Source organism: Halorussus sp. MSC15.2, from assembly GCF_010747475.1.
In the GTDB taxonomy this organism is placed as follows: Archaea; Halobacteriota; Halobacteria; order Halobacteriales; family Haladaptataceae; genus Halorussus.
Genome location: NZ_VSLZ01000007.1, coordinates 54,645 through 110,994, shown reverse-complemented (window position 1 = coordinate 110,994; position 56,350 = coordinate 54,645). Strand labels below are relative to the sequence as shown.

The following is a 56,350-nucleotide window of genomic DNA, read 5'->3' as shown; positions in this document are numbered from 1 at the left end:
GCGAGGTGTTCGCCACGACCGGCCGCGGCGACCTCCAGTCGGCGCTCCTGTCGGTCTACGGCCGGGAGGTCGCCACGTCGATGATAGCGGTCGAAGAGTCCGAGACCGACCGCGGCGTCACGGTCTCGGGCTACGTCAGCGACCCCGAGACGACCCGAAGCACCCGCGAGTACGTCTCCACCTACGTCAACGGTCGGTACGTGAGTTCGCCGGTCGTCCGCGAGGCGGTCCTCTCGGCTTACGGCGGCCAGCTATCGGCCGAGCGCTACCCCTTCGCGGTCCTGTTCCTCGACGTGGCCCCAGACGAGGTGGACGTCAACGTCCACCCGCGCAAGATGGAGGTCCGGTGGGGCGACGAGAGCGCCGTGAAGGAGACGGTCGAGACCGCGGTCGAAGAGGCCCTGCTGGACCACGGACTGGTCCGGTCGTCGGCCCCCCGAGGCCGGAGCGCGCCCGACGAGGCCCGCGTCGAACCCGAGCGTGACGACGGCGGCGGCGCGACCGAGCACCGGAGCGACCCCGACCGAGGGAGTGACCGCGGAAATAGCACCAGAGTCGAGCAGACCGAACTGACCCCAGAAGCCGACAGTGCAGAGCGCGAGCAATCGACGCTCGACGCCTCGGAGACCGCGGGGGCCACGTCCGGAACTGCCGAGGCGGACCCGGAGACCGCGGAAGCGGACGCTGGGTCGCCGGAGACCGGAGGACGCAGTTCGACCGCCAGCGAGCGGACGAGTTCGCACGCGAGCGAGCGCGGGAGCGCGGCGGCGGAACCGCGTTCGAGCGACGCGAGCGACGGGACGACAGTCGGACCTGAGGCGGGTCCGTCCCCGAGCGGAACTGACCCGAGTTCGTCCCCGAACGCAACTGACGCGACTCCGTCCACATCCGAGCGCGAGTCCTGGGAGACCGACGCTGCGTCCGAGGGGTCTCCGTCCGCCGACGCGGACGCCGCGCGGAAGTTCTCGGCTCCCACGGAGTCCGGGACGCTCTCGGGGGAGACGACCGACGACCCGGCGTTCGACACCCTCCCGCGGATGCGGATTCTGGGCCAACTCCACGACACCTACGTCGTGGCCGAGACGCCCGAGGGACTGGTGCTGGTGGACCAGCACGCCGCCGACGAGCGGGTCAACTACGAGCGGCTACAGGCGGAGTTCGAAGACGACGCGACCACACAGATGCTCGCCCAACCGGTGGAACTCGAACTGACCGCGGGCGAGGCCGCGGTGTTCGAGGAGTACCGCGAACCGCTGGAGCGACTCGGCTTTCGGGCCGAGCGCGCCGAGGGAGACGGCGAGAGCGACCGCCGAGTGGTCGTCCGGACCGTACCGACCGTGCTGGACGCCGCGCTCGACCCCGAACTCCTCCGGGACGCGCTCGGCGAGTTCGTCTCGACCGACCCCGACGACCGAGGCGACACGGTCGCGGCGGTCGCCGACGACCTGCTGGCGGACCTCGCCTGTTACCCCTCGATTACGGGGAACACCTCGCTCCGGGAGGGGTCGGTCGTGGAACTCCTCTCGGCGCTGGACGACTGCGAGAACCCCTACGCCTGCCCCCACGGTCGGCCGGTAATCATCGAGTTCGGCGAGGCGGAGATAGAGGACCGGTTCGAGCGCGACTACCCCGGCCACGTCGGGCGGCGTCCGCAGGAGTAGACCGAATTTACAGGCAAGTCCGGGGCCGAGCAGGTCAGTTAAACGGCCGCTGTGACAACCGTCGGAGCGATGGTCGATAGCCGAGTCGTCGGGCGGATTCGTTCACCGGCCGTCGCGTTGCTACTCGCCGCCGTCGCCGGAGCACTCGCGTGGCGGGGGACCCCCGTCGGGAGCGAGACGGCGACGATGCTCGGAATCGCGGCGTTCTGCATCGTGCTGTGGGTACTCACGCCGATTCCGCCGTCGTACACCGGTCTCGTCTGCATCGGACTCGTGGGTGCGACGTTCTCGGCGGACCTCGCGCTGGTCGGGTTCCAGTCGCCGGCGACGTGGCTGGTCGGGTTCGGACTCCTCGTGGGCGAGGCGACCCGCCGGAGCGGACTGGGGTCGTGGGCGGGGCGATGGCTGGTCGCGCGGAGCGTCCCCGACCGAGCGCGCGACGACCCGGTCCGGGCCTACGCTTCCCTGCTGGCCGCGATGTGCGCCGGGGCCGTGTCGCTGGCCTTTCTGGTCCCCTCGACGCTCGTCCGGGTCCTCGTGCTCGCCCCCGTCCTCCGGGAGACCGGGTCGCTGTTCGACTCCCGAGAGGCGAAAGTCGGACTGTTCGTCGCGCCGCTGTTCGCGACCTTCTACGGGTCGGTCGGCATCTTCACCGCGGGGTTGCCCAACATCGTCATCTCCGGCATCGCCGAGTCGGTCGGCGGTCCCTCGGTGTCGTGGACGCGGTGGACCGCGACCCTGTTCCCCGTGATGACGGTCGGGCGGACGCTGCTCATCGCGGGCGCGACCTTCGTCATGTACCGCCCGTCGGCGTCCGCGACGGTGGACGTTCCGGAGGGCGGACCGGCGACGCCCAGCGCCTCGGTCCGGCGCATGTTCCTGTTCCTGTTGGTCGGGGTCGCCGTCTGGATGACGGACTCCGTCCACGGTCTCCACCCGCTGTTCGGCGCTATCGCGGTGGTCGTGCTGGCCTTCCTGCCGAGAGTCGGCGTGGTCGATTTCGAGGACGTGAGCGGGGCGGTCGATTACTCGATTCTGTTCTTCATCGGCGCGGTGTTCGCCGTCGGCGAAGGACTGGCCCGGACCGGGTTCGCCGATTCGGCCGCCGAGTCGCTGCTCGCGCTGGTTCCGACCGACGCGGGACTCCCGGTCACGCTGGGGGTCGTCTTCCTCGCGACGCTCGCGCTGACGTTCCTGATGGAGGGACTGGCGGTCGCGAGCGTCGTCACGCCGGTCGTCGTCGAGTACGCCGGGCAGGTCGGGGTGCCGGTCGAACCCGTGATGATGACCGAAGCGATGGCGCTGGCCACCTACTTCTTCCCGTTCCAGTCGGCGGTGTTGGTCGGGATTCTGGCCGAGGACGTGGTGGACGCCCCGGAACTGATTCGGAGCGCGACCGTCTTCTCGCTGCTCAGTATCGTGGTGCTGGTCCCGATTCAGGTGGGCATCCTCGTCCTGCTGTACTGAGTCGGCCGGAACGGTCAGGCCAGTCGCGTCCGCGCCGCGTACAAGAGCACCGAAAAGAGCGCGACGGCGACACCTTCTACCGCTCCGACGAACGATGCGGCGACGCCGGCGAACAGGACCGCGACCGCCCAGAGGTTCGCCTCTAGATTGGAGACTCGCTCTAGCCCGTCGAAGTAGACCCGGAACGAGAGACACGCTATCAGGAGGACGCCGACCTGCAGCACAACTTGTTTTATCTCCATCACTTTCGGTAGTCTCATCGAGAGTAAAAAAAGTCCGCCGTCAGCCTCGCCCGTCAGGCGCTCTCGCTGGCCGCCGCGATGGCCTGCTCCAAGTCCCCGACGATGTCCTCCACGTCCTCGATTCCCACCGAGAGCCGAACCAAGTCAGGCGTCGTCCCGCTGGCCAACTGCTCCTCCTCGGTGAGTTGCTGGTGGGTCGTGCTGGCGGGGTGGATGATGAGCGTCTTAGCGTCGCCGACGTTGGCGAGCAGACTCGCCAGTTCGGTCTCCTCGGTGACGGCGCGTCCGGCCTCGTATCCTCCCTCCAGTCCGAACGTTATCATGCCGCCGTAGCCACCGTCGAGGTACTCGCTGGCGTTCTCGTGGGTCTCGTGGCTCTCCAGACCCGGGTAGTTGACCCACGCCACGTCGTCGTGGTCGTCGAGGTACTCGGCGACTTCCAACGCGTTCCGGGAGTGGCGCTCGACCCGCAGGGGCATCGACTACAGTTTCTGGAGGGTGACCCACGCGTCGAAGGGCGACTGCTGGTTGCCGAGGTCCCGGAGACCCCGGGCACGGGCGGCGTACGCGAACGCGGCGTCGCCGAACGCCTCCCGGAAGTTGATGCCGTGGTAGGCCGGATTCTCGTCGGCGATTTCGGGGTAGTCGCCCTCCTCCCACGGGAAGGTGCCGCCGTCTATCAGCGCGCCGCCGACGGTCGAACCGCTCCCGTGAATCCACTTGGTCGTGGAGTGCCAGACGAGGTCCGCGCCGTGGTCGATGGGGTTGCAGAGGTACGGCGTGGCGAAGGTGTTGTCCACGAGCAGGGGCACGTCGTGGTCGTGAGCGATGTCGGCGATGCGCTCGATGTCGGGCGTGACCAGCGCGGGGTTGCCGATGGTTTCGAAGTGGACGTAGGCGGTGTCCTCGTCGATGGCCTCGTCGTAGGCCTCGTAGTCCAGCGTGTCCACGAACGTCGCTTCGACGCCGCGCCGCGGCGCGGTGTGGGTGAAGTAGGTGTAGGTCCCGCCGTACAGCGAGGAGGCGGTGACCACGTTGTCGCCCTCGTCGGCCAGCACGAAGGTCGCGAGGTCGAGGGCGGCCATCCCGCTGGCGGTGGCGAGTCCCGCGACGCCGCCTTCGAGCGCGGCGAGTCGCTCTTCGAGCGTGGCGTTGGTCGGGTTGGTGAGTCTGCTGTAGATGTTGCCCTCCTCTTCGAGCGCGAACAGCGAGGCGGCGTGTTCGGCGTCGTCGAAGACGTACGAGGTGGTCTGGTAGATGGGCGGTGCCCGCGCTCCGGTCGCGGAGTCGGGCGTCTGTCCCGCGTGGACGCTGTCGGTGTGGATTCCTCGGTCGTCGGTCATGTTCGTTCGGAGTTACGACGACCACCGGCTTACGTCGGCGGAAAGATGCAACTTCTGCTCGGGCGACGCGACCCCGGCAAATTTGGGTCAGATTACCCGACCACCGCGTCCCGGAGCGCGGGTAACACCTCGGTCACGTCCTCGCGGAACACGTAGTCGGCCCGCGCGTCCAGCGGCGTCTCGTCCAGATTGACCAGAATCAGGGTCGCGCCCGACTCCGCCGCCCTCGCGGGCAGCGACGCGGCGGGTTCGACCGTGAGCGACGACCCGGCGACCAGAAACACATCGCTGTCGGCCGCGAGACGCTCGGCGCGGGCGAGCGCCTCGGCCGGGAGACGTTCGCCGAACAGCACGGCGTCGGGTTTCAACACGCCGTCGCAGTTCTCTGTCTCGCACCGGGGCGGTCGCTCCCCGTCCCGCACGCGCTCTCGAACGTCGGCGGCGGGCACCGCGCGACCGCACCGCTGGCAGACCGCGCGGCGGGCGTTGCCGTGGAGTTCCAGCACCTCGTCGGAACCGGCGTCGCCGTGGAGACCGTCGATGTTCTGCGTGACGACGGCGTCGAGGTGGTTCCGCGCGGAGAGGGCCGCCAGCGCGTCGTGGGCCGCGTTCGGTTCGACGCTGGCGTCGAACAGGTCCGACCGGAGTTCGAGCCAGTCGGCCCAGAACCCGCCGGGGTCGCGCCGGAATCGGTGGACGTCGAAGGTATCGGGGTCGTACTCCGACCAGATGCCGTCGGACACGTCCGACGAGCCTCCGCTCGCTTCGCTCGCGGAGATGCCGCCCTCGCCGCGGAACGGGGGGACGCCAGACGGGACGCTGACGCCCGCGCCGGTGAGCGCGTCGCGGCGTCCGCGGTCCGGAGTTCGCGGGCGGCGGCGTCGATTCGATTCATGTCCGCGGGTTAGGGTCCGGCGGACAAAAGCCACGCGACGGCGCGGTCGCTCGGGGCGGACCGCTCGAACGCCGGGAGGCGAAAGCTATCCGCGACCGAGTAAATTATGGCCCACCCCCGCGACGAACGACGTATGACCGACCTCGTGACCTTCGGCGAGACGATGCTCAGACTCTCCCCGCCCGACGGCGAGCGACTGGAGACCGCCGACGACCTCGAACTCCGGGCGGCGGGGGCCGAGAGCAACGTCGCGGTCGCGGCCTCGCGCCTCGGCGCGACCGCGGCGTGGACCTCGAAACTCCCCGACTCGCCGCTCGGGCGGCGCGTGGCGTCGAGTCTGCGACAGCACGGCGTCGAGACGGACGTGGTGTGGAGCGACGACGGCCGACAGGGGACCTACTACCTCGAACACGGCGGCAAGCCGCGCGGAACGAACGTCATCTACGACCGGGCGGGCGCGGCGGTCACGACCGCCGAGTCCGAGGAGTTGCCCGTCGAGCGGGTCCGCGAGGCCGACCGGTTCCACACGAGCGGCATCACGCCGGCGCTCTCGGAGACGCTCGAATCGACCACGGCCGACCTGCTCGCGGCCGCACGGGAGGCCGGGACGACGACCTCCTTCGACGTGAACTACCGGTCGAAGCTCTGGGACCCCGCGGAGGCCCGCGAGACGATGGAGGCGCTGTTCCCCGACGTGGACCTCCTGCTGGTCGCCGAACGCGACGCCCGCGACGTGTTGGGCCGGGAGGGCGACGCCGCCGACATCGCGGCGGGACTGGTCGAGGAGTTCGACTTCCGGACCGTCATCGTCACCCGAGGCGAAGACGGCGCGCTGGCACGCCACGGGGGCGAGGTGTACGAGCAGTCCGCAATCGAGACCGACACCCTCGACCCCATCGGCACGGGCGATGCCTTCCTCGGCGCGTTCCTCGCGCGGCGACTCGCGGGCGACGGCGTGGCGACCGCGCTCGAATACGGGTCGGCGACCGCCGCCCTCAAGCGCACGATTCCGGGCGACGTGGCGGTCGTCACCCGCGAGGAGGTCGAGTCCGTGCTGGCCGAGGAGGGCGACGAAATATCGCGGTAACCGAGGCGTTCCGGCGGACAGGTTCGGAGACCGATGTACGGGGTCGTCCATCGGTAGAGGTCGCTCCCGTCACGCGATTTTCACGAGGCCAGAAGACGTATAACGGACTGCTGTTTCAGGGCGAACCGCCATGAAACGAGTAGCGACCGCACTGATGGTACTCGTCGTGACGGCGAGTATCGCCCCCGCAGCGCTCGCAGGTAGCACCGCCTCCACGAACGCGAAACAGGCGTCCGGGCAAGCGTACGCCGGAACGCACGTCTCGTTCGACGCCGAGAACAGCGCCGTGACCGACTACGCGGTCCGCGGCGAGACGATGTTCGACTCCCTGAAGGTCCAGTCCGCGAGCGAAGTCGAGAGCGGCGGTCTCGTCGACGTCGGGGCCTCGCTGTCGGCCGTGACCCGAATCGACGGCGCAGGTCTCAGCGTCGGCGCGACGACGAAGACCGAGGCCCGCGTCCGGGCCGAGAGCGGCGCGACCGTGACCGCCCACGACAACGGACACGGCGTCCTCGTCGTGGAGTCCAACAAGTCGAACTACGCGGTCGCCAACCTCTCGGCGGGCGCGAACGCCTCCGCCGAGAGCGAGTCGCAGGTCGAAGTGACGACCGAGAACGGGACCGAAGGCACCTTCCTCGTCGTCGGCGAGGGGAACGTCACCGTCAACGACGACGGCGACGTGACCGCCCACCTCGGCGAGGACGGCCGACTCGTCTTCCGGTCGTACCCCGAGGGCAAGGACGAGAGCGACGACGAGCAGGAGACGCTCATCGCCGAGGGCGACGCGAAGGCCGAGACCTACGTGATGGCCGAGAACGCGAGCGACGGCGACAGCGCCAGCGGTAACGTCGTCGTGGATACCGTGAGCTACGACCAGAACACCACGGTCGAGACCGAGCAGACCGCCGAAGGGACGGTCACCCTCGCGGTCAACCGGACGACCCACGAAGGAACCGTCCTCATCACCAGCGTCTCCGAGAACGTCGTGAACGCCTCGGAGGGCGTGGCGGTGAGCGTCGACGGCGAGGCCGCGGTCGAGGCCGCGACCTACAGTCAACTGAAGAGCGCGGTCGGGAGCGAGCAGTCGCGCTACATGCTCCAGAGCGAGGGAAGCGCGTCGGCCGACGCCAGCGCGGACGTGCTGGTCGCGGTCAACCACTTCTCGGAGCGCACGGTCTCGATGCAGTCGGCGTCGTCCAACGAGACGACCACGGAGACGACCGACGACGGCCAGACTGCGGACGACACCCAGACGGCCGACGACACTCAGACGACCGACGACGGAGAGACCACCGGCGAGACGAACACGACGACGGTCGTGGACGACGAGACGGACAACGGCGCGACTGTCCCCGGGTTCACCGCCGCGACCGCGGTCGTCGCGCTCCTCGCGGCCGCCCTGTTCGCCCGGAGTCGGTAGTCAGGCGATAGCTCTTCCCGTTTTTGTAGTCCGTTATTTCGAAAAAGGAGGACGTTACCGGCGGCGCTTCCGGACGGCGGCACCGAGCGTCGCGACGGCGACCATCAGGCCGAGGGCGCTGGCGACCTTGCGCTTCGGGCCGCCGCTCTCGTCGCCGCCGATTTCCGGTTCGGGACCGTGTTCGTACTGCCCCTCTTCGGACTGGGACTGTCCGCCGCTGCCGCCGCTCTTGCGCTTCCAGACGAGGACGCCGACCGCGGCCACGAGCGCGAGCAGACCGAGCAGTTTGCCCTTGCCGCCGCCGGACGACTTCGAACCGGAGGACGACTTCGAGTGAGTAGCGGACGACTGCGTTCCCTCGGAGGTCTCGCCAGAGTAACGGTACTCCTCGACGAGAGCGGGCTTTTCCAGATTTATTTCTACGATTGCCATGCGATATAGTTCGGCGCTCAGATACGAATAGGTTGCGGCTACTTCGGTCCTCTCGGTCTGCGGAGGTCGTGTCGGTTCGGCGTCTGTTTCCCCCCAACTGTCCGCTTCCTGTCCAATATCGTGATTGCGAGATAGAACACGGCTACTGGGAGACGGAAGGCAGCGGTGACCGACACGTTGCGGTCGGAGGTCGGGAAATTGCGATGACCACGGTTCGGAGGCGCAGATACCGCGGCCTGACCGCGATACTGCTGGCAGAGACCGGTAACGAGACCCGGTCGGTTCGCGACTCAAACGGCGACTTCCGTTCTGTCAGTCAGTAGAAGGGCAAGAAAACTTAAATGGTCGGTGTGAGTTACCCGAACGTACCCGACTACTATGCCGACGACGACCGGAGATTACGACCTGCGCGAACTGCGTCGCCTCGCGGACCCGAACCGGGAGACCCCCGAGGAGTTCGAAGACGACGCGGAGTTGCCCGCGTCGCCCGAGGAGGTGCTGCGCCACAGCGAGCGCGACGAACTCGTCCGACTCCAGAGCCAGTTCTCGGCCGCGGGGGTGCTCCCCGAGCGACCGTACCTCGAAGCCCTCCCGAACCAGTACAGCACCGAGGTCGTCGTCTTCGAGTGGCTCGACCTGCTCATCAACAAGGCCGGGTTCGAGAACACGGGCAACGCGCTCGAATACTACGAGGAAGTCGGCTGGATAACCACGCGGGTCCGCGAGAACCTCCGGGAGTACATGCGAGGGTTCTCCGAGGTCGATAGCTTCGACCCCGACAAGCCCGGCCCGGCCGACCTCGACGTGGACGACCACGTGCTGAGTCTGGTGTACATCGCCCGTCTGGCGTCGGTGTAGGTCGCGACGTTCTCGGTCCGCAACGCCGGGCACGAGTCGAGTCGCTCGTTCGACCTTCGAGGAATCCGGCGAAACCGACGCCCGAGACGAGCCATCGGTTTCCGTACGACCAGAAGTCGAAACGACCGGGTGTAGATACTCGTGCGAGGAGTCACCCGCGAACCCCGGCGAGCGCCACACTATTCATCCACTAGTCCGTACACCCATCAATGGAAGCCGAAGAGAGTCCCGATGGAGACAGCGAACGACCGCCGGAAGCGCCGTCGGGGTTCGACGAGGGCTTCTTCGACGGGATGGTCGCGGCGGCGACCGACGCGGTTCTCACCGCCGACGCCGACGGGACCATCGTCTACGCGAACCCGGCAGTCGAGGACCTCCTCGGCTACGACCCGGCGGAGATGCGGGGCGAGCGGTTCGTCGAGTTCGTCCCCGAACGCCTCCGGGAGCGATACGCCAGTTGGTTCGAGCGCCACGTCGGCGGCGAGAGCGGGACGCCGCTCGACGACGAGAACTACGAGGTGACGTTGCTGACCGCCGACGGGACCGAGACGCGACTCTCCGTCTCGGGGTTCACTCACGAGAGCGACGGCCGGTCGCTGTTCACGGGGTTCGTCCGCGAAGCGCCCGACACGGACGCGTCGGGCGAGCGACTCCGCGAGGAGGAGGCGCTGGTCGCGGAGATATTCGACACGAGTCCGACGGCGTTAGCCGTGCGGGACGCCGACGGCGAACTGTTGCGGGCGAACGAGCGAGCGGCCGAACTGGTCGGCGTCGGGGACGACAAACTCCCCTACGACGCGGAGGGCGACGCCGAGGAGTGGACGGTCTACGACACGGAGGGCAACCGACTGTCGAAGGACGAGTACCCCGTCAGCCACGCCTTCGAGACCGGCGACCCCGTCTGTAACGAGGAGGTCATCGTGGAGCAACCGTCCGGCAAGCGAGTCCACCTCTCGGTCAGCGCGGCCCCGGTGCGCGAGGACGGCGACGTCGAGCGAGTCGTCAGCGCGGCCGAGGACATCACCGAACTCAAAGAGAGCCAGTACGAACTCGAACAGCGCCGTGACGAACTCGAAACAGAACTCTCGGAGGTGTTCACCCGCATCACCGACGCGTTCTTCGCGCTGGACACCGACTGGAACGTCACCTACGTCAACGACGAAGCCGAGCAACTGCTCCTCCAGAGCGAGGCGGAACTGGTCGGCGAGAACGTCTGGGACGTGTTCTCGGAGGCCGTGGGAACGACGTTTCAGCGCCAGTACGAGCGAGCCATGGAGACGCAGGAACCGGTCTCGTTCGTGGAGTACTACTCGCCGCTCTCCACGTGGTTCGAGGTGCGGGCCTACCCCTCGGAGACCGGCCTGTCGGTGTACTTCCGAGACGTGACCGAGCGCAAGGAGCGCGAACGCGAACTCGAACGCTACGAGACCATCGTGGAGACGGTGGACGACGGTATCTACGTCGTCGGTCCCGACGGGACGTTCTCGATGGTCAACTCCGCGTTCGAGGAGATAACCGGCTACGAATTCGACGAACTCCGGGAGGTCTCGCCGTCGATATTCTACGACGACGAAATCGAGCGAGAGGTCGAGCAGCGACACCGGGAACTCGTCGCCGGGGAGCGGTCCGCGGCGACCGTCGAACACGACCTGAAGACCGCCGACGGCGACACGGTTCACGTCGAGGTGACGTTCGTGGTCAGGCCGACCGACGACGGGTCGGACGCCGACTACGAGCGAATCGGCGTGCTTCGGAACGTGACCGAGCGCAAGGAGCGCGAGCGCGAACTCGAACGCTACGAGACCATCGTGGAGACGGTCGGCGACGGCGTGTACGCCCTCGACTCCGACGAGCGGTTCGTGATGGTCAACGACGCCTTCTGCGAGATGATTAACTACGACCGGGAGGAGATTCTCGGCGAACACGCGTCGGTCGTTCACAGCGAGCGAATCAACGAGGAGGCCGCCGAGATGACCGACGCGGTCACCGACGAGATGGGGAGCGCGACGCTCGAACTCGAACTCCGGACGAAGGACGGCGGCACCGTCCCGGTCGAGACCCGGTTCGGTCCGTATCGGTACGACGACGAGGCGTTCGCCCGGACCGGCGTCGTGCGCGACATCACCGAGCGCGTGCGGTTCGAGCAGACGCTGACCGCGCTCCACGAGTCGAGTCGGGAACTCCTCGGACTCGAGACCGCCGACGAGGTCTGCGAGGCGGTCCTCCAGACCACCACCGACGTCTTGGGCATTCGGGGTGCCGGAATCTACCTGTACGACGACGAGGCGTCGGAACTGGCCCCGTGTGCGGTCTCGGACCACGTCGCCGACATGTTCGGCGACCTCCCGACGTTCGGTCCGGGCGACGAGTCAATCACGTGGCGCGCGTTCGCCGATGGCGAGACCGTCACGTTCGACGACGTGGCCGAGACCGACCTGACGTACCGCGACGACACGCCGCTCCGGAGCGGTATCTGGATTCCGCTCGGCGACCACGGCGTCCTCGCGGTCGTCTCCGAGGAAGTCGGCGCGTTCGACGCCGACGACAGGGAACTCGCCGACCTGCTGGCGGCCACGACGGAAGCCGCGCTGGACCGCGTCGAGCGAGAGCGCGAGCGCCGGGAACACGAGCGCGAACTCGAAGCGCAGAACGAGCGACTCGACGCCTTCGCCAGCATGCTCGCCCACGAACTCCGCAACCCGCTGGAGATAGCCCAGATTTACCTCGACACGGGCGTCGAGAACGCGCTCGGCGAGGACGCCGACGCGTCGGCGTTCCGGGAGGTCGAGCGCGCCTTGGACCGCATCGAGGAGATGATAGACACCCTGCTCGTGGTCACGCGCCGCGGCGGGTCGGTGGACACGACCGAACCGCTGAACCTCGGCGAGGCGGCCCGCGAGTGGTGGGCGGACCTCGACCCCGACGGGGCGCTCTCGGTCGAGACCGACCGCGAGATTCGGGCCGACCCCTCGCGCCTGCGCCAACTGCTGGAGAACCTCTTCCGGAACGCGGCCGAACACGGCGGACCAGACGCGACGGTCCGAGTCGGGAGTCTACCGGACGGCTTCTACGTCGAGGACGACGGGCCGGGCATCCCCGAGGACGAGCGCGAGTCGGTGTTCGAACCGGGTTACTCGACCAGCAACGTCGGTGTCGGGTTCGGTCTCGCGGTGGTCGAACAGTTGGTAGACGCCCACGACTGGGACTGCGAAATCACCGAGGGCGAGTCGGGCGGGGCGCGCTTCGAGTTCACCGGCGTCGAGACGCCCGACGAGTGATTTTCGCCGTGTGTCTCGCACGCTACGCGGCGCTCGCGAGTTGCGTCGGCAGAAAGTGGGCCCGCTCGGATTCGAACCAAGGAATCGCCCGGTGTCCCATGACGCTGGATGTCCCAGCCGCCAATATGAGCCGGGTGCTTTACCAGACTTAGCTACGGGCCCTTCGGTTGCAGGTAACGCGTCGATTCTTTAAACCACTTCGGTTTGTGACGACGACATCCCCGGGAATCCAACCGGCGCGTCCTGCGTCCGGGGACGAGACTCCACTCGTCGTCGTTGTTCGCCGCGAGAAAGTAGCGCCGTCGCCAGGACTCGAACCTGGGACCACCACGTTAACAGCGTGGCGCTCTACCAACTGAGCTACGACGGCTTCCTGCTGCATTCGTGCATATGCGGGAGTTATTTGATAGGGCTTTCGCTTTCGCCCTGACGCCGTGATGCGTTCACACGGCGTAGAACCCCGGTTCACCCACCGCGGAGACCCGGCGTGACGAGACGACACGTTTTCGACCGAGGGCCGAGAATCCACGGGTATGACCGGCGAGGACGACGACTTCGAGGCGGTGGTCGCCGCGGTGGGCGACCGAATCGACCCCGGCGAGCGCGAGCGCCAGCGGATGCGCGAGGCCGTGGCGGCGCTGACCGAGCGCGCCGAGGAGGCCATCGCGGACCTCCCGGTGTCGGGCGACGTGATTCAGGTCGGGAGCACCGCCCGCGGAACGTGGATAAGCGGCGACCGCGACATCGACCTGTTCGTCCGGTTCCCCGCCGACGCGGACCGCGAGGAGTTGGAGTCCTACGGTCTCAGGGTGGGCCACGCCGTCCTGCCGGAGGGCCGCGAGGAGTACGCCGAACATCCCTACGTGACCGGCGAGTACGACGGCTTCGACGTGGACCTCGTCCCCTGTTACCGTCTCGACTCGGCGACCGACATCCGGTCGGCGGTGGACCGGACGCCGTTCCACAACGAGTACCTCGACGAGCGCATCGACGCGGACCTCGCCGGGGAGGTGCGCCTGTTCAAGCAGTTCCTCAAGGGAATCGGGGCCTACGGGAGCGACCTCCGCACGCGGGGGTTCTCGGGCTACCTGACCGAACTGCTGGTCCTCGAATACGGCGGGTTCCGGGAGACGGTCGAGGCGGCCGCCGAGGACTGGCACCCGCCGGTCCGGTTCGACCCCGAGGACCACGGGCAGGCGGAGTTCGACGACCCGCTGGTGGTCATCGACCCGACCGACCCCGAGCGCAACGTGGCGGCGGTCTGCGCCCCCGAGAACGTCGCGCGCCTCCAGCACTACGCCCGCGAGCTGCTGGAGCGCCCCCGCGAGGACCTGTTCTTCCCGGACCCGACCGACCCCCTCTCCGCGGACGAGGTGCGCGACCACGTCCGGAAGCGGGGGACGACCCCGGTCGCGCTCCGGTTCGACGCGCCCGACGTGGTCGAAGACCAGTTGTACCCCCAACTCCGGAAGTCGGTGTCCGGTGTGCGCAAGGAGTTGGACCGCCGGGGGTTCGACGCGCTCCGGGCCGCGACGTTCGCCGACGAGTCGGCGGTCCTCTTCGTCGAGTTGGCGGTGGCCGAGCGCCCGGCGGTCGAGCGCCACGAGGGGCCGCCGGTCCACGTCCGCCAGCACGCCGAGGGGTTCTACGGGAAGTACGCCGACGGTTCCGACGACTCCGGAGGCAGTGGGACGGCCGCGGGGTCCGGACCGCCGTACGGGCCGTTCATCGACGGCGACCGCTACGTCGTGGAGCGCGAACGGGAGTTCGAGACGGCCGCGGCGTTTCTGGAGAGCGACGCCCTCTTCGGCGTGGCGCTGGGGGTCCACGTCGAGTCGGCACTAGCGAACGGCTACGACCTGCTCGTCGGCGAGGCGGTCGGCGAACTCGCCGCGGAGTTCGGCGCGGAGTTGGCCGAGTTCTTCGACCCCGAACCCTGACCGGGGTCGGGGCGGCACCGTCTGAGCATTGGGACGTCTACTCGCCCGGGATGACCATCTCGGCCACCGACAGACGGAACGGGATGGCTCACCGAGAACGCGGGTCCGGTTAAGCCGCCCCTTCAGTCTCCATCGGGACGCCTTAGAAATCGAGTCCGCGTCCTAGTCCCCTGCTGCGAATTCTGGCAGGTCGAAACCCACGCCAAGTTTGATACGTGATACCGTTGTCGTGGTTGCTGATGTGGCGAACACTGTTCGTCGCTGCCCTCCTCGTGCTTGCCGGGTGCGCGACCGAGGCACCCGACAACGGGGCGGAAACCGGGGGTTCGCCGACCAACGGGCGCTCACGTCCGAAGAAGCGCCGGACCGGCCGAATCCGTGGGGGGAGAGGGAGTTGACGGTAGCTATCGACAACGCTGCGAACGAATCGCGGAACTTCCGACCGCTCGTGTCCGACGCCCTCGACTTCTGGGCGAACAACAGCACGCGCTTCGCCGGATTCTCTATCGACTACCGACTAGAACCGAACGCTTCGAGTCCCGACATCGTGGTCGAGTTCGTCGAGAACATAGAGGGGTGCGCCAACGTCACCGACCCGGCCGGGTGCGCTCCCTACGTGAACCACCGCGGGCAGGTCTCCCGGCCGATATCCATCGAGGTCGTCGGGTCCTACTCCAACGAATCGACGCGACTCATCCTAAAACACGAACTCGGGCACACGCTGGGGCTGAACCACTCGGCCGGGCCAGAGTCGGTCATGGCTCCGTCGTCGCCGCTGACGTCGCTGCCGCGGCCGAACGCCACCGAGCGACGACTCCCGTGGAGCGACGCCAACTTCACGGTGTACCTCGACGCGAACGCCACCGACGACCCCGCAGCGGTCCGCGAACAGGTCCGCCACGCCCTCGACTACTACGCCCGGGGAGCCAACGGAACCGTCCCCGAGGACGTGTCGTTCGAGTTCGTGACGAACCGGAGCGACGCGGAGGTGGTCGTGACGTTCGCCGACGACCTCCCCTGTCGGAACGGCGACACCGGGTCCTGCGGTCGAGTCCGCGGCGTCGACCCGGACAGCGACGGCGCGCTCGAACGCTACGATAGCCTCCGAATCACGCTCAGCGACATCGACACCGAGGCCGTGGGCTGGCACGTCGGCTACTGGCTGGGCTACGGCTTCGGGTTCGAGAACGACTCCGACTGGCCCGCGCCCTTCCGGAACGCGACGTACGACGACCGCAGGAGTGAGTGGTGGGAGTCGGAGTAGTCACTCGCGAACCGCGACGATGCCCGACTCGTCGCCGGGTGCGGCCCCGGCCGCGAGCGCGCCCTCGACGGCGTACAGGACTCCGAACGCCAGCGCGGCCGCGACCCCGATGAGGGCGTCGTAACGCGCGGTGAACCCCGACGGGAACCACCCCGCGGCGGTCGCCAACAGGTAGTTCGCGGGCCGGAGCGCGCCGGGCGGCGTGCCCGGTTCGAACGACCACCGGACCGCGAGCGCGAACGCCGCGCCGCCGACGACGCCGGCGAGCAGGCCGTGACGGGGGCGGCGTCGCCACGACCCGGCGGCGAGTCGCCCGGCGAGATAACCGCCGAGGAGTCCACCCGCGAGGACTCCGGCGAAGGCGGGCCAGCGTACTCGTTCGGGGAGCGCCAGCGTCGCGGCGACGACTGCAATCGCGGCGTCGACGCCCGCACCGACGAGGACGGCGTCCAAGTCCCACGCAGACTCGGCTTCCGGTTCCATATTGGACGGCAAACGTTGGACGCGGTTGGGTGCTACGAAAGAAGGTATCGACTCGGAGTCCGGTCGGGTCCCAGTCGCGTCAGTTGATGTTGTTGGCGTCGAGCGCCTTGTCGGCGTTGAGGCGGCCCGCGCCGAGGTCGGCGCTGCTCTGGCCGTCCACGCCCTCCGCGCCCGAGCGAATAGCTTGCTCGACCGCCTCGGTCGGGGCGTCGGGGTCGATGCTCCGCACGAGACCGACCGTCCCGGTAACCTGCGGGGCGGCCATCGAGGTGCCCGCGAAGTAGGCGTAGTTCGCGCCGTATATCTCCGGCGGGACCGACGAGAGTACGAGGTTGGTCGGATACGGCCACTCGGTGTCGCTGGCGAGCGTCTTTTCGAGGGTCTCGTACCCTCCGCCGGGCGCGCCCACGTCGATTTCGTCGGTGCCGTAGTTCGAGTAGAAGACGCGCTCGTCGTTCGGCCCGGTGGCCGAGATGCTCATCGCGCCCGAGACGCTGTTCGGCGTGGTGAAGTAGCCGCCCTGCTGGAGGTTGGCGTCGCTGTTCCCGGCGCTGGCGACGACGACCGTGCCGCGCTGGGTCGCGCTCCGAATCACGCGCTCGTAGGCCCCTCGGATGCCCCCGGCGTTGACCTCGGGCGGGAGCGGTGGCGTCCCGATGCTCATGTTCGCCGCGTCGGCGTCGATGGACGCGGCGTGGTCGATGGCGGTGAAGATGTCCCCGACCGTGGTGTACAGTTCCGTCTCGCCGTCGCCGTCGTAGTCGTAGTAGTAGAACACGCGGAGCGAGACGAGTTCGGCGTCGGGCGCGGTGCCGACGACGCCCGTGGTCCCGTCGTCGCTCGCGGCGGCGATACCCGCGACGTGGCTACCGTGGCCGTACACGTCGGTCGTGTCGTGGCTCACGTCGCCGAACTTGAACAGTCGGCCCGCGTCGGCGTCGACGTTAGCTTGCAGGTCGGGGTGGTCCACGTCGATACCGGTGTCGATGATGGCGAGGCGTGTGCCGTCACCGGTGGCGGTGTCGTGGGCCGCGGACACGTCCGTGACCTGCTTGTCCCACTGGAGCGAGTAGTAGTCCTCGTCGGTCGTCTCGTCGGCCTCCTTCTCGGGTTTCTCGAACTCGATGCTCACGTCGCGGGCGACCGCGCCGACGCCGTTGACGTCTTCGAGGGCGGTCCGATTCTCGCTGGAACCGGTCACGAGGAGGACGTTCCCACCGAGTTCGTGCTGGATGCTGTAGCCAGCGTCTTCGACGTGCGATTGGACACCGCTTCCGTCGGTGTTGACCACGTAGCGAGTGTCGCTTCCGGCGGCGACGGGTCGAACTGCGCTGACGGTCAGTCCCGCGGCCGCTACGGCTTTGATAAATGTGCGTCTATCGTAATCCATTGTCGGAATCCAACAATCATAACGGTATGATGCCATAAATAATTAAGGACGGTGAGTGAATCCTATCTGGGCCGTTCTCAGAGTCGTTTCGGAACCACCGGGCGGTCGCCTCGGAACGACAGACGAAGAGCGCCCTACTCCTCCGCGGGTCGCTTCGCTCCCCGCTTCGGTTCGAGGCCTTCGCTCCGCTCAGGCCTCGCTCACTCGTAAAATCTGCACCAAAAGGCGGACGCTCAGCCCTCGAAGCCGTCTTCCCACTGGAACGTCCGCGTCCGACCTTTTTCCTCGTCGCGTCGCCTCCGGCGACGTTCCTCGCAAAAACGTCGACGAAAAAGACCGCCCTACTCCTCCGCGGGTCGCTTCGCTCCCCGCTTCGGTTCGAGGCCTTCGCTCCGCTCAGGCCTCGCTCTCCTCGAAGCCGTCTTCCCACCGGAACGTGCCGTTGCGCTGGACGACCTGCGCGCACCTTTTATCTCGGTCGCTCTGCTCACGGCTTCGCCGCTCGCCTCGCTCACTCGTAAAATCTGCACCAAAAGGCGGACGCTCAGCCCTCGAAGCCGTCTTCCCACCGGAACGTGCCGTTGCGCTGGACGACTTCGCCGTCGATTTCCATCCGAGAGTCCTCGCTCACGTCGGTAATCATGTCCACGTGGACCGCGCTCTGGTTGCCCTCCTCGCCCTCCGGCAGGCACGAGGAGTACGCGCGGCCGACCGCGAGGTGGACCGTGTCGCCCATCTTCTCGTCGAAGAGGATGCTGTCGGTGAAGCGGTCGATGCCGCGGTTCATCCCGATGCCGAGTTCGCCGAGGCGCTTGGCACCCTCGTCGGTCGTGAGGATGTCTTCGAGGGCCGCTTCGCCGACTTCGGCCGACCAGTCCACGACCTCGCCGTCCTCGAAGGCGAGGCGAACGTCGCGGATTCGGACGCCGTCGTGGGTCATCGGCACGTCGAAGTACACCTCGCCCTCGGTGGCCTCCGGCGCGGTGAACACCTCGCCGCTCGGGAGGTTGTGCGAGTCGTACGCGACCGACGCGGCGCTGTTGACCGCGGTGCGGTCCTCGATGGACATCGTGAGGTCGGTGTCCTCCTTGACGAGTCGGACTTCGCTCCCCTCGTCGAGCAGGTCCTTGAGGTTCGCCATCTCGTCGGCGAGGCTCTCCCAGTCCCGGAGGATGGCGTCGTACACGAAGTCCTTGTACTCCTCGTAGCCCATGCCCGCGTTCTGGGCGTGAGCGCGCGTCGGGTGCAGCGTCGAGACCCAGTCGGTGTCCATCTGGCGGGTCTTGATTGCGGTTCGGGACTTCTTGTAGGCCGAGCGCTTCTCGCCCGACACGGCGGCTTTCGCGGCGGTGTTGTGCTGGCCCCGCAGCGACAGCACCGCGTCCGCGCGTTCGAGCATCGCCACCTCGAAGTCCGGGTCTTGGTCGAAGTCGCCGTCGTGGCCTCGGACGAACGCCGACTCCACCTCGTCGGAACCGTAGACGGGGAGGACGTTCGCGCCGCGTTCGCCGAGTTTCTCGGCGACGGCGACCGCGAGGTCGTGCGCACCTTCGTCCACGCGCAACACTACGTCGTCGCCGTCCTCGATTCGGGCGCTCCAGTCAACGAGAACCTCCGCGTGGTCGTGAATTCGCTGGTCCATGGGTTAGTTTCGCTTGGCGCGTCGAGGTGAAAACGGCAGTGGTTCGAACGACCGCGACGGCACGCGCCCGCAGAGAGAACGTCGTTTCACGACTCGGTGAGCGTGTTCTGCTACGGGTTCGGGAGTACACTCTCGAACGAACACGGAGACCGGTAACGGACCGGGAGGTCGGTGAGTCGAACTATCTCAAGCGAAGACCAGCACGGTCGCCTGCTCGGTCTCCAGCACTTCGACCTCTTCGCCGCTCTCGGCGCGGTACTCTTTCTCGATTTCCACGGCGTCACCGTCGATGGTGACCTCTTCGCCGTTCACCGTCAGCGTGATTTCGCCCTCGATTTTCTTCTGGTTCTCGAGTTGGGTGAAGTCCGCCGACTCCAGCGCGGCGACGACCTGCCCGGCCTCGTCGCGGAACTGCGGTCCGATGACGCTGTGGTCGGGGTCCACGCCCACCGGGACGAGTTCGACGTTCGGTTGCCCCTCCTCGGGGTAGACCGGCGCGCTGACCGCTTCGGACAGGTCGTAGGTGTCCCACCCGCGACCCTGCTCGGAGTACACCTCGACGCGGTCGAGGTCGGCGTTGAGCGCCATCCCCGCGTCGGACTTCCACGCCCGAATCTCGCTGGCGACCTCCGCGATGAGGTCGCCCCTGCGCTCGGCCTCCTCGTCGGCGAACTCGACCGCGGGCCAGTCCGCGGTGTGGACGCTCCCCTCGGTGCCGGGGAGGTGGTGATACACCTCGTCGGCGAAGTGGGGCGAGAACGGTGCGAGCATCCGTATCGACGCCGAGACCGCGGTGTAGAGCGCGTGGCGGGCGGCGTCGCGCTCGCCGGGTCGGCCCTCGTAGAGGCGACCCTTGACGAGTTCGAGGTAGTCGTCGGCGAGGTCGTTCCAGACGAACTCCCGCAGTTTGCGGAGCGCCGCGTCGAAACGGTAGGCCTCCATGTCGGCCTCGACGTCCTCGGCGGTTCGGGAGAGTTTCGACAGAATCCACTCGTCGGCGTCGCGGTACGCCGGGGCCGCGATGTCGGGCGTCTCCTCGTCGAAGTGTTCGGCCGAGAACTGGAAGATGTTCCAGAACTTGGTGAGGAACCGGGAGGCCGACTTGACCTCCTTCCACTGGAACTGGATGTCGCTGCCGGGTTGGCCGCCGAGCGCGAGGGCCTGCCGGACCGAGTCGGCGCTGTACTCCTCGATGGCCTCCTCGGGGCCGACCGCGTTACCCCGGGACTTGCTCATCTTGTGGCCGTCGTCGCCGAACACCATCCCGTTGACCAGCGACTCCTCCCACGGAATCTCGTCTTCGAGCGCCGTGACCCGCAGGAGGGTGTAGAACGCCCACGTCCGGATGATGTCGTGACCCTGCTCGCGGAGCGTCGTCGGGGTGAACTCCTCGTCCGGCCAACCCTGAACGTGCATCGGCGAGATGGACGAGTCCATCCACGTGTCCATCACGTCGGTCTCGCCCTCCCAGTCGTCCGCACCGCACTCGGGGCACGAATCGACCGCGGGGTCGGTCTCGGTCGGGTCCAGCGGGAGTTCCGACACGTCCGCGACGTGGGCGTGGCCGCACTCGCGGCAGAACCACGCCGGGATGGGCGTGGCGAACACGCGCTGGCGGGAGATGACCCAGTCCCACTCCATCCCCTCGGTCCAGTCTTCGAGGCGGTCGTACATGTGCTCGGGAATCCACTCGACCTGCTGGGCCTTCTCCAGAATCTCGTCCTGCCGGACCTCCACGAACCACTGTTCCTTGCTCAGGATTTCGATGGGCGTGTCACACCGCCAGCACGCGCCGACCGACTGGTCGGTGGGTTCCGTGTCTTCGAGGTAGCCCGCTTCGTCGAGGTCGTCGGCGATGAGCGCCTTTGCCTCCTCGATGGTCAGGCCCTCGTACTCGCCCGCGAGTTCGTTGAGGCGGCCGTCCTCGGTGAAGACCGAGCGGAGGTCGAGGTCGTGTTCGGCCCACCAGTCAACGTCCTGCTTGTCGCCGAACGTGCATATCATCACCGCGCCGGTCCCGAAGTCGCCGTCCACGTCGTCGTCGGCGACGAGTTCGACCTCCTGTCCGAACAGGGGGACCTCGAAGGTGTCGCCGATGCGACCCTCGTAGCGCTCGTCGTCGGGGTCCACGGCCATGCCGACGCAGGCCGCCAGCAGTTCCGGTCGGGTGGTCGCGATTTCGATGTCGTCGTTGTCCACGCCGGGGAACGTGACGTAGTGGAGTGTCCCCTCGCGGTCGATGTTCTCGACCTCGGCGTCGGCGATGGCGGTCTCACAGCGCGGACACCAGTTGACGGGGTGTTCGTCGCGGTAGACGTAACTCTCCTCCTCGTCGCCGTGGGCCATCTCGACGAACGAGCGCTGGGTCTTCTCCCAGTAGTCGGCGTCCATCGTCCGGTACTCGGCCGACCAGTCCTGCGAGAACCCCAGCGACTGCATCGTCTCCTTCATCCCGTCGATGCGGTCCTCGGTGTACTCGACGCAGAGGTCCCGGAACTCCTCGCGGGGGACGTCGGTCCGGTGGATGTCCTCCTCCTCCTCGACCTTCACTTCGGTCGGCAGGCCGTGACAGTCCCAGCCCTGCGGGAACAGCACCTCGTCGCCGATGAGTCGGTGAAACCGGGCCGCGAAGTCCATGTAACTCCACCCGAGCGCGTGGCCGAGGTGGAGCTGTCCGGTCGGGTACGGCGGCGGCGTGTCCACGACGTAGTCGGGTTCGCCGTCGGGGTTGTAAATCTCGGAACCGCGCCACTCTTCCTGCCACTTCGGTTCGACTCGCTCGGGGTCGTAGCTGTCGGGAACGTCAGTCATGGTGTGGGTATAGCTGACTCTGTCGGGGGAGTAGTCCAATCAGAAAGACGCGCCGCTGCGCTGGACAGTTCAACGTACTACCGACGCAGTCAGCCTCATACGAAAACGGAGTGGACGGGTAGTGATAAAGGTTCTCGTCTGTGTGTGGGTCGCTCAGTGCGATATCTCGTCCGACGACGACCTTCGTGGGGCAAAATATCAGTCCTCGCTCTGGTTCGTAACCGTACTGACGAACTGCGCCGCCTGTCCATTCGAATCGAATTCGAGCACGCCGAACGCCACGGTCGCTCGCTTCCCACCGTAAAGTTGCATCTTGACTCCGATGTCCTCCGCCTCGAACTCGTCGATACCGCCGACATCAACCGACACGAACGATTCCTGTCCAGCAGTTCGGTATTCGATGGTGTAGGTTCCTTTCTGTATGTCCCACTCGTCTTCGACTAATCGGGCACTGTCCATCGCCGCGAACGATGCTTCTTCGTTCTGGCTGTCTTGGAAACTCGGAATGTTCTCGTAGTCGCGCTCGAATACCACCTCGCCGTCGCGAAGGACGCGGATATCGACTCGTTGTTCGCTAGCTGTTCCGTTGTGGATGCGAACGAACCAGAGTCGGTACTGCTGACTGCGAGGTATAAATCGGGTACACCCGGTACTACCGACGACACCGGCCGTCACTGCGAGTCCGAGGACGGACCGCCGTTTCATGGTTCACTCCGATTCCTTCGTACACGAGGAACAGACGAGAGAGTCATCTCTCTCCTAGATTCAGACCGAGAGGTTGAAAATATTATGTGAATTAGTTCGTTCCCGGTCACGGCGAAGGGCGGCTACCGAATCGTCTTCGTATGGCGGTTAACAGGGTCGCCTCGCTCGAGACTATATTCTGCTAACTGCGTTTGGCTGGTAGCGTAGTAGCATCGCCTCGTCGTTCCATTCTCGAAAGGTAGTCGTTCGGCGTGGAGCAGAACCGCAACCCCTACCTGCACCCTCCCCGCACCCTCTCCCATGCAACTGGGCGTCATCGGACTGGGCCGGATGGGCCGCATCGTCGTGGACCGAGTACTCGACGCTGGCCACGACGTGGTGGCCTTCGACTTGGACGAGGAGGCGGTGGCGTCGGCCGCCGAGGCGGGCGCGACCCCCGCCGACTCCGTGGTGGACCTCGCCGAGCGACTCGGCGACGAGAAGCGCATCTGGCTGATGGTGCCAGCGGGCGAACCCGTGGACGCCGCGCTCGACGACCTCGAACCCTACCTGACCGACGAGGACGTCGTGGTGGACGGCGGCAACTCCCACTTCGAGGACTCGACGCGCCGGGCCGAGGAGACCCCGGCGGCGTACCTCGACTGCGGCACCTCCGGCGGTCCCGCCGGGGCCGAACTCGGCTTCTCGCTGATGGTCGGCGGCCCGGAGTGGGCCTACGGGGAGATGGTCCCGGTCTTCGACGCGGTGGCGACCGGACCCGCGGGCCACGACCGCATGGGTCCCGCGGGGTCGGGTCACTACGTCAAGATGGTCCACAACGGCGTCGAGTACGCGCTCATGCAGGCCTACGGCGAGGGCTTCGAGTTGCTCGCGGAGGGCCGGTACGACCTCGACCTCGAAGCGGTCGCCCGGACGTGGAACAACGGCGCGGTCATCCGGTCGTGGCTGCTGGAACTCTGCGAGGAGGCCTTCCGCGAGGAGGGCACCGACCTCGGGGACGTGGACGACTACGTGGCCGGTGGTTCGACGGGCACGTGGACCGTACAGGAGGCGCTGGAGCAGGAGGTCCCGGTGCCGCTCATCTATCAGGCGCTCGGCGAGCGGTTCGGCTCTCGGGTGCGCGAGGACGGGCGGTTCTCCCGGCGTCTGGCGAACCGACTGCGGTACGGATTCGGTCGGCACGAGGTCGCGCGCCGGGAGAAGTAACGACAGCAGACAGAGTTCCGCTGCTCTGCGTGTCATTTTCCGTTCCGTTTGGCGGCGCAGTCCCAGCGATGTGACCGACACTCACACCTGCGCCAACTTGATAGGCGACCGACGCGAACGGGAGGAGTATGCCGTCGCCCGTCTCCCTCTTCTTCAGCGACTTCACGGACGAGCGCGGACGGGTCGACTACTACTGGTCGCGCCTCCGGTCGCTCGACGTGCCGGTCCCCCGGACGACGTTCGTGGCCCTCGAACCGACCGACGACGGCTATCGGTGGGACACCGACGCCATTCTGGCGTTCATGGACGACAACGACCTCCACCGCGCGTTCGTCCGAACGCAGTTCAAGGCCGCGACGGTCCGACTGCGCGAGGGGTCGTTCGTCTCGCGTCCCAACTCCGAGACCGTGGACCGGACAGTCGAGTCACTCCTGAATCAGAACGACGAGCAGGGCTGGCCCCACGGCGGCGGTCTCGTCGTCCGGGAGTAGCTTGACCTCGATTTCTGCCGGGTTCCGACTCACTCGTGTCACCCCTCGGTCCGGTTCTTCGTGGACGGCGGCGAGGTAATCGGCCGGACGCCGTGCGAGACCAGAGGTAACGGTGCGGACAACTCCGTCGTCGACTCGATGGTCTGTGCAGGCCGGTACGACTACCTCGAACCACTCCGCCACGACGTGTCGTTCGAGACGCCGCGCCGGTACGCCGAGCGAATCGCCGCGGAGTTCGACGAGGCGACGTGGGGCGTCGACTTCGTCCTCGACACTCGCGGAGACTGGTACTGTACCGAGTTCAACTTCAATGGCGTCTACTGGAACCGACTGAAAGAACAGTGGTGGGACATGTGCGGTCAGGGTGATTTCGAGGCGTTCGGCCCGACCGAACTCCACTCCGCCGCGCTGTGGGGCGTCCGGCCAGAATCCACCGACGGGTCGAGCGAGCGGTGGTGGTGACGCGGGTCGCGATTTAGACCGGAGAACGAAGAGAGCGGACTATCCGACGACCGACTCTAGCACCGGGTGCTTCTCGACGAACGGTCGGCCGTCGAACTCGTACCGCTCGATGTAGGCGTCGAGGGTCGAGAAGCCAAAATTGTTCGCGCGTGACCGTGAGCTACCGGAACGACTCGACGGCGCGAGTCGGGCCACCGGTCAGAAGTCGCCGTTCACGATGTCGGCGACGCGCTGGCGGTCGAACAGTTGACCCTCGGCGTCGTAGACCTGTTTGGCGGCGCGTTCGGTGAGGACGAGGTTCGTGATGGGACCCTGATACAGCGACCCGCCGCGGTAGACGTCACCGTTCTTGACGGCGGTCAGACTGCTCGCGACGTCGTGGTCCTTCATGAACGAGACGACCGTGTCCTGGAACTGCTTGGCGGTCTTGCCCTCCTGTCCGCGGAGCAGGAGCACGTCGGGGTCCACCTCCAGTAGGGTCTCGTAGTCGATTTCGCCGCGGTTGCTGTGGAAGTCCTTGACGTCGGTCTCGGCGAGCGCGTCGCGGACCTTCAGGTCGCGCCACTGCTTGAAACTCGTCCCTTCGCTGATGATGTAGGGGAGGAAGCTCTCGGGTTCGTCGCCGCCGGCCCACAGGACGGCGACGGCCGGGCGCTCGTTCTTCGGCGGAACGACCTCCGAGACTTCGTCTGGAACTCGTCGTGGAGCGTGCTGAACGCCTCGTAGCGGTCGGTGCGCTGGAACAGCTCCGCGAGCTTTCCGAACGCCTCGTAGAGTGTGTAGTAGCGGTAGTTCTCGTGCCAACCGTAGCCGCGCGAGAAGATGCTGTTACCGAAGAAGGGCGCGATGTTCTGGCTGACCTCGTCGATGTCGGCCTGCTTCCAGCCCTTGAACCGGTTCATCAGGAAGTTGGGGTCGATGACGTGAACGTCGGCGTCGAGTTCGTAGAACAGTTCCTTGCTCACTCCGTCCTGATACAGGCTCACCATGTCGCTCTTGTCCACGGAGACGCCGTCGATGGCGTCGTAGTACTTGGTGTGATAGCGGCTGGTGAGCCACAGCGCCTTCGGCGGTTCGACGCCGAGCGCGACGCCCATGTCGGCCCAGCTACCGTTGTTGGCCACCCACGTCTGGGGCACGGAGTCGAACGTCACGTCGCCGACGGGTTCCATCGAGACGGTGTAGGACTCGCCCTCGGTCGTCGTCTCGGTGGCTTCCTCCGTGGTCGTCGTCTCTTCGGTCGTGGTCGTCGTCTCCTCGGTCGTCGTGGTGGTCTGCTCGTCGCTCGACCCGCCGGTACACCCCGCGAGGATTCCGGAGGCCGCCAGTGCGCCGCTGACAGTGAGGTACTTGCGTCGAGTCGTCCGTACCGAATCGTCTCTTGCCATTGACTTTTAGGTCTGCCTAATCCGGGTTAAGAACTTCGATTTTAGGCCGTCCTAAATCGAATGACACGCTCTTCGCAGACGCCTCACTCCTCGCGGGCGACGTACACGTCCTCGCGCGGTTCGTACTCGATTTCGGTCGCTACCTGCTCGGCGACCTCTTCGCCGCAGATTCGCCCGACCAGATACAGCGACAGGTCGAGTCCCGAGGTGACGCCGCCCGCGGTCAGTACGTCGCCGTCGTCCGACGGCGTGGCACCGCTCGACAGAGTGCCACCGGAGGCGTCCACTACGCGGGCGTCCACGACTTCGGCGTCGGTCTCCCGGAGGTCGTCCAGTGCGCTCGCGTGCGTGACCGCAGGACGGTCGTCCAGAATCCCTGCCTCCGCGAGAAGCATCCCGCCGGTGCAGACCGCCGCGAGTCCGACCCCGTCCTCGTGGAGGTCTGTGAGCGCTCGCGGGAGGTCGCCGCGCTGGGCCTCGGCCCACGCGCTTGTATCTGCGCGGTCGTTCCACCCGCCGCCGGGGACGACCACGAAATCGGGGTCCGCGTCGGCGAGTCGGCCGTCTACCTCGACGTCGAGACCGTGACTGGCGGTCACTCGGTCGGCCGAGTCGAGCGTGCGGACGCTCACGTCGAGGTCGCACCCGCGGTCGCTCGCGTGCGAAAACACTTCGTATGGAGCGATGGCGTCCATCTCGTCGAACCCCTCGTAGACGACGACTACGATGTCGGTGGTCACGGCGTACTCTCGTCGCGCGGAGGGCAAAAACGTGTGCCCGCTGTCGGATGGCAATCACAATGCTGTTAAACCACCCTTCCGTAGCCTCACCCATGGTAGACGTACTGGGTCTGGGACTCGGGCTAACGCTCGTCCTCATCGTGGTGGCGCTCCACTACTCGGAGGGCACCGAGTGGCGGACTCCCGACGATATCTCCCAAGAGGTGCTCGAACGCCGAGCCGAGACCGTGGCGGAAACCGACTTCCCCGAACCGATGAACCGCTCCATCGGCGGCGGTGGCGGCGCGGTCGCGGTCGGCGGTGGTGCCGAAGGTGAACTCGAAGGCGAAGACGACGAGGACGCCGGTTTCGACCCCGCCGCCATCTCCGACGACGAGGTGGAGTACTTCGACGTCGAGTACGTCAACGAGGGCGAGACCATCGAAGTCGCCAACAACGAGACGCTGCTGGAAGCCGGTGAGGACGAAGGCTGGGACCTGCCCTACGCCTGTCGGCAGGGCCAGTGTCTCTCCTGTGGTGGCAAGGTTCAGAACGGCGACGCAACCGAGTACGTCCAACACAGCAACAACGAGACGCTCGGCGAGGACGAAGTCGAGAAGGGGTACGTCCTCACCTGCACCGCGTACCCGACCGACGACCTCGCACTCGAAACGAACGAGACGCCCTGACGCAGACGGAACACCCCGACGCGAACGGGACTGCCGCGATTTTCACGCCTCTCTACGCGCTCGTTTTCCGCTTAGCCGGTTGAAATTTCAACCCGAAGCATTGAAATCCTAAGAAGTTCTGAAGGAGAACAGTGCCATCGACCCAGTCCGACGGTATCACGGAGGGTGGGTTAGCGCGTCCACTCTTCCACCTCGCGTGGCCCATCGTGGTCACACAACTCCTACAGGTCGCCTACAACGTCGCCGACGCGTTCTGGTTGGGTCGCTACTCGGCCGATGCGGTCGGCGCGATCAGTCTCTCGTTCCCGATAATCTTCCTCCTCATCGCGTTCGGCGGCGGGTTCAGCGTCGCGGGGAGTACGCTCGTCGCTCAGTACATGGGCGCGGACAGCGACGGGTCGGCCGGGAAAGTCGCGGGCCAGACGCTGGGGTTCGTCGTCGCCGTCGGCGTCCTCCTGAGTGTCGTCGGCTACTACGGCGCGGGACCGATGCTGTCGGTGTTCCCCAGCGACGACGCCACCGCCGAACAGGTCGTCCCGCTGGCCGAGCAGTACATGAAGATATTCTTCCTCGGTCTCCCCCTCATGTTCGGCTTCCGGGCGTTCTCCGCGCTCCTCCGGGGGTACGGCGACACCCGGACGCCGATGCGCGTGATGGCCGTCAGCGTCGCGCTGAACGTCGTTCTCGACCCGATTCTCATCTTCGGTGTCGGTCCATTCGACAAGATGGGCATCGAGGGTGCGGCGTGGGCGACGCTGGTCGCGCGTGCGGTCGCGGGTCTCGTCGGCGTCGCCATCCTCTTCGGGACCGACGTGGGTCCGGACGTTCATCTCAGGCACCTCGCGCCCGACTTCGAATATATCAGAGATATCGTCCGCATCGGGACGCCGTCGGCGTTCGAGCAGTCGGCGGGTGCGCTGGCGATGGTGACGCTGACCGTGATGATAGTGACGTTCGAACCGGCGGTCATCGCCGCCTACGGACTGGGTAACCGACTCATCTCGCTGGTCTTCCTCCCGGCGGTCGGTCTCGGCCGAGCGACCAACACGATGGTGGGCCAGAACCTCGGCGCGGGCAACCCCGACCGCGCCGAGCAGGCGGTCAAACTCGCGGCGACGGTCGGCGCGAGCGTGATGTTCGTGCTGGCGGTCCTCGCCGCGCTGTTCCCCGAACCCATCGTCTCGGTGTTCATGGCCACCGGGTCGAGCGATGCGGCGAGGACGGTCGAGTTCGCCTCGGAGTATCTCCGCATCAGGACGGTCGAGTTCGCCTTCATCGGGGTCTTCCAAGTGCTGGTCGGGGCCTATCGCGGTGCGGGGAACACCAAGACAGCGCTGGCGTTCTCGATGATTACGCTCTGGTTCGTCCGCGTTCCGGTTGTCTACCTGCTCGCCTTCCAGACCGCACTCGGCCCGACCGGTATCTGGGTCGCGTCGCGGTCGGTCACGTCGTCGGGGCCATCGCGGCCGCGCTGTGGTTCACCCGCGGGACGTGGAAGGACGCCGTCATCGACGCCGTCGAGGAGCGCGCCACCAAATCGGAGGGGCAGGCAGTCGGCCCGGATGGTGGCGAGGTTTCCGACCACCACGAATAATTTGCGATATTATTGCAATAACAAATTACCATAATAGGGTCTTCTAATATAGATACCGGCATATATAAAATACCCCCCGATGTATTCAAGTTTCTTACTCCTATTTTAACTATGGTAAAGTCAAAATTTATTAGTTAAAGTATTATCAAGCGATGGTTGCAATGCGAAAAACCCGGAATCTAACAGTAGAAGAAAGTTCGTCAAATCTGCGGGACTGCTAACGGTTGGTGCTCCTTTTTTAAGCGCAACAGCAACAGCCAACGAGGGTTCTTCGATTGACGAAGCAGAGACACTCCAATCCGAGTCCGACCGTACAGTTGAAAGAGTTACCGTAGATGGTGAAACATTCTACATGCTAGTGTATACTAGTGGGGAAAAGGAAGGACGGGTAGAGTACCTAAGTGCTTCTGATGCTAGCGTGAGTACGTCTGATGTCAAAAGCGTAGATGTAAGTACGATGGTTAGTACCCAAGGAAATGTGATTATTGAGCGGTCAAAGAACACAGGAGGATCACTTCATAAGGACTGTAAATACAATTACTGTCAAAATCGAGAATACGGTCACAAATACGGTGGGCTGACTTTCGAACTTTCCGAGCCAGCAGATTACTGGTCAAAGAGCGCGTTGACTGGAGCCGTCCTCACTCTGATACGTAGTGCGACGAAATATAATCCGGAAACGTGGGCAGTCAGTGCGTTTATTGGATGGGTTCTCAAAGCGGCTTCGGGATCGGCGTACACACTTATGCCGAAAGACTACGACGGTTTCTTTGGTCCCGAGATACAGAAGTGCGCAGCTCTAGGATGGGACAAAGGACCCAGTGAAGTTACTCAGTATAGTCGCGGAGACGGTCACCTTGGAGGAAAATTTAATCCCGAGTGCGGTAATTGATGTAGTGCAGGCTGCAGGTTCGGGCGACACAATCACAAACAGAATCAATTGATTTCCTATGAAAGACTCTACTCGTTACATATTATCAACACTCATCGGATTAGCGGCGTCCATCGCAACGATACTCAATACCGGGAAACTGTACCTCTCCCTTGGTATTGGGATAATAGTGGCAAATCTTATCGTCGTAATATCGAGACGAGAAGTCTGGAACTGGCTACTTTACGGTGGAGAGTCGAGAAACGAGGGTCAATTCGTAATCGCAGTAGGCACGTCTCTCATGCTGACACTCGGTGTATCAGGAGAGACTTCCATGATAGGAATAGTTCACTCACTGACTGTTCTTTTAGCTCTCGCAGTCGGTCTCTCTTCAGGAATGCTGCACGAAAGAACCCGGAACGACAAATGAATAGAATTCCCGGTCACGGTCTCGCTAAAATCCCAATAGCAATACGAAGTTAAATAAGAATAAACGCTAACGGAGCCGTTATTCAATTCGCCCAAGGCCAACAAACGGCGAGAGACGAAGAAATTCAATCCGGGGCTATCTGCCGGTAGCCGAAGTTCGCCGCGAGGTCTTTGAGTTTCTCCAGCGTGGCCTCTTCTTCCTCCAAGTTCTCGTGGAAGATATCGCCAGCCTCGTCCATCCTGAGTCGGTCGGCTAGCATGGCGAGGCTCCCGTAGGCGGCTATCTCGTAGTGTTCAACCTTCTGGGCGGCAGGGAGGTTGAACGCGTCCAAGACCGCTTGGTCGGGGTCCTCCTCGGCGAAGTGTTCCTGCTCGGTGATGATACCCTGAATCGCTTCGCACTCTTCCTCTTCGGCGGGTTCGCTGAGCCTATCGATTACTTCTTCGAGGCGGTCGATGTGGCCCTGCGTCTCCTCGTGGTGGTCGCGGAACGCCTCCTCGATGTCTTCGTGTTCGACCTGTGATTCGAGGTTTTCGAGCGCGTCCCGTATCTCGTGTTCGGCGCAGTAGATGCCTTCCAGTTCGTGCTCGAACAGTTCTTCGAGAGTGTTTACGGTCGTTGGAAACCCATCGGATGGACTCGCGCTAGTTTCTTAAACGAACTCGCTGACTACGCAGGGCGAAATGTGGGGCTTTCCCAACGATTAAGTCGGAGACCGGGGTACGAAGTACTGAGGGCGGCTAGTTCAGCGGACAGAACGCTTGGTTCCGGACCAAGAGGTCGTGGGTTCAAATCCCACGTCGCCCGCTTTTCCTCTCACGAAACGGCGAGCGATGCGTGAACCCGGTCTCGCCCAGCGTAGGACGCAATTCGGAGACGGATTTGCACCCCTGCCAGTCGGAGTCGGCGCAGCGACAATCGGAGCAAGTAGGACCGGACTTCGGGTTCTACTCCCGCGTCGTGCGTTTTGTCCGGTGTCCGAGACGGAAAGCGTGCGACAGTTTACATTATGGGATACGTTACCGTATCTCGGCAATCCATTTACGTTTCTCCTTACTTATCAGACGTGTAGGATAGCTGTCCGAGACTGGTCGTAGAGCGAACAACTCGCAACCTTCAAAAATACCCCTTTCGTTTCGAAGTATCATGAACACCACAAGCACCGACGATACGATTACCGAGGGTGGACTCCTCGGCCCGATGTTCAAACTGGCGTGGCCCATCGTCGTCATCCAGTTACTGCAGGTCACGTACAACATCGCAGACACGTTCTGGCTCGGGCGACTGTCGGCCGACGCGGTGGGCGCGCTGAGCCTCGCGTTTCCGCTCATCTTCCTGCTCATCTCCATCGCGGGCGGGTTCACGACCGCGGGGTCCATCCTCGTCGCACAGTACACGGGCGCGGACAGCGAAGGCTCCGCCGGAAAGGTCGCGGGCCAGATTCTGACGTTCGTCACGCTGCTGGCGGTCGCACTGGGCGCGCTCGGCTACGTCGCCACCGATTCGATGCTCGAACTGCTGCCGAGTCAGGGCGCGACCACCGACCAGATAATCCCGCTCGCGGGTCAGTACATGGAGGTGTTCTTCCTCGGTCTCCCGTTCCTGTTCGGCTTCTTCGTGTTCACGTCGCTGATGCGCGGGTACGGCGACACGAGGACGCCCATGCGCGTGATGGTGGTCTCGGTCGCGATGAACGTCGTCCTCGACCCCCTGCTCATCTTCGGGGTCGGTCCAGTTCCGGCGCTGGGCATCGAAACCGAGATACTCTCCGGGATGGGCATCGAGGGCGCGGCGCTGGCGACCATCCTCTCGCGCGGCGTCGCCAGCGTCCTCGGGTTCTACGTCCTGTTCGTCGCCAGAGTCGGACCGGACGTGCAGACGAGGTATCTCGTTCCGGACCTGAGCTACATCTGGGACATCGTGCGCATCGGCGTCCCCTCGACGCTCGAACAGTCGATGAGCGCGCTGGCGATGATAACGCTGACCGCGATGGTGGTCCAGTTCGCACCGCCGGTGGTCTCGGCCTACGGACTGGGCAACCGCCTCGCCTCGCTGGTCTTCCTCCCGGCGATGGGTCTCGGCCGGGCGACCAACACGATGGTGGGCCAGAACCTCGGCGCGGGCAAGTCCGACCGGGCCGAGCGCGCCGCGTGGATAGCCGCGAAGGTCGGCGCGGCCGTGATGTTCGGGGTCGCAGTAATCGCGGCGCTGTTCCCCGAACCCATCGTCTCGGTGTTCATGGCCACCGGCACCGACGCCGCCCGCGAGACGGTCCGCCACGGCGCGGAATACCTCCGGATTCGCTCGGTGGAGTTCACCTTCATGGCGATTCTGCAGGTCATGCTCGGGGCGTACCGCGGCGCGGGCAACACCAAGACCGCGATGGCGTTCTCGGCGGTGGCGCTCTGGGTCGGCCGGGTGCCGACGGTCTACTACCTCGCGTTCGTCGCGGACATGGGCGCGACCGGCATCTGGGTCGGGATGGCGCTGGGCAACGTCCTCGGAGCCGTCGCGGCCGCGCTGTGGTTCACCCGTGGGACGTGGAAGGCGACCGTCATCGACGAGGACGAGACGCCCGAGAGCGACCGAGCGCCGCCGCCGGGCGCGGAACCAGAGGTGTCGGAGACTGGACCCACAGGTCCATCGGACGGGAAGTAGCTACAGCGAAACCTCGATGCCGACGCCCTTCTCCTCGGCTACCCCGAAGACGTGTTCGGCGGCCGCCGCGTCCAACACTGCAGTTCCGACGCTCTCGACCACGAGGATATCGTCGCCGGAGTCGCGGCCAGCCCGACCCTCCAGCACCGCCGAGAAGGGCACGAGGTCGTCCGCCGCGAGGTCGGCCTCTAGCGCGTCCCCGATTTCTGCGACCTCCTCTGGCACGTCGGCGAAGACGCGACTCGCGCGCTCGAACGTCTCGGCGTCCAACTCCCGCATCTCGGCGGTGTAGGCTCCGACCGCGACGACGAGTGCGCCGGGGTCCAGCGCCGCGCCGGGGAAGACGGGGTCGGTCGCTGTCGTCGCGGTCACGACCACGTTCGCGCCCCTAACTGCGTCTTCTGGAGAGTCGGCGGTCACGATTGCGTCCGGGGGCAGGTCGAGTTCCTCGCGGAGGTCGGCGACGCAGTCGTCCTTCGAGTCGCTGGGCGAGTAGATGCGCACCGATTCGAGGTCGGTCGCGTCCGCGATAGCCCGGGCCTGCCAGCGCGCCTGCGTGCCCGCGCCGAGGAGCGCGAGCGTGAGGCCGGAGTCCGGAGCCGCCGGAGTTACCGCGAGTTCGGCCGCCGCGAGTCCGCCGATGCACCCCGTCCGGGCGTTGGTGATTCTCGTCCCCGCGAGGTAGGCCGCCGGGAGACCGGTTCCGGCCTCGGTGAGCGCTATTTGGGCGTTGACGGTCGGCAGGCCGCGCTCTGCGTTGCCCTCGTGGACCCCGACCAACTTCGTCGCGTAGAACGCGGCCCCGTGGAGGTACGCGGGCATGACGAGACCGGTGCCCGCGGGGTCGGGACCGTCGAGTCCCGCCCCGACCGGGAAGTGCGGTCGGTCGGGGCGTTCGACTTCGCCCCGGCCCTGCTTGACGAACGCCTCGCGGACGACGGGCAAGAGGTCGGCGAGGTCGAGGCAGTCGGCGACCTGCGAGTCTGAGAGGATGCGGACCATGCGCGGGGGTTCGGCGGCCCGAAGGTTATGATTTCCTCCGCACTGAGGTCGGCAGTCGAGAGTGGTCCCGAATCCCCCGGCTACAAGTCCGCGCTCGCCCTCTGCTCGGACATGAACCTCTTCGACTCGACGTGGACCGACGCCGACGCCGCGGAGACCGACCTCGCGCTCCTGCCGGTCGGCAGCACCGAACAGCACGGTCCGCACGCGCCCCTCGGCACCGACGTACTCACCGCCGAGGCGGTCGCCGAGGCGGGCGCGGACGCCTACGGCGGCGAGGTAGTCGTCGCGCCGGCGATTCCGGTCGGAGTCGCGGCCGAACACCGCCAGTTCACCGGCACGCTCTGGGTCAGTCCCGACACGTTCCGGGACTACGTCCGCGAGACGGTCGCCAGTCTCGCCCACCACGGCTGGGACCGAGTGGTCCTCGTGAACGGCCACGGCGGCAACGTCGGCGCGCTCCGCGAGGTCGCGGGCACCATCACCCGCGAGGACGACGCCTACGCCGTCCCGTTCACGTGGTTCGACGCGGTCGGCGACCACGGCGACGAGATGGGCCACGGCGGACCGCTCGAAACCGCGATGCTGCGCCACGTCGCTCCGGACCTCGTGGCCGAGGAGCGCGTCGCGGAGGCCCGCGAAGGGGCCAGCGACCGGTGGGGCGAGTGGGTCAGCTACTCGAATCTGACGTACGACTCGGCGGAGTTCACGGAGAACGGCGTGGTCGGCGACCCCGCGGACGGTCCGGCCGAGCGCGGGGCGGAACTGCTGGAACTGGCGAGCGAGGCGCTGGGACGACTGCTCGAAGCCGTCGAATCGCGAAACGTACCCCTGCCGCCGCACAAGTAATCGGACCCTCGGTTTGCGGACGCTCTATGGACGTGAAAGACCGAAAGGAACCGCAAGTACGCCGAACGGGCCACACACCTTATTCGAGTTCGCGGCGTACCTCGGGGTATGAGTGAATCAGGGGACGACGACCGGACGCTCGGACTGGACTTCAGCAATATCGAGGACGACCTCGAAAACGAGGAGTATCCCATCTCCGCGGACGAACTGCTCGAACGGTACGGCGACCGCGAAATCGGGATGTCTGACGGGTCGGAATCGTTCCGCGAGGTGCTGGTGACGGGGGGCGACGAGGAGTTCGAGTCCGCCGACGAGGTCAGGCAGACCGTGCTGAACCGCGTCGGTAGCGAGGCCGTCGGTCGGAAGGGCTACACCGACCGCGGTGCGGGAAGCGCCGAGGGCGAGGACAGCGACGAGTCGTTCTGAGGCGGACTCAGTCCGCGGCCTCGGCTTCCTCGGCGTCGTCAGCGTCGGCCTCCTCGGTCGCGGCGTCGTCGGCGTCAGCAGACTCGTTTTCGGTCTGGATGTCCTCCAGCGTGTTCTTCAGGCCGGGAATCGTGCTGGTGAGGTCGCCGACCTGCTCCTTGGCGTCCTCGATTTCCTCGATGGCGTCGCCGACGCGCTCGATTTCGGCTTCGAGGTCGTCGGCGTCCTCGAACGCGTCGGCGCGCTCGCCCATCGTATACCACTTCTTGGCGTCTCGGAGCGCGTCCTCGGCGTCCCCGGTGTCGAGCGCCGACCGGAGGGCGTTGAGCGCTCCGAGGGTGTTGTCGGCCTCGACGTTCCAAATCGCGTCGGCGTCGGGGAGCGTCTCGCTCGCCGCTTCGAGACTGGCCTCCACGTCCTCGCGAACCTCGTTGGCGGCCTCGCCGAACAGTTCGTCCTCGTCGAGTGTCGATTGGCTCATACGTTCCAGTTCGGCGCGATTCCTTTTAAACCCACGCCCGAAACTGAAAGTGAAACCGGCTACTCGCTGGGGTCTCTTCGACCGGAATCGTAAGGAACGACCTGACTCCGTGTTCGGGACTAACGCTTTCGACAAGTAACCGACGAACTGTTCCGTCCGAGGCGACCGGACAGAATCGGCAGCGTGGTTGCTACTGGTCGAACCATGGAATCACCGCGACAACGCCGCAATCCCACCGCGACAGCATGCAACCCCACCGCGACAGGACCGCAACTCCACCGCGACCGTACTGCGACAACACCGGGCGGCGAAAGCTAGCGTCGCGACCGACAGATAGAGACGCCGACCCTCAGACGTCGTCGAAGTCGCTGTTCACGTTCCCGTCGCGGTCGAGGTCGATAATGGCGTCGAACAGGCCCATGAACTTCTCGACGTGTTCCTCGTCGTGGACGCCCTTCGAGAGGTGGAACAGACCCACGGCGTCGTGTTCGTCGAGGAGGCTCAGAATCTCGCGAATTACGTCTCGGACGCGCGACTCGTCAGCGTAGTACGCCATCTCGGTGATGGAGTCGAGGCTGATGCGGCGCTTCCCGTCGGTCTTCTCGAGGAAGTCGCGGGTGACCTCCAGAATCCCGTCGAGGTCGTCGGGCGAGGAGACGTAGTGGACGTTCTCGGTGCTCCGTCGGGAGTAGCCGCGTTCGATGCTCAGCGTGTCCAGAATCTCGGCTTTGCTCTCGTCCACGTCGTAGTGGTCGAGTTTCTGCTTGACCTCTCGCGCCGTGGTCCGAGTCGAGATGACGAGGAAGTGGTCGGTGTCCGTCTTGAGAAAGTCGGTGTCGATGCGGTCGGTCTCGCCCGTACTCGGATGGAGGAGGAGAACTCCCGTTCCGCCGGGAATTGTCTCGGGTGTATTTTCGATGGCGATTTGATAATCCATATCGTGCGGTATTACGGTGCGCCACCTTAAGAATGCGGGTCAGGCGCGCGAGCGTCGCCTGTAGGGGTCAGAACACGCTGTCGGCGGTCGCGGCACCGACCACGCTGAACACCGCGCCGACGCTGATGGCCCGGAGCGTGATGGCCACGGTCTCCATCGACGGCCCGCCGTTCACGAAGGTGTCTTCGAGGAAGGTGCCGGGCGCGCCGAACGACAGCGAGAGGATGGCGACCGACCCGTACGAGACCAGCATCAGCGAGACGAACCGAATCGGGACGCCAGCGACCTCTGACTCGCGGTCGGGGTCGCGGTCGTCGTCGGCCTTGTAGAGCGCCCCGTACCCGATGAGGAACACGAGGAGGACCGTGGCCACGGCCTGAAACCACGTCATGTCCGCGGCCAAGTCCCACACCTCCTCGGTGACGACGAACGGTCCGGCCAGCAGGAACCCGCCGACTATCTGTTGGGCGGAGTCTGCCAGCGCGTACCGCTTCTTTCGTCCGACCATACCCGCTGTGATACACCGCGGGGCTAAAAGACCCGCGTCTCTCGGGGCCGTACGAGCGGTCGTTCCGTCTCGGAGCTACTCGTTCGACCGGGGGTCGCTCGGTCCGACGCCCGGATATCGAGTCCGAATCCGGTCGCCGTTCCGAATCCGTTTTGTCGGTGGCGCGTCTCCCTCCCCGCATGAGCGTGCGCGAGGAGTTCGACGACTGGGCGGCCGACGGCCGCGACAAGGGAATGGAGGACCGCCACTGGCACACCGCGAAGTACGTACTGGCCCGGATGCCGGTCGAGGCGGGCGAGACCGTGCTGGACCTCGGGACGGGAAGCGGGTACGCCGCTCGCGCGCTCCGCGACACCAAGGCCGCGGGCCGGGCCTACGGACTCGACGGGTCGCCCGAGATGGCGCGAAACGCCCAAGGGTACACCGAGAACGAGTCCGGAGAGAGCGAGGGCGACGCGGGGTTCCTCGTCGGCGACTTCGACCACCTCCCCTTCGAGGACGACAGCGTGGACCACGTCTTCACCATGGAGGCGTTCTACTACGCCAACGACCCGCACCAGACCCTCCGGGAAGTCGCCCGCGTCCTGCGGCCCGGCGGGACTTTCTTCTGCGCCGTGAACTACTACGAGGAGAACGTCGCCTCCCACGAGTGGCAGGACAACATCGACGTGGAGATGACGCGCTGGTCGGCCGCGGAGTACCGCGAGGCGTTCCGCGAGGCGGGTCTCCACGTCGCCGAGCAGGACAACGTCCCCGACCGCGACATCGAGATTCCCGACGAGAGCGAGTTCCCGACCGACGACTGGGACTCCCGAGCGGAGATGGTCGAGCGCTACCGGGAGTTGGGGACGCTGTTGACTGTCGGCGTGGCGCGTTGAACCGACTTGAGAAAATCGAGGGTCGCGGTGTTACGAACTTACCCGACTGTTATCACTTCCTCGAAAATAGGCCCGCTCCGGTCGTGAGAACGCCCATCAACAATCCTACGTAAATGAGCCACTCATGGGAGCCGGGGACGGTAATTAGTGCTTCCAAGTATACACCGAAAAGCAATATCATCATTCCAAGCACCTCTACCATCAACAGAACGAGGATATTGTCCGATGCCATAATTTAAATAAATATTACTAAATCATATGACTTTCCAATTGAAGAGGGAGTAATTCAGCTTCAACGAAGGCACGATAACGTACGACTATCTATAAAGGGTCGCTCATCAACCGTTTTTACTACGGTTGACAAATACCCCAACATGCACTATTTGACGTATCTCGAGAGCTTCGTTGGTCAAACCTCGGCCGTCTGTTTCTACGCTTGACCCCCCCACGATGTACTCTCGGAGGTCCTCGGGCAGGTCCTCGACGTCGGGAACCGGGAAGTTGGTCATCGGTTCGTCGGACATGACAGTGTGTCGTACTGCCGGTCGGCTATTCAGTGTTCACCCCTCCCTGTCCTTTTCCGACCTCTCGCTCTCCGTCACATCCGTGTCCCCGCTACCCGTCGTCCGCCTCGCGCCATTCCTCGCGGAGGAGTCCGTACTGAACGGTATCGACGTACTCGCCGTCGATGAAGCGGTCCCTGCGGACGCGCCCCTCCTCCTCGAACCCGAGCGATTCGAGCAGGCCGCGGGAAGCCTCGTTGAAATCGTAGGCGCGTGCGCCCACGGCAGGGTGGTCGTACGTCCGGAAGACGTACTCGACGACCAGCGACACCGCCTCCGTGCCGTAGCCCTCGCCGTGGACCTCAGGCGCGAGCCAGTAGCCCAGTTCGGGGCGTCGCCAGTCGGCGTCCTCGACGAGACGACGCCGAGTCGCTGGACGTCGCCCTCGTCGGGGTCGCCCGGTCCCGCGTCGTCTCCGTCGAGACAGACGAGGAACCGGTCCGCGTCGTCGTCTTCGAAGAACTCCTCTATCTCCTCCCGGTTGGCGAGTGGCGAGCCGAGCGGATAACGAATCTCCGGATTGGCGCGCGAACGCTGGAGGAAGGGAAGGTCCTCGCGCTCGACGGTCCGGAGCGTGACTCGCTCGCCGCTCGAAATACGTGCGCCCGGCATGGCGACACCGATGCGGACGCGGCGCATATGCTTTGGGCAAGCGTGAGAGACGTTCCCGACTACCGTGCCGGTCAGATTCCCCGAACCGTCTCGACGACGCCCGTGCTTTCGAGCGTCATCCACAGGAGAAACAGCCCGTAGAGACCGAGCAGGAGGTAGGCCTCGGCGTCGGTGAGTTCGAGGTGGGTGCGGGTGACGACGACGAACACGAGCGTGGCGAACGCGAGGAATCCCATCATCGGGATGGCCGCGAGGAAGTTGACGGTGGCCGACCCGCCGAGGATGACGCCGACCGGGATGGCGACGAGCAGGTTGAACGTGTTACTCCCGAGGACGTTCGTGAGGCTGGTGATGCTCTCGTCGTTCTTCGCGGCGTTGATGCTGACGAACGCGTCCGGGAGGCTCGTCGCGGCGGCGATGACGGTCAGCCCCCAGAGGAAACTCGGCGTGTCGAATATCCGTCCGAAGCCGAGCGCGGCGCGGACGATGCCCTCGACGCCGACCGCGATGAGGACGAGCGAGACGGCGAGGACGGCCCACTCGCGGCCGGGGTTCACGTCGACGACGTCGGTCGGCACGTAGTCGCGGGTGTCCTGATACTGGAGGAAGACGTAGATGCCGTAGGTGGCGAGGGGCATCACCACGAGCGCGGGCGTCAGAATCGCCGCCGAGTTCGTCCCGCCGGGGACGTAGGTCGCTCCAAGCGCGAACGTGATGAACAGCACGAGGACGCTGATGATGTAGAACTGGGCGTCCTTGTGGACGATGTCGCGGGTCGCTTCGAGCGTCTCGCTGGCGAGCGCCGAGAGCGCCGGGATGACGAGCAGGTTGAAGATGGCGCTGCCGACGATGGCCCCAACGCCGAGTCCGAACTCGCCGTGGACGAGCGTGCTGATGACGACCGAACTGAGTTCGGGGAAACTCGACCCGATGGCGATGACGACGGCCCCGTGGACCGCGACCGGAAGTCCGTAGTGCTTGCTGAGTCGCTCCGCGGAGCGTTCGAGGAGTTCGCTCCCCTTCCAGATAACCGCGGTCGCTCCGACCGCCAGCAGGAGATACCAGAAGATGAGACTCATCGGGCAGAACGTGGAGGGCCTCGCTGAAGATACTGGCGGGTAGCCGCGACGTCAGATGCGCTCTGGCTGTTCTGACCCGTTACGCCTTCTCCCCGGCGAGAATCTCGGCATCGAGCCAGTTCTCCTCGGGCGGGAGCGGACAGGCGAACGTCTCGCTATACGCGCAGAACGGCGAGTACGCGAGGTTGAAGTCGAGTACCATCTCGGTCCCGTCCTCCAACCCGCCCTCGGCCTCGAACTCCATGTACCGCCCGTTCTCGTAGGTCTGCTGGCCGGTCGTCTTGTCGCGGAACGGGACGAACAGGCCCTCGCCGTCCTCTCGCTGACGGTAGCCCGCGACTTCGTACTCCTCGCCGCCGAGTTCGAAGTGAAGAGTCGCGATGCGGAGGTATCGCTGCGGCGCGCCCGCGGTCACGTCCATCTCGACGGGTTCTGGTCGGTCGTGGACCTCGACGGTCGCGGTGACTCGGTAGTCGGGGTCCGGGTCGAAGTAGTCCAGACCGTCGAAGTCGTCGCGCTCCTCGGGCGGGATGGGCGACTGGGGATGGTCGGCGAAGAAGTCGTCTTTCTCGGCGCGGTGCGAGCGGAGTCGCTCGCGCCACTCCTCGACGTCGAAGTCGGCGTCGGTCGAATCGGCGTCCTCGTCGGTCGCACTGTCGGTCATGGTCGGGCGTAGTCGTTCGCGCCGGGTAACGCTTCTCATCGCTCGTCTTTCGGTTCGAGGGAGAGGGGTGGAGATAGGGTTTAGAGTGATGTCGTGGGAGGGTGTGGTTTGAGAGGTGTGGTTCGAGGGGATGTGGTTCGGAGTACAGTGGTGTGAAGAGTCTGTCGCGGAGAGGCTAGCTACTGCTTGAGCCAATCAGACCGCACGACACCGCGACCGCGGACCTCTCGGACCTCCCCAGCCTCGGCGGCCGCCTCCCTCGCGCGCCGTGGCGTGGCACGAGGCCACGCCAGCACGCGCCGTCAGTGATGGCCCGACAGTACGCGCCGCCGGGAGACTGTCGAGGACACCAATCGCGTCCCGACGAGAACGCGGCCCTTTTCCCGTCCTGTTCCCTACCGGCCGTATGAGCAAACGCGAGCAGTTCCTCGCCGGCGAGCGACCCGAGGACGTGGCGCTGTTCCTCTCGGACTCCTTCGTCGAGGGCGAGGGCGACGGACTGGCCAAGCACGGCGAACAGGTTGAGAACGGCGTGATACTCGTGGTCGAGGGCGACCAAGGCCGGAGCGTGTTCAAGACCGCGACCGGCATGGACGCGATGGGATTCGCCAAGCAGGCGATGGGAACCGAGGGCGGCGACATCGCTCGGGACCTCTCGGGCGGCCACTGCCCCGACTGCGACGGCGACGCCGAGTTCGTCTTCGCGTTCGCCGAGGAGCAGAACGAGGAGGTCGGCGACCTCTACGCCGAAGGTGACGTGATTCACGCCTACTCCTACTGCGAGTGCGGGACCGCCTACTCCGACAAGTGGCTCGCCGGCGAGACCGAGTAGACCCAGACCGCTCTTCTGACCGGCGTTCGATTTCGGCCGACGTTCGGTTTCGAGTCCGAGAGGAACCAGTCGCGGGTGTTCACCGGCCCAAGCCGTTTTGCCGCTCAGTATCGCAGGCCCGCTATGGGTGACTACGAGCGCGTCCCCGTCGAGGACTGGTCCGACGTCACGGACCGCCTCCGCAAACTCGCCGCGGACGGCGAGGTGTCCGAGAGCGACGAAGGCATCGAAATCACGGTGGGGAGCGCGACCTTCCTCGTCACGAAGGACGGCCGGGTCTCGGCCGGGATGCCGCTCCACGACTTCGAGGACGGCGAGGTCGAGGTGCTCTACTTCGACCACGACCGCGGGGCCGTGCGCGTCGAGAACGGCGACCGCTCCTACGAGTTCCGAGCGCCGTCGTAACCGGCGCGGACCCGCGTCGTAAGCGGTTTCATCCCGCGGCGTCTCGGTAGCGTCGATGACTGACTCCGACGACCGAGCGGACTCGGCGCGCCTCGACGCGGTGGCGGTCGGCAGCGCGGTCGAGGACCGGGTCTACGCGCTGACCAACCTCCCCGAACCCGACGGCGGCGCGTTCGTCCGCGAGGAATCGACCGCGGTCGGCGGCGTCGCCGCGAACGTCGCGGCCGCGCTCGCCCGACTCGGCCGCGAGACCGGCGTGGTCTCCCGCCTCGGCGACGACGACGCGGCCGACCTGATTCTGGCCGACCTCCGCGAGCGCGGCATCGACGCCGAGCGCGTTCGCCGGGGCGACCCCGGCGAGCGGACCACCTACTCGATGATTCTGCGCGACCCGGACGGCGAGCGCATGATAGTCAACGGCGGCGAGGCCGTTCCGAACCTCCGACTGACCGACGACGACCTCGCGTACCTCCGGCGGGCCGACCTCGCGTTCGCCAGCGCGTACGCGCCCGACCCTGTAGTCGCCGCGCTCGTCGAAGCGGCCGACGGGACCGCCGCGGACGGGGCGAGCGACCGCGTGGACTTCCCGCCGCTGGTGTTCGACCTCGCGGGACCGCTCTCGGAACTCGAAGAGAGGGCCACCCGGCCGGAGACGCTCGACGACCTACTGCCGGTCTGTGACCTCTTCGTGGCCAACGAAGTCTCTGCTCGGTCGTACCTCGGCGCGGACCCCCGAAGTGCGATAGAGACGCTCCGCGAGCGGGGCGTCCGCCGGGCCGCGGTCACCCGTGGAACTGACGGGGCGCTGCTACTCGACGGCGAGGCAATCGTAGAAATCCCGGCGTTCGAGGTCGAGACGGTGGACACCACGGGCGCGGGCGACGCCTTCACCGCGGGCCTCGTCCACGGATGGATTCTCGACGACCGAACACCCGAGGACGCCGGACGCTTCGCGGCCGCCACCGCGGCGCTCAACTGCACCGCCGAGAACGCGCGGGGCGGTCTCCCGACCGAATCCGAGGTCGAGGCGTTTCTGAACGACCGCTAGCGCGCCTCGTCGGCGGTCTCGACCAGTCGCCGGACGCGCTCCTCGGAGACCGGGTTCGTGGTCTCGCCGCCCTCCTTCAGTGCCGTCCCGACGATGGCCCCGTCCGCGACGCCGAGGACGTCGGCGACGTTCTCGGTGGTCACGCCGCTCCCGACGAAGACCGGCGCGTCCAGTCCGGCCTCGTCGCGGGCCGCCGCGACCGCGCGGAGGTGGTCGCCCGAGACCTCGTGGCCGGTCCCCGCGCCGGAGACGACGACGCCCTCGGCGAAGCCGCGTTCGACGGGTTCGGCGACCGCTTCGGCGTCGAGCGGGCGCTCGGCGAGCGGGGCCGAATGCTTCACGTCCAAATCCGCGAGGATGGCGACGTCGCTGTCGAGACGCTCGCGCAAGCGGACCGTCTCGTGGGCCTGCCCCTCGATGACGCCTTGGTCGGTCACGCGCGCACCCACGTGAACGTTCACGCGAACGAGCGCGGCCTCGACTGCGGCCGCGACCGAGAGCGCGGCGTCGGCGTCGTTCCGGAGGACGTTGATTCCCATCGGGAGGTCCACTTCTTCACGGATTTCCGCGGCGATTCGGGTCATCGACGCGACGACGTGTTTAGGGACGTCGTCGGGATAGAACGGCGCGTCCCCGAAGTTTTCGAGCATCAGCGCGTCAACGCCACCGGCTTCCAGTCGGCGGGCGTCGCGGAGGGCGGTCTCCAGAACCTGCTCGAAGTCCCCGGAGAACTTGGGCGCGCCGGGGAGCGGCGGGAGGTGGACCATGCCGACGATGGGCTTCTCGGCGTCGATTGGGAGGTCTGCGGTCGTCATTCGTCGGTTCCGTCCGCGGTGTCGTCGTCAGCCTCCGCTTCGGCGTCGTCCGCCGTCTCGTCCTCGTCCCACTCCAGATTCCAGAACGCCTCCAGAATCACCTGCTTGGTCACCGCGCCGCGGGTCGTCCAGTGGTGGGCGTAGTCGAGCATGTCGTCGTAGATGCTCGGTTTACATCCCGCGGCCTTGGGGTGGCCGCCGCCGTTGACCTGCCGGGCGACCTCGTGAGCGCGCTCGAAGTCGTCCGTGCCCCGAATCGAGGCGCTTCCGGAGGGCTTGACGATGACCGCGGCGTCGGTTCCCTGCTGGCGGAGTGCCTCGGCCACCTCGTTCTGGGAACACCGGCCGTAGGTCACGCCGACCGTCCACGGGCCGACCTCCTCGATGTCGGCGCGGGCGACCGCCTTCTCGATGAGCGCCTCCTTCTCGACGCGCATCTCGGCGAGGAACTCCTCGATTTCCTCGGGCAGGTCCGCGCCGTGTTCGGCGACCGCCTCGATGTACTCCTCGGGTTCGGCCCAGTAGGAGAAGTCCGCGAGGTCGTCGCTCCGCGGGTCGTCTCGAATCCAGAGGTCGTGGTCGCGGGTGACCGCCGCGAGTTCGACCAGATACGCCGGGAAGTCGTAGTCTATCGCTCGGGCCGCCACGTCGGCGGTACACTCCTCCTCGCTGTCGCCGACCACGAGGTCCACGCCCGCGTCCCGGACGGCGTCGGCCACGGTGTCGGTCCACTGGTGGTGGTCGAACCATCTGACCGCGCCCGCCTGCTCGACGAGGGTTTCGAGCGCCTCGCCGACCTCGTCGTAGGTGTCCGGACAGAGGTCGCAGACGAAGATTTGCGCGCCGGGTTCGCTGTAGTCGGCGACGCGCTCCAGCGCGTCTTCGAGGTCGTGAGGCCCGGCGTCGATGAGCGCGCCCTCGCCGTAGGCCTCCCGAACGAGCGCGGTGCAGGCCAGACCGTCGGCGTCGGGGTCGGCCACGACCGCCACGTCCGCGCCGGTTAGCGTGGCCTCGGCCTCGGCCTCCTCTTTCGCTTGCTCCACGGAATCGGGCACGAAAAAGCCCTCTCCGGGTAGAATGGATTTGCGCTCGACAGAGAGAGTATCGTCGTCGATGACCCAGTCTTGCATACCCGTTCGTCCGGGTGCAGCGGGGAAGTAATCCCCGGTTGTGGGTCGGTCGGGTCCTCGCGGAGTCTCACTCGTCGCCTTCGAGTTGGCGGACCGTCAGCACGGGGACGGGACACGACCGGACGACGCGCTCGGCCACGCTGCCGATGAGGAATCGGTTCTCGCCGTGACGGCCGCGCGTCCCGGTCGCAACGACGTCGGCCTCCTGTTCGCGGGCGTACTCGGTGATTTCGGCCGCCGGACGGCCCTCGCGGACGGCCGTCACCAACTCCCGGTCGGCGTGGTCTCGCACGGCGTCGAGCGCGTCCTCGCCCTGCGACTCCAGCGCGTCGCGGAGTTCGCCGCGGAGTTCGTCCGGCGAAGATTCGACTTCGCCGGTATCCACGACGTAGAGGGCGTGAACGGCGGCGTCGAAGCGCTCGGCGAGGTCGAGGGCGATTTGCACGGCGCGAGTGACGCTCTCGGACCCGTCCGTGGCGATGACGACGGTGTCTATCATAGCCACCCCTACTGTCGGACGCCTCTTAAACTTCGGTGGGACGTTCGGTGGCGAGGAGAGACCCAACGAGACGGGAGAAGAGACGGACGGCCGGGAGAAGACGGCGCTGCGACAGAGGATGGAAAACGAGACGGCGGTAGCGTCTGGCCCGAGAGAGTGTCGCCTGAAGACCACTTTTACCATCTGTCCCTGCGAACACCGAAAAGATGAGAAAGGACATGATGCTTCTCCTACTGTACGGCGGCATCGTGGTCGTTCAGTCCGCGTGGTTCCTCTCGTCCTCCGCGGAGTTGACGACGTTCGTCATGGGCGTGAATCTGGGCGTGGGACTGGTCGGGACCGGCCTGTCGGCTCTCAAGTTGCTTCGGCCGGGTACGTACCGGTTCCAATACGAGTCGGACCCCGGCGAAGAGACGTAGCCCGGTCCGTCTGCTTCGAGGGAACTCCGGAACGCACTGAGCAAACGAGAACGACGACGTGGAAGGAGGTGGGAACTGAGAGACGCGAACGCCGAGACACCGATTTCGAGCGTTCTGAACCGTCAGTGGGACTGCTGGCCGCTCCCAATCGCGACCTTCGACGCGTAACCGGCGAGACCACCGAGCGCACCGCCCAAGGCACCGAAGAGGATTAGCGCCGGATAGATGAGGAGGGCGCTCCCGACCGCCCAAATTAGTACCCCACCGTCGATTGCGAGGGGGGGGCAGGAACTCCACCAATCCGAACAGGTACGCGAGCGGTGCGAGAACGAGTATCGGGATGGCACCGGCGTAGGCACCGACTTCTGTCGCGGCCCGCCAAGAGTCCGCGTAGAGCAGTCCCGCGACCGCGCCAGCGACGAGGAGTCCGTACTGGACGGTGTGACCGTCCGAGAGCATTCGGGACAGGTTGTACTCCGCGATGACGGCGAGACATCCGGCGATAGTGCCCCACAGTACGGACGTGGCGAACTCTCCGCTGGTTATCGAGCGTGCGATGGACTCCCTGAGCGGGAGGTGCTGGTTGGCCATTATTCGTTATGGTACGTTCTTGTTGATATTTAAACCTTTTATCTCGCTCAAGTACTGTCGGAGTTGTCGGAACACGGTCAGGCGTCTAACGGAGTGACACGGCGGATATCGTGGCGGAACTCCGCGGAGCGGCGACCCGGAAAGTGGAAAGGTATTTGCCCGCGGACCTTCCACTTTCGACTAATTGTGAGTGACTTACTGTCAATCTCGAATCTGCGGACGCAGTTCAACACGGAGCGCGGTGTGGTCGAGGCGGTCGACGATTTCGACCTGTCGATTCGCGAGGGTGAGACGGTCGGTCTCGTCGGCGAGTCCGGGTCCGGCAAGAGCGTCAGCGCCCTGTCGCTGATGCAGTTGGTGGACGACCCCGGCGAAGTAGTGAGCGGCGAGGCGGCATTCCGTCACGAGGAACTGACCGCCGAGTTCGCGGAGCGATACCCCACTGGCGTCGGCGACTTCGTCTTCCCCGACGAAGGGTACATCGACCTGCTCGCGGCACCCGAAAACGCGATGCGCGAGATTCGCGGCGGGGAGATGAGCATGATTTTCCAAGACCCGATGACCTCGCTCAACCCCGCGCTGACCGTGGGCGAGCAGGTCGCCGAGAGCCTGCGACTCCACCAGTACGGCGGCCAGCGAAAGGACTCGTGGTGGAACGCAGTCCGGGAAATCGCACCGAGTCTCGGCGGGAAGGACATCGACGAGGAGGTCCTGCAGGACACCATCGACATTCTGGAGGAGGTGGGCATCCCCGAACCGACCGAACGGGTCGAGGAGTACCCGCACGAGTTCTCCGGCGGGATGCGCCAGCGCGTCCTCATCGCCATCGCGCTGGCCTGCCAACCGAAACTCCTCGTCGCCGACGAACCGACCACCGCGCTCGACGTGACGATTCAGGCCCAGATTCTCGACCTCATCAACGACCTGCAGGACGAACTCGGCATGTCCGTCTTCTTCATCACCCACGACCTCGGCGTGGTGGCCGAGACCTGCGACCGCGTGGCCGTGATGTACGCCGGCGACATCGTGGAGGTCGGCCCGGTGGACGAAATCTTCCACAACCCGAGCCACCCCTACACCTACGCACTGCTGGAGTCCATCCCGCAGGAGGACAAGGAGCGACTCACGCCCATCGAGGGTAACGTCCCGGACCTCATCGACATGCCGGAAGGGTGTCACTTCGCGCCGCGGTGTCCGTGGTCCCAACCCGAGTGTACCGAGGGCGAGATTCCGAACCTCCAGCACGGTCCCGACGACGTGGACCACCACGCGAAGTGCGTCCTCGAAGAGTTCGACGAGAGCCAGTACGGGTCGGACCTCGACGGGATTACCACGACCGACCACGACATCGGCGACCGAATCCTCGAAGTGGACGGGATGAAGAAGCACTTCTCGCGGGCCGACGGCCTGCTCGACGAGTGGCTGGCCGACGAGGTGGAGAGCGTCAAAGCCGTGGACGGCGTGAGCTTCGACATCTACGAGGGCGAGACGGTCGGTCTCGTGGGCGAGTCCGGGTGCGGGAAGTCCACGGCGGGCCGGACCCTGCTCCACCTCGAAGAACCGACCGAGGGCCGAATCGTGTTCCAAGGCACCGACCTCTCGGAACTCGACCGCGAGGGACTGCGCGACAAGCGCAAGGACATGCAGATGATTTTTCAGGACCCGCTGTCGAGTCTCGACCCGCGGATGACAGTGGGCCAGATAATCGCCGAACCCCTCAAGATACACAATCTGCCCGAGGAGGCCCCCGAGGGCGACACGTCCAAGAAACAACAGCGCCGTAACCGCGTCGCCGAACTCATGGAGGCGGTCGGTCTCGAACCCGGCCAGTACGACCGGTACCCCCACGAAATCTCCGGCGGTCAGCGCCAGCGCGTCGGTATCGCACGAGCGCTCGCCGTGGACCCGGACTTCATCGTGGCCGACGAACCGGTGTCGGCGCTGGACGTGTCGGTGCAGGCCCAGATTCTCAACCTGTTGGAAGACCTGCAGGACGAGTTCGGCCTGACCTACCTGTTCATCGCCCACGACCTGAGCGTCGTCCGCCACATCTCCGACCGCATCGCGGTGATGTACTTGGGCGAAATCGTGGAGATAGCCGACACCGGCGAGTTGTTCGACGACCCCAAGCATCCCTACACGCAGGCCCTGCTGTCCGCGATTCCGGAACCCGACCCCCGAATCGACACCGACGACCGCGTCATCCTCGAAGGCGACGTTCCCTCGCCCATCGACCCGCCGTCGGGGTGTCACTTCCGGACGCGGTGTCCCCAGATAATCCCGCCAGAAGAGATGGACATCGAGCAGGACGCCTACCGCGCGGTGATGGACTACCGCGAGCGCGTCGAGGACCGCACCATCGACCTCGACGCTGTGTGGGAGAAAGCCGCGGGCGACGACGCGGCCCAGACGGAGACGGCGACCGCAGCGGACGGCGGCCGTCCCGACGCCACGACTTCGGCGTTCAAGGCCGTCCTCTGGGACGACTTCTTCGACGCGGAACCGTCGGGGCGTCCCCGCGAAGTCGTCGCGGAGTCGTTCGACCATCTCGCGAAGGGCGACTGGGAGGCCGCCGGGGCGTTGCTCCGCGACCACTTCGAGAGCGTCTGCGAGCGGAAAGGCCCGGTCCTGCAAGACGAGGCCCACCCCGCGGCCTGTCACCTCTACGACCAGCCAGAGTAACGTCGGCTACGTGTCGTCTCGGCGAGGAGTCCCGCGTACCGTACCGTCGCCGCGAGAGCCTCTCGCCGCCCTCGTTCTTTCGGTTTCGTTCACGCCAAGTGTCTCGATAACCGGTCGGCGGCGGTTCGTACCAATCGACCGAACTGGTTGCACACCAGTTCGAGAATTGAACTAACGCGGCCGGTGTTCAATGCGGTCCCGTAGCCTTATACTCTAAATGATTGATTGGTATCGTTGGATGACTTCAAACGACACATCCGTTACGAGGCGGAACCTGTTGAAAGCGGCCGGTGGGGCGGCGGCGTCGGCCTCGGTCGCCGGATACGTCGATACGGACGAGGCGAACGACGTACAGCAGGAGGGGAGCGGGACCGTCACCTACGCTCGGGGGAACGACTCGGGGACGCTCGACCCGCAGAACACCACCAGCGGCGAGGACGTGAAGGTCACCAACCAACTGTACGACACCCTCATCGAGTTCGAACCGAACAAGACCACCCTGCAGGAGGGGTTGGCGACTCAGTACTCGATGGACGGGACCACGGTGAACCTCACGCTGCGGGAAGGCGTCACATTCCACAACGGCGACGAGTTCACCGCCGAGGACTTCGTGGCGACCTATCGGCGATTCACCGACTCGGACTACCAGTACTATCCGGGCGACTCGTACATCTCAGCGTACGGTCCGTTCACGCTGGGCAACTGGGTGGAGAACGTCAGCGCGGGCGGTTCGGGGGCGGCCACGACCGACGGCGGTCAGGCCAACGAAACCGACGCGGAGACCACGACGGCGCAGGCCGGCGGCGGACAGGGGAGCTACACGCTCACCATCGAACTCAACGAACCGTACGCGCCGTTCCTGCGGAATCTGGCGATGTTCGCGTCGAGCGTGCTGTCGCGGCGCGCCATCGAGCGCCACGCGCAGGACCAGAACTTCTCGCTCAGCAATCAACCCGTCGGGACCGGCGCGTTCCAGTTCGAGAGTTGGGACACGGGCAACCAGCGCATCCGCCTGAGCAGGAACCCCGACTACTGGGGCGAGGGACCGTACGTGAACGAAGTGGTGTTCACGGCTATCGGGTCGAACACGACACGGGCGCAGACGCTCATCTCCGGCGGTGCCGACATCATCGACGGTATCGGCGCGCAGGCGTCTCAAATCGTGCGGAACGCCGACGCGGCCGAACTGGTGGAGACGCAGGGCATCAACATCGGCTATCTCGCGATGAACATGGCTCGGCGCGAGGAGTTCCGGAACAAGAAGGTCAGGCAGGCCATCAGCTACGCGGTGGACACCGAGGCCATCGTCAACACCATCTTCAGGGGCATCGCCGAGCAGGCCAGCCAACCGATTCCCCAGAAGGTGCTCGGATACAACGAGAGCATCGACCCCTATCCACACGACCCGGACCAAGCCCAGCAACTGCTCGAAGGGGCGGGTTACGAGAACGGTTTCGAGTTCGAACTGGCGACGTTCAAGAACCCGCGGACGTACAACCCGTCACCGATTCAGGCGGCCCAGACGGTCAAGTCGAACCTGAACGAGGTGGGCATCACGGTCAACATCAACCAGCAGCCGTTCAACCCCTTCCTGACCTACACGGAACAGGGGAAACACGACGCGTGTTTCCTCGGGTGGATGACCGACAACGCCGACCCGGACAACTTCTACTACGCGCTTCTCCACCCGCAGGTCTCGGAGGACAAGCTTCAACAGGGCCAAGACTGGGTTAGCTGGGACACGGAGGGGTTCAACACCCTCGACGTTGCGGCGTGGGCGAACCGCGAGTTCATGCAGTTGACCGAGCAGGCCCAATCGACGCTCGACCGGGACAAGCGGGCCGAACTCTACAAGCAGGCGGGTCAACTCGCGCACGACGAGGCCCCGTGGGTGTTCATCGACCACGCGAAGGAACTCCGCGGCGTCGCCAACCGGGTTCAAGACTTCCAGATAGCGCCCATCAGCGGGCCGCTCCTCAACCGGGTCAAGGTCGAGGGCTGACCGCGCCCTCGCTCCTCGGTGCTCGATACGACTCCGAGAACGTACTCAATATCGAGTGGTTGTTTTATTTTACCATAGTTTCAGGTCCGGCATACTTATATAGAATGTATGAGCATGATTGTCTATGGCGAAAGACGATAGTCTCAAGCGACGTAGCTTCCTGAAGGCAGCTGGCGGTGCGACGGCCGCGGCCACGCTGGCCGGGTGTACCGGCGGTGACGGTGAAGGCGAGGCCACGACCACCGAGGAGATGGGTGGAACGACCGAGGAGACTGAGGAGACCACCGAATCCCAGAGTTCGGGCGGGACGCTGACCTTCGCCCGCGGGAACGACTCGGGCAGCCTCGACTTCCAGAACACCACCAGCGGCGAGGACGCCAAGGTCACCAACCAGATTTACGACGGTCTCATCGAGTTCAAGCCGGGCAAGACCTCGCTCAAGGCCGGACTGGCGACCGACTGGAGCGTCGACGGCAAGACGGTTACCCTCACGCTCCGCGAGGGCGTCAAATTCCACAACGGCGACGAGTTCACCGCCGAGGACTACGTGGCGACCTATCGCCGGTTCGTCGACAAGGACTACAAGCACTACCCCGGTCAGGACTACGCCTCGTCGTACGGTCCCTACGCGCTGGGCGACTGGATTGACACGGTCGAGAAGAACGGCGAGTACGAGGTGTCCATCACGCTCAACAAGCCGTACGCGCCCATCCTGAAGAACCTCGCGATGTTCTGTTCGAAGGTCCACTCGCTCTCCGCCATCGAGGAGTACGGCAAGGACCTCTCGAAGAACCCGGTCGGGACCGGCCCGTTCGAGTTCGATAGCTGGGACACGGGCAACCAGCGCATCCGTCTCACCAAGAACGAGGAGTACTGGGGCGAGGAGAAGGCCAAGGTGGACGAAGTGGTGTTCACCGCGGTCGGGTCGAACACCTCCCGCGCCCAGACCCTGCTCTCGGGCGGCGCAGACATCATCGACGGCATCGGCGCACAGTCGTCCAAGATTATCAACAACTCCGACAAGGCCAAGCTCCTCGAAATCCCCGGCATCAACGTCGGATACATGGCCTTCAACATGGCCAAGCGGAAGGAGTTCCGCAACCGGAAGGTCCGCCGGGCGATAAACTACGCGGTGAACACGAAGGCCATCGTGGAGACCATCTTCAAGGGCATCGCCTCGGAGGCCAGCCAGCCCATCCCCGCGAGCGTGATGGGGTACAACGAGAACATCGACCCCTACGGCCACGACAAGAAGAAAGCCAAGAAGCTCCTCGAAGAGGCGGGCTACGGCGACGGCTTCGAGTTCGAACTGGCGACGTTCAAGAACCCCCGAGCGTACAACCCGTCGCCGCTCCAAGCGGCCCAGACGGTCAAGTCGAACCTGAGCGAGGTGGGCATCACGGTCAACATCAACCAGCAGCCGTTCAACCCCTTCCTCGACTACACTGACAACTACAAGCACGACGCGTGTTTCCTCGGGTGGATGACCGACAACGGCGACCCGGACAACTTCTACTACGCCCTGCTCCACCCCGGCGTGGACCGCAGCGAAGTGCCGGACGGGAAAGACTGGATTAACCCGGACAACTTCGACAGCGTCAACACGCTCAACGCGGCGGCGTGGGCGAACACCGAGTTCATGAAGCTCACCGAGGAGGCGCAAGCCTCCTACGAGACCAGCAAGCGCAAGCCCAAGTACCAGAAGGCCGGGCAGATATTCCACGACGAGGCTCCGTGGGTGGCGCTCAACCACGCGAAGGCCCTGCGCGGCGTCAGCAACGACGTCGAGGGCTTCACGGTCCCGCCCATCGGCGGTCCGTTCCTCAACCTCGTCTCGCTGAACCGGTAGTCCAGATTCGCCGACCGCCCGCAGTCGCGGCCGAGCGACCGACTGCGCGACGACGGTAGCGAGTCTTTTTTTGACCCCTGCCGTTTTTTTCTCCGAGTGAATGATTTCCAAGCGGTTCGTTGTCAAACGACTCCTCCTGCTGGTCCCGGTGCTGTTCGGGGTGGCGACGTTCGTCTTCGCCATCCTGCACCTCGCACCGGGCGACCCCGCCCGGGTCATCGCGGGCCAGCGGGCGTCCGAAGAGTTCGTCCGACAGATTCGGGCGGACCTCGGGTTGAACGACCCAATCTGGGTACAGTACGGCCGGTTCCTGCTGGAGGCGGTCCAGTTGGACTTCGGCAACTCCTACCAGATTCAGAAGAACACGCCGGTCAAGCAGATTCTGCGGTACAAGCTTCCGGTCACGCTGGAGATGGCCATCTACGGCCAGTTCCTCGGCATCCTCTTCGGCATCCCCGTGGGACTCATCGGTGCCGTCAAACAGGACTCCTTCAGCGACCACGCGACCCGAATCGGCGCGCTGACGGGCATCAGCGTCCCCATCTACTACAGCGGTCCGCTCGTCATCCTGCTGTTCGCCCAGATTCTCGGCTGGTTCCCGGCGAGTGGTCGCATCGCCTCGCGGTTCGACATCCAACCGATAACGGGCGTCATCACCTTCGACACTCTCGTCAGGGGTAACCTCGCGGCGTTCCAGTCGGCGGCGTTACACCTGTTCCTCCCCGCTGTCGTCATCGGTATCTACTCGATGGCGCTGCTCTCCCGGATGATGCGGTCGTCGATGCTGGAAGTCATCCGGCAGGACTACATGCGCACCGCCCGCGCGAAGGGGCAAGGCTCGAAGATTACCATCCTGAAGCACGGCTTCCGGAACGCGCTCATCCCGGTCGTGACGGTCATCGGCATCCAGTTCGGTACCCTGCTGGGCGGTGCAGTCCTGACCGAGACCGTGTTCGGCATCGCGGGTATCGGCACCCTACTGGTGGACGCGATTGAGGTCGGCGACTACCCGGTCGTGCAGGGCACCGTCCTGATGTTCGCGTTCCTGTTCACGATGGTGAACCTGCTCGTGGACGTGACCTACTCCTACCTCGACCCGAGGATAGAACAATGAGTACCGAAACCCAAACCGAGGACGTGGGCCAGCGCGGCGTCGTCGAGCGACTCCGCGCGTCGCCGTTCCTCTCCGAACTGCTGTCGAACAGACTCGCCCTCGCGGGCCTGAGCATGATATTCGCCATGGTGGCCGTCGCCCTCTACGCGCGACTGTTCATCGACCTCGCGTCGGTCACCCAGAGCCAAATCGGGACGAACCCCAACCTCGCGCCGCCGAGTTGGTTGAGCAAGAAGACCGCCGTCGTCGGCGAGTATGGCACGTTCGCGTTCCCGTTCGGCACCGACATCCAGTCGCGGGACATCTTCCAGCGCGTCCTCTACGGCGCGTGGCTGGCGATGAAGTACGGCACCATCACGGTCGGTGCCTCGACGGTGCTGGGCGTCGGACTGGGCATCCTCGCAGCCTACAAGGGCGACGTCACGGACAACGTCATCATGCGCACGATGGACGTGCTGCTGGCGTTCCCCAGTCTCCTGCTCGCGCTGGCGCTGGTCGCCATCTTCGGCACCGGTCTCTGGAAGGTCGTCATCGCGCTGACGCTGGTCTACACGCCGCGGTTCGCCCGGGTCGTCCGCGGCGCGGCGCTGAAGGTGCTGGAGGACGAGTACATCGAGGCCACCGAGGCGCTCGGGGCGAAGGACCCCCGTATCATCGTCAGGCACATCCTGCCGAACTGCCTCGCGCCCATCACCGTCCAGTCCACGCTCAACTTCGGTCTCGCCATCATCGACATCGCGGCCCTCTCGTTCCTTGGGTTCGGCGCGGAAGCCGGGACGCCGTCGTGGGGTCTGATGCTGGCCAACGGCGTCGACCAGGGACTGCTGACCGGCGACTGGTGGTGGTCGTTCTTCCCGGGACTGTTCCTCGCGATAACCGTCCTCGGGTTCAACCTGCTCGGGGACGGGATGCGCGACGCGCTCGACCCGCGGATGCGCGAGACCGTGGACTGACCGATGTCCTCGGCTGACCCGTCCGGCGGTGACGGCTCGTCGGCGCTGCGCGAGCGTGTCCGTGAAATCGGGCGCGCGGCGCTGTTAGGTGCCGCCCTCGGCGCGTTCGGTCTCGTGGCCTTCGTCGTCGCTGGCGAGACGCTGCAGTTCGCCAGCGAGAAGTTGTTCGCGCTCGCGGCGCTCGTCTTCGGGTTCTCGTTGCTCGGCTGGTCGGGGTCGGTGTTCGCGGGCCGCGGGATGGAGAACTTCCAGAAGCACCTCGGCGGGCGCTCGGACTGGTCGGCGGCCGACTCCCGGCAGGCGATGGCGGTCCTCGGCGGCGTCGGCGTCGGCGGGATGGTCGGCGTCAGCGTCGGAACCGCGCTGCTGGCGAACGTCGTCTGACGATTATTTCCCATTCCCAACCCCGAGAATAACCGTTCGACCTTAGACCCGGGCGGTCATCGCTTCGGACGTGAACGAGACAACTCGCCAAGCCGTCGCCGTCGCACTCGGCGTCGGGGTCGTCGTGTGGCAAGCCTCCGTGGAACCGGGCCGGGCGTTCGCCGCGGTTCTGGCAGTCAGCGCACTCGGGTACGCGTTCGCG

At 65.6% G+C, this 56,350-nt stretch carries 49 protein-coding genes, 3 tRNA genes and 4 pseudogenes (2 of these 56 only partly in view); 30 read left to right on the top strand and 26 right to left on the bottom strand.

Annotated elements, in window-relative coordinates:
• Together mutL and FXF75_RS19800 are read left to right on the top strand one after the other, a co-directional pair.
• On the top strand, nt 1–1,661 hold the 3' portion of the coding sequence (gene mutL / locus FXF75_RS19805; protein ID WP_163523790.1) for a DNA mismatch repair endonuclease MutL. 586 nt of this gene lie to the left of the window's left edge; 1,661 of the gene's 2,247 nt are visible here — the last part of the coding sequence; its start codon lies beyond the left edge, outside the window; it ends in the stop codon at nt 1,659–1,661.
• A 69-nt stretch (nt 1,662–1,730) separates the two neighbouring features.
• The gene (locus tag FXF75_RS19800; RefSeq protein WP_163523788.1) at nt 1,731–3,128 is read left to right on the top strand and encodes an SLC13 family permease; all 1,398 of its coding nucleotides are present in this window, start codon (nt 1,731–1,733) and stop codon (nt 3,126–3,128) included.
• Between the two features lie 14 nt (nt 3,129–3,142).
• Here the strand turns inward: FXF75_RS19800 and FXF75_RS19795 are convergent, their stop codons facing one another.
• The 3 genes and pseudogenes from FXF75_RS19795 to FXF75_RS19785 all read right to left on the bottom strand — a co-directional run bounded on the left by FXF75_RS19795 (nt 3,143) and on the right by FXF75_RS19785 (nt 5,642).
• Nucleotides 3,143–3,370: a hypothetical protein gene (locus FXF75_RS19795; RefSeq protein WP_163523787.1), complete on the bottom strand. Its 228-nt coding sequence runs from the start codon at nt 3,368–3,370 to the stop codon at nt 3,143–3,145.
• A 53-nt stretch (nt 3,371–3,423) separates the two neighbouring features.
• Nucleotides 3,424–4,713 (bottom strand): annotated as a pseudogene (locus FXF75_RS19790) (O-acetylhomoserine aminocarboxypropyltransferase/cysteine synthase family protein).
• Nucleotides 4,714–4,805: 92 nt separating this feature from the next.
• The gene (locus tag FXF75_RS19785) at nt 4,806–5,642 is read right to left on the bottom strand and encodes a Sir2 family NAD-dependent protein deacetylase (RefSeq protein WP_375335554.1); all 837 of its coding nucleotides are present in this window, start codon (nt 5,640–5,642) and stop codon (nt 4,806–4,808) included.
• 99 nt (nt 5,643–5,741) lie between these two features.
• Between FXF75_RS19785 and kdgK1 the strand changes: the two genes are divergently transcribed.
• A complete protein-coding gene (gene kdgK1 / locus FXF75_RS19780; protein WP_163523785.1) occupies nt 5,742–6,695 on the top strand; it encodes a bifunctional 2-dehydro-3-deoxygluconokinase/2-dehydro-3-deoxygalactonokinase in 954 nt (317 codons plus the stop codon).
• Nucleotides 6,696–6,825: 130 nt separating this feature from the next.
• On the top strand, nt 6,826–8,115 hold the full coding sequence (locus FXF75_RS19775; RefSeq protein WP_163523783.1) for a PGF-CTERM sorting domain-containing protein: 1,290 nt from the start codon (nt 6,826–6,828) through the stop codon (nt 8,113–8,115).
• Between the two features lie 54 nt (nt 8,116–8,169).
• Here FXF75_RS19775 and FXF75_RS19770 read toward each other — a convergent pair whose 3' ends face one another.
• Nucleotides 8,170–8,547: a hypothetical protein gene (locus FXF75_RS19770; protein WP_163523781.1), complete on the bottom strand. Its 378-nt coding sequence runs from the start codon at nt 8,545–8,547 to the stop codon at nt 8,170–8,172.
• A 378-nt stretch (nt 8,548–8,925) separates the two neighbouring features.
• Here FXF75_RS19770 and FXF75_RS19765 point away from each other — a divergent pair, with 378 nt between their 5' ends.
• Nucleotides 8,926–9,405 carry a FlaD/FlaE family flagellar protein gene (locus FXF75_RS19765; RefSeq protein ID WP_163523779.1) on the top strand — a complete coding sequence of 160 codons (480 nt, stop codon included), beginning with the start codon at nt 8,926–8,928 and terminating at the stop codon, nt 9,403–9,405.
• A gap of 209 nt (nt 9,406–9,614) precedes the next feature.
• On the top strand, nt 9,615–12,683 hold the full coding sequence (locus tag FXF75_RS19760; protein ID WP_163523777.1) for a PAS domain S-box protein: 3,069 nt from the start codon (nt 9,615–9,617) through the stop codon (nt 12,681–12,683).
• A gap of 56 nt (nt 12,684–12,739) precedes the next feature.
• Here the strand turns inward: FXF75_RS19760 and FXF75_RS19755 are convergent.
• Both FXF75_RS19755 and FXF75_RS19750 read right to left on the bottom strand, forming a co-directional pair.
• Nucleotides 12,740–12,845, bottom strand: a tRNA-Ile gene (locus FXF75_RS19755).
• 135 nt (nt 12,846–12,980) lie between these two features.
• Nucleotides 12,981–13,053, bottom strand: a tRNA-Asn gene (locus FXF75_RS19750).
• A 163-nt stretch (nt 13,054–13,216) separates the two neighbouring features.
• Here FXF75_RS19750 and cca point away from each other — a divergent pair.
• Nucleotides 13,217–14,623 (top strand): CCA tRNA nucleotidyltransferase, encoded by a 1,407-nt coding sequence (cca, locus tag FXF75_RS19745; RefSeq protein ID WP_163523776.1) that lies wholly within the window; start codon nt 13,217–13,219, stop codon nt 14,621–14,623.
• A 283-nt stretch (nt 14,624–14,906) separates the two neighbouring features.
• The gene (locus FXF75_RS19740; protein ID WP_205427911.1) at nt 14,907–15,887 is read left to right on the top strand and encodes a matrixin family metalloprotease; all 981 of its coding nucleotides are present in this window, start codon (nt 14,907–14,909) and stop codon (nt 15,885–15,887) included.
• On the opposite strand, the gene FXF75_RS19735 is transcribed toward FXF75_RS19740, so the two are convergent.
• The 5 genes from FXF75_RS19735 to FXF75_RS19715 form a co-directional block, all read right to left on the bottom strand.
• Nucleotides 15,888–16,370 (bottom strand): hypothetical protein, encoded by a 483-nt coding sequence (locus FXF75_RS19735; RefSeq protein ID WP_240334813.1) that lies wholly within the window; start codon nt 16,368–16,370, stop codon nt 15,888–15,890. It lies immediately after the preceding gene.
• A gap of 79 nt (nt 16,371–16,449) precedes the next feature.
• Nucleotides 16,450–17,760, bottom strand: coding sequence for a S8 family serine peptidase (locus FXF75_RS19730; RefSeq protein ID WP_163523774.1), 1,311 nt, complete (start codon nt 17,758–17,760; stop codon nt 16,450–16,452).
• Between the two features lie 544 nt (nt 17,761–18,304).
• Nucleotides 18,305–19,402 (bottom strand): aminopeptidase, encoded by a 1,098-nt coding sequence (locus tag FXF75_RS19725; protein ID WP_163523772.1) that lies wholly within the window; start codon nt 19,400–19,402, stop codon nt 18,305–18,307.
• 186 nt (nt 19,403–19,588) lie between these two features.
• On the bottom strand, nt 19,589–22,213 hold the full coding sequence (locus tag FXF75_RS19720) for a valine--tRNA ligase (RefSeq protein ID WP_163523770.1): 2,625 nt from the start codon (nt 22,211–22,213) through the stop codon (nt 19,589–19,591).
• A gap of 198 nt (nt 22,214–22,411) precedes the next feature.
• Complete coding sequence (locus FXF75_RS19715; RefSeq protein ID WP_163523768.1) at nt 22,412–22,918, bottom strand: hypothetical protein; 507 nt, start codon at nt 22,916–22,918, stop codon at nt 22,412–22,414.
• A gap of 300 nt (nt 22,919–23,218) precedes the next feature.
• Here FXF75_RS19715 and gnd point away from each other — a divergent pair, with 300 nt between their 5' ends.
• The 3 genes from gnd to FXF75_RS22900 all read left to right on the top strand — a co-directional run bounded on the left by gnd (nt 23,219) and on the right by FXF75_RS22900 (nt 25,077).
• Nucleotides 23,219–24,124, top strand: coding sequence for a phosphogluconate dehydrogenase (NAD(+)-dependent, decarboxylating) (gene gnd / locus FXF75_RS19710; protein WP_163523766.1), 906 nt, complete (start codon nt 23,219–23,221; stop codon nt 24,122–24,124).
• Nucleotides 24,125–24,252: 128 nt separating this feature from the next.
• The gene (locus tag FXF75_RS22905; protein WP_240334812.1) at nt 24,253–24,615 is read left to right on the top strand and encodes a hypothetical protein; all 363 of its coding nucleotides are present in this window, start codon (nt 24,253–24,255) and stop codon (nt 24,613–24,615) included.
• A 60-nt stretch (nt 24,616–24,675) separates the two neighbouring features.
• Nucleotides 24,676–25,077 carry a hypothetical protein gene (locus FXF75_RS22900; RefSeq protein ID WP_240334810.1) on the top strand — a complete coding sequence of 134 codons (402 nt, stop codon included), beginning with the start codon at nt 24,676–24,678 and terminating at the stop codon, nt 25,075–25,077.
• Nucleotides 25,078–25,275: 198 nt separating this feature from the next.
• Here FXF75_RS22900 and FXF75_RS19700 read toward each other — a convergent pair.
• Nucleotides 25,276–26,465 (bottom strand): annotated as a pseudogene (locus tag FXF75_RS19700) (ABC transporter substrate-binding protein).
• A gap of 83 nt (nt 26,466–26,548) precedes the next feature.
• On the bottom strand, nt 26,549–27,205 hold the full coding sequence (locus FXF75_RS19695) for a DJ-1/PfpI family protein (protein WP_309221872.1): 657 nt from the start codon (nt 27,203–27,205) through the stop codon (nt 26,549–26,551).
• A gap of 92 nt (nt 27,206–27,297) precedes the next feature.
• Here FXF75_RS19695 and FXF75_RS19690 point away from each other — a divergent pair, with 92 nt between their 5' ends.
• From FXF75_RS19690 to FXF75_RS19680, 3 genes and pseudogenes are all read left to right on the top strand, one after another.
• A complete protein-coding gene (locus FXF75_RS19690) occupies nt 27,298–27,873 on the top strand; it encodes a 2Fe-2S iron-sulfur cluster-binding protein (protein WP_163523764.1) in 576 nt (191 codons plus the stop codon).
• A 131-nt stretch (nt 27,874–28,004) separates the two neighbouring features.
• Nucleotides 28,005–29,467 (top strand): annotated as a pseudogene (locus FXF75_RS19685) (MATE family efflux transporter).
• Between the two features lie 950 nt (nt 29,468–30,417).
• Nucleotides 30,418–30,768: a hypothetical protein gene (locus FXF75_RS19680; protein ID WP_163523763.1), complete on the top strand. Its 351-nt coding sequence runs from the start codon at nt 30,418–30,420 to the stop codon at nt 30,766–30,768.
• 124 nt (nt 30,769–30,892) lie between these two features.
• Here FXF75_RS19680 and FXF75_RS19675 read toward each other — a convergent pair whose 3' ends face one another.
• Complete coding sequence (locus FXF75_RS19675) at nt 30,893–31,363, bottom strand: DUF892 family protein (RefSeq protein WP_163523874.1); 471 nt, start codon at nt 31,361–31,363, stop codon at nt 30,893–30,895.
• A 139-nt stretch (nt 31,364–31,502) separates the two neighbouring features.
• Here FXF75_RS19675 and FXF75_RS19670 point away from each other — a divergent pair.
• Together FXF75_RS19670 and FXF75_RS19665 are read left to right on the top strand one after the other, a co-directional pair.
• Nucleotides 31,503–31,575, top strand: a tRNA-Arg gene (locus FXF75_RS19670).
• Nucleotides 31,576–31,914: 339 nt separating this feature from the next.
• Nucleotides 31,915–33,426, top strand: coding sequence for an MATE family efflux transporter (locus FXF75_RS19665; protein ID WP_303646682.1), 1,512 nt, complete (start codon nt 31,915–31,917; stop codon nt 33,424–33,426).
• Here FXF75_RS19665 and FXF75_RS19660 read toward each other — a convergent pair whose 3' ends face one another.
• Nucleotides 33,427–34,428, bottom strand: a complete 1,002-nt coding sequence (locus FXF75_RS19660; RefSeq protein ID WP_163523761.1) for an ornithine cyclodeaminase family protein — start codon at nt 34,426–34,428, stop codon at nt 33,427–33,429.
• Nucleotides 34,429–34,539: 111 nt separating this feature from the next.
• Between FXF75_RS19660 and FXF75_RS19655 the strand changes: the two genes are divergently transcribed.
• Both FXF75_RS19655 and FXF75_RS19650 read left to right on the top strand, forming a co-directional pair.
• Complete coding sequence (locus FXF75_RS19655) at nt 34,540–35,277, top strand: creatininase family protein (RefSeq protein ID WP_163523759.1); 738 nt, start codon at nt 34,540–34,542, stop codon at nt 35,275–35,277.
• 108 nt (nt 35,278–35,385) lie between these two features.
• A complete protein-coding gene (locus FXF75_RS19650) occupies nt 35,386–35,703 on the top strand; it encodes a hypothetical protein (RefSeq protein ID WP_163523757.1) in 318 nt (105 codons plus the stop codon).
• A gap of 7 nt (nt 35,704–35,710) precedes the next feature.
• On the opposite strand, the gene FXF75_RS19645 is transcribed toward FXF75_RS19650, so the two are convergent.
• From FXF75_RS19645 to FXF75_RS19635, 3 genes are all read right to left on the bottom strand, one after another.
• Nucleotides 35,711–36,184, bottom strand: a complete 474-nt coding sequence (locus FXF75_RS19645) for a DUF5790 family protein (protein WP_163523755.1) — start codon at nt 36,182–36,184, stop codon at nt 35,711–35,713.
• A gap of 349 nt (nt 36,185–36,533) precedes the next feature.
• The gene (locus FXF75_RS19640; RefSeq protein WP_163523753.1) at nt 36,534–37,121 is read right to left on the bottom strand and encodes an ATPase domain-containing protein; all 588 of its coding nucleotides are present in this window, start codon (nt 37,119–37,121) and stop codon (nt 36,534–36,536) included.
• 67 nt (nt 37,122–37,188) lie between these two features.
• Nucleotides 37,189–37,629: a DUF2391 family protein gene (locus FXF75_RS19635; RefSeq protein ID WP_163523751.1), complete on the bottom strand. Its 441-nt coding sequence runs from the start codon at nt 37,627–37,629 to the stop codon at nt 37,189–37,191.
• Between the two features lie 179 nt (nt 37,630–37,808).
• On the opposite strand from FXF75_RS19635, the gene FXF75_RS19630 reads away from it, so the two are divergent.
• A complete protein-coding gene (locus FXF75_RS19630) occupies nt 37,809–38,507 on the top strand; it encodes a class I SAM-dependent methyltransferase (RefSeq protein ID WP_163523749.1) in 699 nt (232 codons plus the stop codon).
• Between the two features lie 52 nt (nt 38,508–38,559).
• Here FXF75_RS19630 and FXF75_RS19625 read toward each other — a convergent pair whose 3' ends face one another.
• The 5 genes and pseudogenes from FXF75_RS19625 to FXF75_RS19605 form a co-directional block, all read right to left on the bottom strand.
• A complete protein-coding gene (locus FXF75_RS19625; RefSeq protein ID WP_163523748.1) occupies nt 38,560–38,739 on the bottom strand; it encodes a hypothetical protein in 180 nt (59 codons plus the stop codon).
• 106 nt (nt 38,740–38,845) lie between these two features.
• A complete protein-coding gene (locus FXF75_RS19620; protein WP_163523746.1) occupies nt 38,846–39,031 on the bottom strand; it encodes a hypothetical protein in 186 nt (61 codons plus the stop codon).
• A gap of 91 nt (nt 39,032–39,122) precedes the next feature.
• Nucleotides 39,123–39,682 (bottom strand): annotated as a pseudogene (locus FXF75_RS19615) (GNAT family N-acetyltransferase).
• A gap of 71 nt (nt 39,683–39,753) precedes the next feature.
• Entirely contained in the window at nt 39,754–40,761 is a 1,008-nt protein-coding gene (locus FXF75_RS19610; protein ID WP_163523744.1) for a sodium:calcium antiporter, read from the bottom strand.
• 79 nt (nt 40,762–40,840) lie between these two features.
• Entirely contained in the window at nt 40,841–41,425 is a 585-nt protein-coding gene (locus tag FXF75_RS19605) for a DUF1684 domain-containing protein (protein ID WP_163523742.1), read from the bottom strand.
• Nucleotides 41,426–41,831: 406 nt separating this feature from the next.
• Here FXF75_RS19605 and FXF75_RS19600 point away from each other — a divergent pair, with 406 nt between their 5' ends.
• The 3 genes from FXF75_RS19600 (at nt 41,832) to FXF75_RS19590 (ending at nt 43,710) form a co-directional block, all read left to right on the top strand.
• Nucleotides 41,832–42,257, top strand: coding sequence for a DUF5807 family protein (locus FXF75_RS19600; RefSeq protein WP_163523740.1), 426 nt, complete (start codon nt 41,832–41,834; stop codon nt 42,255–42,257).
• A gap of 123 nt (nt 42,258–42,380) precedes the next feature.
• On the top strand, nt 42,381–42,662 hold the full coding sequence (locus tag FXF75_RS19595; protein WP_163523738.1) for a hypothetical protein: 282 nt from the start codon (nt 42,381–42,383) through the stop codon (nt 42,660–42,662).
• Nucleotides 42,663–42,717: 55 nt separating this feature from the next.
• Nucleotides 42,718–43,710, top strand: coding sequence for a carbohydrate kinase family protein (locus FXF75_RS19590; RefSeq protein WP_163523737.1), 993 nt, complete (start codon nt 42,718–42,720; stop codon nt 43,708–43,710).
• Here FXF75_RS19590 and FXF75_RS19585 read toward each other — a convergent pair.
• The 3 genes from FXF75_RS19585 to FXF75_RS19575 form a co-directional block, all read right to left on the bottom strand.
• Nucleotides 43,707–44,525, bottom strand: coding sequence for a BtpA/SgcQ family protein (locus FXF75_RS19585; protein ID WP_163523735.1), 819 nt, complete (start codon nt 44,523–44,525; stop codon nt 43,707–43,709). The genes FXF75_RS19590 and FXF75_RS19585 overlap by 4 nt on opposite strands.
• Complete coding sequence (locus tag FXF75_RS19580) at nt 44,522–45,655, bottom strand: DHH family phosphoesterase (RefSeq protein ID WP_163523733.1); 1,134 nt, start codon at nt 45,653–45,655, stop codon at nt 44,522–44,524. The genes FXF75_RS19585 and FXF75_RS19580 overlap by 4 nt, the downstream gene beginning before the upstream one ends.
• Nucleotides 45,656–45,722: 67 nt before the next feature.
• Complete coding sequence (locus FXF75_RS19575; protein ID WP_163523732.1) at nt 45,723–46,154, bottom strand: universal stress protein; 432 nt, start codon at nt 46,152–46,154, stop codon at nt 45,723–45,725.
• A 206-nt stretch (nt 46,155–46,360) separates the two neighbouring features.
• Here FXF75_RS19575 and FXF75_RS19570 point away from each other — a divergent pair, with 206 nt between their 5' ends.
• From FXF75_RS19570 to FXF75_RS19535, 8 genes are all read left to right on the top strand, one after another.
• Nucleotides 46,361–46,573: a hypothetical protein gene (locus FXF75_RS19570; RefSeq protein WP_163523730.1), complete on the top strand. Its 213-nt coding sequence runs from the start codon at nt 46,361–46,363 to the stop codon at nt 46,571–46,573.
• A gap of 777 nt (nt 46,574–47,350) precedes the next feature.
• Nucleotides 47,351–49,846: an ABC transporter ATP-binding protein gene (locus FXF75_RS19565; protein ID WP_163523728.1), complete on the top strand. Its 2,496-nt coding sequence runs from the start codon at nt 47,351–47,353 to the stop codon at nt 49,844–49,846.
• A 238-nt stretch (nt 49,847–50,084) separates the two neighbouring features.
• Nucleotides 50,085–51,848 (top strand): ABC transporter substrate-binding protein, encoded by a 1,764-nt coding sequence (locus FXF75_RS19560; protein WP_163523726.1) that lies wholly within the window; start codon nt 50,085–50,087, stop codon nt 51,846–51,848.
• Nucleotides 51,849–51,972: 124 nt separating this feature from the next.
• A complete protein-coding gene (locus FXF75_RS19555; RefSeq protein WP_163523725.1) occupies nt 51,973–53,697 on the top strand; it encodes an ABC transporter substrate-binding protein in 1,725 nt (574 codons plus the stop codon).
• A 100-nt stretch (nt 53,698–53,797) separates the two neighbouring features.
• Nucleotides 53,798–54,811 (top strand): ABC transporter permease, encoded by a 1,014-nt coding sequence (locus FXF75_RS19550; protein WP_163523723.1) that lies wholly within the window; start codon nt 53,798–53,800, stop codon nt 54,809–54,811.
• Complete coding sequence (locus FXF75_RS19545; RefSeq protein WP_163523721.1) at nt 54,808–55,764, top strand: ABC transporter permease; 957 nt, start codon at nt 54,808–54,810, stop codon at nt 55,762–55,764. The genes FXF75_RS19550 and FXF75_RS19545 overlap by 4 nt, the downstream gene beginning before the upstream one ends.
• Nucleotides 55,765–55,767: 3 nt before the next feature.
• Nucleotides 55,768–56,148, top strand: coding sequence for a hypothetical protein (locus FXF75_RS19540; protein WP_163523719.1), 381 nt, complete (start codon nt 55,768–55,770; stop codon nt 56,146–56,148).
• A gap of 70 nt (nt 56,149–56,218) precedes the next feature.
• A protein-coding gene (locus FXF75_RS19535) for a hypothetical protein (protein WP_163523717.1) crosses the window boundary here: on the top strand, nt 56,219–56,350 show its 5' portion. It continues 27 nt past the right edge of the window; 132 of the gene's 159 nt are visible here — the first part of the coding sequence; the start codon lies at nt 56,219–56,221; the stop codon falls past the right edge of the window.

What these genes read in the sequence shown, in the direction of transcription:
- FXF75_RS19635 (WP_163523751.1), bottom strand. Translation starts at nt 37,629, where the DNA reads ATGGTCGGACGAAAGAAGCGGTACGCGCTGGCAGACTCCGCCCAACAG.
- FXF75_RS19665 (WP_303646682.1), top strand. Translation starts at nt 31,915, where the DNA reads ATGAACACCACAAGCACCGACGATACGATTACCGAGGGTGGACTCCTC.
- FXF75_RS19545 (WP_163523721.1), top strand. Translation starts at nt 54,808, where the DNA reads ATGAGTACCGAAACCCAAACCGAGGACGTGGGCCAGCGCGGCGTCGTC.
- FXF75_RS19625 (WP_163523748.1), bottom strand. Translation starts at nt 38,739, where the DNA reads ATGGCATCGGACAATATCCTCGTTCTGTTGATGGTAGAGGTGCTTGGA.
- FXF75_RS19800 (WP_163523788.1), top strand. Translation starts at nt 1,731, where the DNA reads ATGGTCGATAGCCGAGTCGTCGGGCGGATTCGTTCACCGGCCGTCGCG.
- FXF75_RS19775 (WP_163523783.1), top strand. Translation starts at nt 6,826, where the DNA reads ATGAAACGAGTAGCGACCGCACTGATGGTACTCGTCGTGACGGCGAGT.
- cca (WP_163523776.1), top strand. Translation starts at nt 13,217, where the DNA reads ATGACCGGCGAGGACGACGACTTCGAGGCGGTGGTCGCCGCGGTGGGC.
- FXF75_RS19715 (WP_163523768.1), bottom strand. Translation starts at nt 22,918, where the DNA reads ATGAAACGGCGGTCCGTCCTCGGACTCGCAGTGACGGCCGGTGTCGTC.
- FXF75_RS19590 (WP_163523737.1), top strand. Translation starts at nt 42,718, where the DNA reads ATGACTGACTCCGACGACCGAGCGGACTCGGCGCGCCTCGACGCGGTG.
- FXF75_RS19570 (WP_163523730.1), top strand. Translation starts at nt 46,361, where the DNA reads ATGAGAAAGGACATGATGCTTCTCCTACTGTACGGCGGCATCGTGGTC.
- FXF75_RS19540 (WP_163523719.1), top strand. Translation starts at nt 55,768, where the DNA reads ATGTCCTCGGCTGACCCGTCCGGCGGTGACGGCTCGTCGGCGCTGCGC.
- FXF75_RS19550 (WP_163523723.1), top strand. Translation starts at nt 53,798, where the DNA reads ATGATTTCCAAGCGGTTCGTTGTCAAACGACTCCTCCTGCTGGTCCCG.
- kdgK1 (WP_163523785.1), top strand. Translation starts at nt 5,742, where the DNA reads ATGACCGACCTCGTGACCTTCGGCGAGACGATGCTCAGACTCTCCCCG.
- FXF75_RS19660 (WP_163523761.1), bottom strand. Translation starts at nt 34,428, where the DNA reads ATGGTCCGCATCCTCTCAGACTCGCAGGTCGCCGACTGCCTCGACCTC.
- FXF75_RS19580 (WP_163523733.1), bottom strand. Translation starts at nt 45,655, where the DNA reads ATGCAAGACTGGGTCATCGACGACGATACTCTCTCTGTCGAGCGCAAA.
- FXF75_RS19630 (WP_163523749.1), top strand. Translation starts at nt 37,809, where the DNA reads ATGAGCGTGCGCGAGGAGTTCGACGACTGGGCGGCCGACGGCCGCGAC.
- FXF75_RS19735 (WP_240334813.1), bottom strand. Translation starts at nt 16,370, where the DNA reads ATGGAACCGGAAGCCGAGTCTGCGTGGGACTTGGACGCCGTCCTCGTC.
- FXF75_RS19585 (WP_163523735.1), bottom strand. Translation starts at nt 44,525, where the DNA reads ATGACGACCGCAGACCTCCCAATCGACGCCGAGAAGCCCATCGTCGGC.
- FXF75_RS19560 (WP_163523726.1), top strand. Translation starts at nt 50,085, where the DNA reads ATGACTTCAAACGACACATCCGTTACGAGGCGGAACCTGTTGAAAGCG.
- FXF75_RS19640 (WP_163523753.1), bottom strand. Translation starts at nt 37,121, where the DNA reads ATGGATTATCAAATCGCCATCGAAAATACACCCGAGACAATTCCCGGC.
- FXF75_RS19595 (WP_163523738.1), top strand. Translation starts at nt 42,381, where the DNA reads ATGGGTGACTACGAGCGCGTCCCCGTCGAGGACTGGTCCGACGTCACG.
- FXF75_RS19575 (WP_163523732.1), bottom strand. Translation starts at nt 46,154, where the DNA reads ATGATAGACACCGTCGTCATCGCCACGGACGGGTCCGAGAGCGTCACT.
- FXF75_RS19650 (WP_163523757.1), top strand. Translation starts at nt 35,386, where the DNA reads ATGAGTGAATCAGGGGACGACGACCGGACGCTCGGACTGGACTTCAGC.
- FXF75_RS19795 (WP_163523787.1), bottom strand. Translation starts at nt 3,370, where the DNA reads ATGGAGATAAAACAAGTTGTGCTGCAGGTCGGCGTCCTCCTGATAGCG.
- FXF75_RS19720 (WP_163523770.1), bottom strand. Translation starts at nt 22,213, where the DNA reads ATGACTGACGTTCCCGACAGCTACGACCCCGAGCGAGTCGAACCGAAG.
- FXF75_RS19730 (WP_163523774.1), bottom strand. Translation starts at nt 17,760, where the DNA reads ATGGATTACGATAGACGCACATTTATCAAAGCCGTAGCGGCCGCGGGA.
- FXF75_RS19555 (WP_163523725.1), top strand. Translation starts at nt 51,973, where the DNA reads ATGGCGAAAGACGATAGTCTCAAGCGACGTAGCTTCCTGAAGGCAGCT.
- gnd (WP_163523766.1), top strand. Translation starts at nt 23,219, where the DNA reads ATGCAACTGGGCGTCATCGGACTGGGCCGGATGGGCCGCATCGTCGTG.
- FXF75_RS22905 (WP_240334812.1), top strand. Translation starts at nt 24,253, where the DNA reads ATGCCGTCGCCCGTCTCCCTCTTCTTCAGCGACTTCACGGACGAGCGC.
- FXF75_RS19690 (WP_163523764.1), top strand. Translation starts at nt 27,298, where the DNA reads ATGGTAGACGTACTGGGTCTGGGACTCGGGCTAACGCTCGTCCTCATC.
- FXF75_RS19605 (WP_163523742.1), bottom strand. Translation starts at nt 41,425, where the DNA reads ATGACCGACAGTGCGACCGACGAGGACGCCGATTCGACCGACGCCGAC.
- FXF75_RS19610 (WP_163523744.1), bottom strand. Translation starts at nt 40,761, where the DNA reads ATGAGTCTCATCTTCTGGTATCTCCTGCTGGCGGTCGGAGCGACCGCG.
- FXF75_RS19680 (WP_163523763.1), top strand. Translation starts at nt 30,418, where the DNA reads ATGAAAGACTCTACTCGTTACATATTATCAACACTCATCGGATTAGCG.
- FXF75_RS19655 (WP_163523759.1), top strand. Translation starts at nt 34,540, where the DNA reads ATGAACCTCTTCGACTCGACGTGGACCGACGCCGACGCCGCGGAGACC.
- FXF75_RS19645 (WP_163523755.1), bottom strand. Translation starts at nt 36,184, where the DNA reads ATGAGCCAATCGACACTCGACGAGGACGAACTGTTCGGCGAGGCCGCC.
- FXF75_RS19765 (WP_163523779.1), top strand. Translation starts at nt 8,926, where the DNA reads ATGCCGACGACGACCGGAGATTACGACCTGCGCGAACTGCGTCGCCTC.
- FXF75_RS19620 (WP_163523746.1), bottom strand. Translation starts at nt 39,031, where the DNA reads ATGTCCGACGAACCGATGACCAACTTCCCGGTTCCCGACGTCGAGGAC.
- FXF75_RS19600 (WP_163523740.1), top strand. Translation starts at nt 41,832, where the DNA reads ATGAGCAAACGCGAGCAGTTCCTCGCCGGCGAGCGACCCGAGGACGTG.
- FXF75_RS19760 (WP_163523777.1), top strand. Translation starts at nt 9,615, where the DNA reads ATGGAAGCCGAAGAGAGTCCCGATGGAGACAGCGAACGACCGCCGGAA.
- FXF75_RS19770 (WP_163523781.1), bottom strand. Translation starts at nt 8,547, where the DNA reads ATGGCAATCGTAGAAATAAATCTGGAAAAGCCCGCTCTCGTCGAGGAG.
- FXF75_RS19725 (WP_163523772.1), bottom strand. Translation starts at nt 19,402, where the DNA reads ATGGACCAGCGAATTCACGACCACGCGGAGGTTCTCGTTGACTGGAGC.